53 protein-coding genes and 1 pseudogene (2 of these 54 running past the window's edge) are annotated in these 57232 nt (G+C 66.2%); 13 read left to right on the top strand and 41 right to left on the bottom strand.

Translation table 11 applies throughout. From position 1 onward, the window contains the following. Positions 1-1066, bottom strand: partial view of a diguanylate cyclase gene (locus tag DCN14_RS11565; protein WP_096501724.1) — the 5' portion only. 203 nt of this gene lie to the left of the window's left edge; the window shows 1066 of its 1269 coding nt (coding positions 1-1066); it begins with the start codon at positions 1064-1066; the stop codon falls past the left edge of the window. Then, positions 1063-1770 carry a YfiR family protein gene (locus DCN14_RS11570; protein WP_096501726.1) on the bottom strand — a complete coding sequence of 236 codons (708 nt, stop codon included), beginning with the start codon at positions 1768-1770 and terminating at the stop codon, positions 1063-1065. Before DCN14_RS11570 ends, DCN14_RS11565 begins: the two co-directional genes overlap by 4 nt. Before the next feature lie 510 nt (positions 1771-2280). On the opposite strand from DCN14_RS11570, the gene DCN14_RS11575 reads away from it, so the two are divergent. After that, on the top strand, positions 2281-3522 hold the full coding sequence (locus DCN14_RS11575; protein ID WP_096501728.1) for an FAD-binding oxidoreductase: 1242 nt from the start codon (positions 2281-2283) through the stop codon (positions 3520-3522). Positions 3523-3545: 23 nt separating this feature from the next. Here DCN14_RS11575 and DCN14_RS11580 read toward each other — a convergent pair whose 3' ends face one another. From DCN14_RS11580 to DCN14_RS11620, 9 genes are all read right to left on the bottom strand, one after another. After that, positions 3546-4307 carry a FadR/GntR family transcriptional regulator gene (locus DCN14_RS11580; protein ID WP_096501730.1) on the bottom strand — a complete coding sequence of 254 codons (762 nt, stop codon included), beginning with the start codon at positions 4305-4307 and terminating at the stop codon, positions 3546-3548. Positions 4308-4378: 71 nt separating this feature from the next. Continuing rightward, complete coding sequence (locus DCN14_RS11585) at positions 4379-5269, bottom strand: amidohydrolase family protein (protein WP_096501732.1); 891 nt, start codon at positions 5267-5269, stop codon at positions 4379-4381. A gap of 47 nt (positions 5270-5316) precedes the next feature. Next, positions 5317-6258, bottom strand: coding sequence for an ABC transporter substrate-binding protein (locus DCN14_RS11590; protein ID WP_096501734.1), 942 nt, complete (start codon positions 6256-6258; stop codon positions 5317-5319). 83 nt (positions 6259-6341) lie between these two features. Then, entirely contained in the window at positions 6342-7379 is a 1038-nt protein-coding gene (locus tag DCN14_RS11595) for an ABC transporter permease (protein WP_096501736.1), read from the bottom strand. Between the two features lie 19 nt (positions 7380-7398). Then, the gene (locus DCN14_RS11600) at positions 7399-8952 is read right to left on the bottom strand and encodes a sugar ABC transporter ATP-binding protein (protein ID WP_096501738.1); all 1554 of its coding nucleotides are present in this window, start codon (positions 8950-8952) and stop codon (positions 7399-7401) included. A 12-nt stretch (positions 8953-8964) separates the two neighbouring features. Continuing rightward, positions 8965-9741 carry an SDR family oxidoreductase gene (locus tag DCN14_RS11605; protein WP_096501740.1) on the bottom strand — a complete coding sequence of 259 codons (777 nt, stop codon included), beginning with the start codon at positions 9739-9741 and terminating at the stop codon, positions 8965-8967. Positions 9742-9822: 81 nt separating this feature from the next. Beyond that, positions 9823-11100: an L-fuconate dehydratase gene (locus DCN14_RS11610; protein ID WP_096501742.1), complete on the bottom strand. Its 1278-nt coding sequence runs from the start codon at positions 11098-11100 to the stop codon at positions 9823-9825. 23 nt (positions 11101-11123) lie between these two features. Further along, complete coding sequence (locus DCN14_RS11615; protein ID WP_096501744.1) at positions 11124-11966, bottom strand: ureidoglycolate lyase; 843 nt, start codon at positions 11964-11966, stop codon at positions 11124-11126. Between the two features lie 43 nt (positions 11967-12009). Then, on the bottom strand, positions 12010-12774 hold the full coding sequence (locus DCN14_RS11620) for an SDR family oxidoreductase (protein WP_096501746.1): 765 nt from the start codon (positions 12772-12774) through the stop codon (positions 12010-12012). 678 nt (positions 12775-13452) lie between these two features. Between DCN14_RS11620 and DCN14_RS11625 the strand changes: the two genes are divergently transcribed. The 3 genes from DCN14_RS11625 to DCN14_RS11635 all read left to right on the top strand — a co-directional run bounded on the left by DCN14_RS11625 (position 13453) and on the right by DCN14_RS11635 (position 15411). Beyond that, positions 13453-13743, top strand: coding sequence for a DUF3331 domain-containing protein (locus DCN14_RS11625; RefSeq protein ID WP_096501748.1), 291 nt, complete (start codon positions 13453-13455; stop codon positions 13741-13743). Positions 13744-13907: 164 nt separating this feature from the next. Then, complete coding sequence (locus tag DCN14_RS11630) at positions 13908-14894, top strand: oxidoreductase (protein ID WP_096501750.1); 987 nt, start codon at positions 13908-13910, stop codon at positions 14892-14894. Between the two features lie 214 nt (positions 14895-15108). Beyond that, entirely contained in the window at positions 15109-15411 is a 303-nt protein-coding gene (locus DCN14_RS11635; RefSeq protein WP_096501752.1) for a DUF4148 domain-containing protein, read from the top strand. Between the two features lie 186 nt (positions 15412-15597). On the opposite strand, the gene DCN14_RS11640 is transcribed toward DCN14_RS11635, so the two are convergent. From DCN14_RS11640 to DCN14_RS11675, 7 genes are all read right to left on the bottom strand, one after another. After that, positions 15598-16794 (bottom strand): TauD/TfdA family dioxygenase, encoded by a 1197-nt coding sequence (locus tag DCN14_RS11640; RefSeq protein ID WP_096501754.1) that lies wholly within the window; start codon positions 16792-16794, stop codon positions 15598-15600. Positions 16795-16817: 23 nt separating this feature from the next. After that, positions 16818-17774 carry an alpha/beta hydrolase gene (locus DCN14_RS11645; protein WP_096501756.1) on the bottom strand — a complete coding sequence of 319 codons (957 nt, stop codon included), beginning with the start codon at positions 17772-17774 and terminating at the stop codon, positions 16818-16820. A 24-nt stretch (positions 17775-17798) separates the two neighbouring features. After that, positions 17799-18287, bottom strand: coding sequence for a thioesterase family protein (locus DCN14_RS11650; protein ID WP_096501758.1), 489 nt, complete (start codon positions 18285-18287; stop codon positions 17799-17801). 4 nt (positions 18288-18291) lie between these two features. Then, positions 18292-19257 carry an L-carnitine dehydrogenase gene (locus DCN14_RS11655; protein WP_096501760.1) on the bottom strand — a complete coding sequence of 322 codons (966 nt, stop codon included), beginning with the start codon at positions 19255-19257 and terminating at the stop codon, positions 18292-18294. 89 nt (positions 19258-19346) lie between these two features. Next, positions 19347-20276 (bottom strand): 3-keto-5-aminohexanoate cleavage protein, encoded by a 930-nt coding sequence (locus DCN14_RS11660; RefSeq protein WP_096501762.1) that lies wholly within the window; start codon positions 20274-20276, stop codon positions 19347-19349. A gap of 100 nt (positions 20277-20376) precedes the next feature. Continuing rightward, a complete protein-coding gene (locus DCN14_RS11665; RefSeq protein ID WP_096501764.1) occupies positions 20377-21330 on the bottom strand; it encodes a choline ABC transporter substrate-binding protein in 954 nt (317 codons plus the stop codon). 314 nt (positions 21331-21644) lie between these two features. Beyond that, a complete protein-coding gene (locus DCN14_RS11675; protein ID WP_096501766.1) occupies positions 21645-22616 on the bottom strand; it encodes a LysR substrate-binding domain-containing protein in 972 nt (323 codons plus the stop codon). Between the two features lie 136 nt (positions 22617-22752). On the opposite strand from DCN14_RS11675, the gene DCN14_RS11680 reads away from it, so the two are divergent. Beyond that, positions 22753-25053, top strand: coding sequence for an NADP-dependent malic enzyme (locus DCN14_RS11680; protein ID WP_096501768.1), 2301 nt, complete (start codon positions 22753-22755; stop codon positions 25051-25053). 26 nt (positions 25054-25079) lie between these two features. Here DCN14_RS11680 and DCN14_RS38690 read toward each other — a convergent pair whose 3' ends face one another. Beyond that, positions 25080-25472, bottom strand: coding sequence for a hypothetical protein (locus tag DCN14_RS38690; protein ID WP_240327303.1), 393 nt, complete (start codon positions 25470-25472; stop codon positions 25080-25082). Between DCN14_RS38690 and DCN14_RS11685 the strand changes: the two genes are divergently transcribed. Beyond that, positions 25380-25676, top strand: coding sequence for an STAS/SEC14 domain-containing protein (locus DCN14_RS11685; protein WP_338138578.1), 297 nt, complete (start codon positions 25380-25382; stop codon positions 25674-25676). The two genes, DCN14_RS38690 and DCN14_RS11685, sit on opposite strands and share 93 nt — an antisense overlap. 342 nt (positions 25677-26018) lie before the next feature. Here the strand turns inward: DCN14_RS11685 and DCN14_RS11690 are convergent, their stop codons facing one another. Further along, a complete protein-coding gene (locus tag DCN14_RS11690) occupies positions 26019-27146 on the bottom strand; it encodes an aminotransferase class V-fold PLP-dependent enzyme (protein ID WP_096501774.1) in 1128 nt (375 codons plus the stop codon). 499 nt (positions 27147-27645) lie between these two features. On the opposite strand from DCN14_RS11690, the gene DCN14_RS11695 reads away from it, so the two are divergent. After that, a complete protein-coding gene (locus DCN14_RS11695; protein ID WP_096501776.1) occupies positions 27646-28029 on the top strand; it encodes an ATP-dependent protease in 384 nt (127 codons plus the stop codon). 117 nt (positions 28030-28146) lie between these two features. Here the strand turns inward: DCN14_RS11695 and DCN14_RS11700 are convergent, their stop codons facing one another. The 6 genes from DCN14_RS11700 to DCN14_RS11725 are packed head-to-tail and all read right to left on the bottom strand — an operon-like array spanning position 28147 to position 32059. Then, positions 28147-28614, bottom strand: coding sequence for a cytochrome c (locus DCN14_RS11700; RefSeq protein ID WP_096501778.1), 468 nt, complete (start codon positions 28612-28614; stop codon positions 28147-28149). Between the two features lie 11 nt (positions 28615-28625). Further along, positions 28626-29126, bottom strand: coding sequence for a cytochrome c (locus DCN14_RS11705; protein ID WP_096501780.1), 501 nt, complete (start codon positions 29124-29126; stop codon positions 28626-28628). Further along, the gene (locus DCN14_RS11710) at positions 29123-29668 is read right to left on the bottom strand and encodes a methylamine dehydrogenase light chain (RefSeq protein WP_096501782.1); all 546 of its coding nucleotides are present in this window, start codon (positions 29666-29668) and stop codon (positions 29123-29125) included. Before DCN14_RS11710 ends, DCN14_RS11705 begins: the two co-directional genes overlap by 4 nt. A gap of 39 nt (positions 29669-29707) precedes the next feature. Next, a complete protein-coding gene (gene mauD / locus DCN14_RS11715; RefSeq protein WP_096501784.1) occupies positions 29708-30343 on the bottom strand; it encodes a methylamine dehydrogenase accessory protein MauD in 636 nt (211 codons plus the stop codon). Continuing rightward, positions 30340-30894, bottom strand: a complete 555-nt coding sequence (locus DCN14_RS11720; protein ID WP_096501786.1) for a MauE/DoxX family redox-associated membrane protein — start codon at positions 30892-30894, stop codon at positions 30340-30342. Before DCN14_RS11720 ends, mauD begins: the two co-directional genes overlap by 4 nt. A 7-nt stretch (positions 30895-30901) precedes the next feature. Further along, the gene (locus DCN14_RS11725) at positions 30902-32059 is read right to left on the bottom strand and encodes an amine dehydrogenase large subunit (protein ID WP_096501788.1); all 1158 of its coding nucleotides are present in this window, start codon (positions 32057-32059) and stop codon (positions 30902-30904) included. 241 nt (positions 32060-32300) lie between these two features. Between DCN14_RS11725 and DCN14_RS11730 the strand changes: the two genes are divergently transcribed. Together DCN14_RS11730 and DCN14_RS11735 are read left to right on the top strand one after the other, a co-directional pair. Then, positions 32301-33263: a helix-turn-helix domain-containing protein gene (locus DCN14_RS11730; RefSeq protein ID WP_096501790.1), complete on the top strand. Its 963-nt coding sequence runs from the start codon at positions 32301-32303 to the stop codon at positions 33261-33263. A gap of 136 nt (positions 33264-33399) precedes the next feature. Further along, the gene (locus DCN14_RS11735; protein WP_096501792.1) at positions 33400-34344 is read left to right on the top strand and encodes a GlxA family transcriptional regulator; all 945 of its coding nucleotides are present in this window, start codon (positions 33400-33402) and stop codon (positions 34342-34344) included. Between the two features lie 81 nt (positions 34345-34425). Here DCN14_RS11735 and DCN14_RS11740 read toward each other — a convergent pair whose 3' ends face one another. From DCN14_RS11740 to DCN14_RS11765, 6 genes are all read right to left on the bottom strand, one after another. Next, positions 34426-35199, bottom strand: a complete 774-nt coding sequence (locus DCN14_RS11740; protein WP_143331647.1) for an ABC transporter substrate-binding protein — start codon at positions 35197-35199, stop codon at positions 34426-34428. Positions 35200-35489: 290 nt separating this feature from the next. After that, positions 35490-35834, bottom strand: a complete 345-nt coding sequence (locus tag DCN14_RS11745; protein ID WP_096501794.1) for a RidA family protein — start codon at positions 35832-35834, stop codon at positions 35490-35492. Between the two features lie 93 nt (positions 35835-35927). Continuing rightward, positions 35928-37181: an FAD-dependent oxidoreductase gene (locus DCN14_RS11750; RefSeq protein ID WP_096501796.1), complete on the bottom strand. Its 1254-nt coding sequence runs from the start codon at positions 37179-37181 to the stop codon at positions 35928-35930. Between the two features lie 263 nt (positions 37182-37444). After that, entirely contained in the window at positions 37445-39259 is a 1815-nt protein-coding gene (locus tag DCN14_RS11755) for an ABC transporter permease subunit (RefSeq protein WP_096501798.1), read from the bottom strand. Further along, positions 39256-40356, bottom strand: coding sequence for an ABC transporter ATP-binding protein (locus tag DCN14_RS11760; RefSeq protein ID WP_240327209.1), 1101 nt, complete (start codon positions 40354-40356; stop codon positions 39256-39258). Before DCN14_RS11760 ends, DCN14_RS11755 begins: the two co-directional genes overlap by 4 nt. Before the next feature lie 79 nt (positions 40357-40435). Beyond that, the gene (locus DCN14_RS11765) at positions 40436-41521 is read right to left on the bottom strand and encodes an ABC transporter substrate-binding protein (RefSeq protein ID WP_096501800.1); all 1086 of its coding nucleotides are present in this window, start codon (positions 41519-41521) and stop codon (positions 40436-40438) included. A 284-nt stretch (positions 41522-41805) separates the two neighbouring features. On the opposite strand from DCN14_RS11765, the gene DCN14_RS11770 reads away from it, so the two are divergent. Together DCN14_RS11770 and DCN14_RS11775 are read left to right on the top strand one after the other, a co-directional pair. Beyond that, positions 41806-42693, top strand: a complete 888-nt coding sequence (locus DCN14_RS11770) for a LysR family transcriptional regulator (protein WP_096501802.1) — start codon at positions 41806-41808, stop codon at positions 42691-42693. Positions 42694-42893: 200 nt separating this feature from the next. Further along, positions 42894-43262 carry a YbjQ family protein gene (locus DCN14_RS11775; protein WP_096501804.1) on the top strand — a complete coding sequence of 123 codons (369 nt, stop codon included), beginning with the start codon at positions 42894-42896 and terminating at the stop codon, positions 43260-43262. 10 nt (positions 43263-43272) lie between these two features. On the opposite strand, the gene DCN14_RS11780 is transcribed toward DCN14_RS11775, so the two are convergent. From DCN14_RS11780 to betC, 7 genes are all read right to left on the bottom strand, one after another. Then, the gene (locus DCN14_RS11780) at positions 43273-43983 is read right to left on the bottom strand and encodes a PepSY-associated TM helix domain-containing protein (protein ID WP_096501806.1); all 711 of its coding nucleotides are present in this window, start codon (positions 43981-43983) and stop codon (positions 43273-43275) included. Further along, the gene (locus tag DCN14_RS11785) at positions 43980-44663 is read right to left on the bottom strand and encodes a Fe2+-dependent dioxygenase (RefSeq protein WP_096501808.1); all 684 of its coding nucleotides are present in this window, start codon (positions 44661-44663) and stop codon (positions 43980-43982) included. Before DCN14_RS11785 ends, DCN14_RS11780 begins: the two co-directional genes overlap by 4 nt. Before the next feature lie 46 nt (positions 44664-44709). Continuing rightward, complete coding sequence (locus DCN14_RS11790; protein WP_096501810.1) at positions 44710-46884, bottom strand: TonB-dependent siderophore receptor; 2175 nt, start codon at positions 46882-46884, stop codon at positions 44710-44712. Positions 46885-47459: 575 nt separating this feature from the next. Then, on the bottom strand, positions 47460-48710 hold the full coding sequence (locus DCN14_RS11795) for an MFS transporter (RefSeq protein ID WP_096501812.1): 1251 nt from the start codon (positions 48708-48710) through the stop codon (positions 47460-47462). Between the two features lie 237 nt (positions 48711-48947). Beyond that, a complete protein-coding gene (locus tag DCN14_RS11800; protein WP_096501814.1) occupies positions 48948-50087 on the bottom strand; it encodes a porin in 1140 nt (379 codons plus the stop codon). Between the two features lie 257 nt (positions 50088-50344). Next, complete coding sequence (choX, locus tag DCN14_RS11805) at positions 50345-51313, bottom strand: choline ABC transporter substrate-binding protein (RefSeq protein WP_096501816.1); 969 nt, start codon at positions 51311-51313, stop codon at positions 50345-50347. 45 nt (positions 51314-51358) lie between these two features. Then, the gene (betC, locus tag DCN14_RS11810) at positions 51359-52909 is read right to left on the bottom strand and encodes a choline-sulfatase (protein WP_096501818.1); all 1551 of its coding nucleotides are present in this window, start codon (positions 52907-52909) and stop codon (positions 51359-51361) included. A gap of 202 nt (positions 52910-53111) precedes the next feature. Here betC and DCN14_RS11820 point away from each other — a divergent pair, with 202 nt between their 5' ends. Beyond that, entirely contained in the window at positions 53112-54038 is a 927-nt protein-coding gene (locus tag DCN14_RS11820; RefSeq protein WP_096501820.1) for a LysR family transcriptional regulator, read from the top strand. A gap of 205 nt (positions 54039-54243) precedes the next feature. Next, the gene (gene purU / locus DCN14_RS11825; RefSeq protein ID WP_096501822.1) at positions 54244-55131 is read left to right on the top strand and encodes a formyltetrahydrofolate deformylase; all 888 of its coding nucleotides are present in this window, start codon (positions 54244-54246) and stop codon (positions 55129-55131) included. 124 nt (positions 55132-55255) lie between these two features. Here purU and DCN14_RS11830 read toward each other — a convergent pair whose 3' ends face one another. Then, complete coding sequence (locus tag DCN14_RS11830) at positions 55256-55462, bottom strand: hypothetical protein (RefSeq protein WP_096501824.1); 207 nt, start codon at positions 55460-55462, stop codon at positions 55256-55258. Between the two features lie 330 nt (positions 55463-55792). Then, positions 55793-57232 (bottom strand): annotated as a pseudogene (locus tag DCN14_RS11835) (APC family permease); it runs 216 nt beyond the window's last position.

The raw sequence follows: 57232 nt of genomic DNA on the forward strand, positions 1-57232 counted from the left end.
TCGCGCCGGCGATCCGGCCTACGCTGTCCGCTTCGCGCACGGCCGTCAGCATCACCGCGAACTCATCGCCGCCCAGGCGCGCGACCAGATCGGTCTCACGCACCTGCGTGCGCAACCGCGCGGCGATACCGACCAGCACCGCATCGCCCGCGTCGTGCCCAAGACAATCGTTGATTTCCTTGAAGCGGTCGCAATCGAGATACAGGATGGCGACCCGCTGCCGCGTCACCACGGCGTCGCAAAGCGCAAGCGACAGACGCGTCTCGAACTGCCCGCGATTGGGCAGCCCCGTGAGCGCATCGTGCGTCGCCCGGTGTTCGAGCGACGCGTTCTCGTCGCGCAGCGTGTTCTGCCATTCCTCGAATTCGTCGAGCAGCGCATTGAAGTCGTCGCCGAGCTGGTTCAATTCGGCGATCGCCACGGGCTCGACGCGCCGCGCGAACGCCCGCTCGCGCCGCACGGCGTGCGCGACGCCGGCAAGCGCGCGCAGCGGCGCGACGATGTTGCGCAGCAGACGCTTCGAGCTGACATACGCGCCGAGCACGCTGACGGCCAGGCAGCCGAGAATGCCGCCGATGCCGCCGAGCAGGAATCCGAAGAACTGATGTCCTCGGCCACGCACGATGACCTGACCGACGACGAGGCCGTCGTGCATCACCGGAATGGTCACGGGCCCGGGCAGCGCGAAATCGGCGACGCCGCGCTCGATCCGGGCGATCCGGCTTTCGACGGGCAGCGTCCAGATCGCGAACAACTGGCCTTTGCCATCGATGACCACCACCTGCGCGACGTCCTCGTCGTTGGCGATCAGCGCGATCGCCTCATTCGCCGCGACGCGGTCGCCGAACACGAGCGCTGCCTCGACGGTGTAACCGAGCGAGCGGGCCAGCAGGTTCAGGTTGTTGCCGGCATACGCGCGCAACGCGATCACGGCGACGACGATCAACGACACGGCGGCCATCGTCACCGCGACGAACGCGAGGCGCAAATGCGCGCGACGCAACACGCTTTGCAGCGTCGGGCGCGGCACACGTGAAGACGAAATGGACGGCGCGGAACGTGTCATGGCGTCAGCGGCCGCCGCGCGAGGTTGAGGACGTTCGGATGCACGCGCACCCCGCTGCGCGCGACGGCGTCGAGATTGATGTCGAACGTGACGTGTTCGCCCTCGACCGTGAGGCAGAACATCGCGCCCGCGGTGCAGGACTCGTCGTGTTCGGCGATCGTCAGCACCGGGTGGCCGGCCAGCGCGTTTCTCACCCGCGCGCGCTCGTCGTTGTCGAGGTTGCCCAGATAGACGACGTCGCACGCGATGCCGAGCGCGGAATCGTCGAAGCGAACGCGCTGCACGTCGAGCACGGTCGAGCCGGCCTGCAACGTGTCGGTCAGTCCGCCCGCGTAGTCGGGCTTGCCCGTCACGCACAGATGCAGACGAATGGGCGTCGTGGGCCAGCGCGTGAAACTGACGATGCCGAGCACGACCTGGCGCACGGCGGAGTCGTGTGAAGAAATCGCGGAATGGGCAGGACTGACGGGGGGCGCGGCGGCGGCAACGTGTACCGTGTCGACCGGATCGTCGGCATTGGCCGGCACCCCGGCAAGGACGGCAGGCGCAACGGTCAGAACGCAAACGATTGCGACGAACGCGCGGCGCAACGACGCGACTCGGCCCGGCCGGCCGGACGCCATTCGCGCGACGAATGCCGCCGCACCCGCCGGCGTCGATGCGGCTGCCTGACTCGCAGCCGCCGCGCACACGCTCGCATCCATGATGGAAAATCTGCTGCAGTCGTGCCCGGCGCGACCTGCTCCCTTCATGCGCGTGCAGGCACCGTATCCCGCGCACGATTCCCTCCATCTTAGGTAAAAATCTGCATCCCGAACCAGTGGGATACACCCGCGAGTCATGCAGGAAAGCAGGTTGAATCGGTGCCGGGCGTGACGATGCGGGCGACGTTCAGCCGAACGGCCATGCAGCCGCGACGCCAGCGGATTGATCAGTGGATTGGACACCCGGACGCGTCAACTCCGCAGCGTATGCGTGTGCGGACAAATCGGTCATCGCGCGTCACCCCGAATGCCGGAACCTGCGCATTCCGCTGCCCCACGACCGGGACGACCGCGAACCATCGCGCACGGGCCAGCCGCGCCGAGGCCAGCGGCGCACACCCTCTTGGTGCACCACGCCGCCGCGAGTATGCTTTCACTTCATACGATCTCCAACCCGGGCGCGCACACCGCACCGCGGCCACGCGCCCCGCTAACACGGCCACTCACACGATGGACTTCGACGTAATCGTTCTGGGCGCGGGCATCGTCGGCGTCTCCGCCGCGCTGCATCTGCAGGATCGTGGACGCAAGGTCGCGCTCGTCGACCGCGGTGCGCCCGGCGAAGGCACGAGCTTCGGCAACGCGGGACTGATCGAGCGCTCGTCGATCGAGCCGTACCCGTTCCCGCGCAGCCCGTTCACGCTGATGCGCTACGCGCTGAACCGCTCGACCGATCTCTACTGGCACAGCGCGTCGCTGCCGGCATTCGCGCCGTGGCTCGCGCGCTTCTGGTGGGAATCGGCGCCGATGCGTCACGCGGCGGCCTCGCGCGACATGCTGCCGCTGATCGAGCGCTGCATCGTCGAGCACGACGCGCTGATCGCACGCGCCGGCGCCGCGGAGCTGGTCCGCGCGAGCGGCTGGATGGAAGCGTTCCGCACGCCGGCCGCCTTCGAACGCGCGGTCGGCGATGCCGGGCTCACCGCGCGCCGCCACGGGCTCGGCATCACGCCGCTCGACGCCGCGGCACTGCGTGCGCGGGAACCGAGCCTCGCGCCGGGTTTCTGCGGCGCGCTGCACTGGCTCGACCCGAAGAGCGTGGTCGATCCGTCCGCGCTCGTCAAAACCTACGCACAACTCTTCGTGCAGGGCGGCGGCACGCTGCTCAACGGCGACGCCGCGAGCCTCGACGCGCTATCGCCGGGCTGGCAGGTCACGACGGACGACGGCGGGATCGCCGCGCCGGCCGTCGTCGTCGCGCTCGGCCCGTGGTCCGACACGGTGTTCGGCAAGTTCGGCTACAAGATCCCGCTGCGCGAGAAACGCGGCTATCACATGCACTACGCGCCTTCCGAACGCGGCACGCCGTCGGCGCCGATCGTCGATCGCGAATACGGCTACGTGATCGCGCCGATGCGGCGCGGCCTGCGGCTGACGACCGGCGTGGAAATCGCGCGCCGCGGCCTGCCGCCGACGGGCGTGCAGCTCGAACGCGCGGAACGCGTCGCGCGCCCGGTGTTCGGCTTCGGCGAACGGCTCGACCCGCAGCCGTGGCTCGGCTTCCGCCCCTGCACGCCCGACATGCGGCCGGTGATCGGCCCCGCGCCCGCGCATCGCGGGCTGTGGTTCGCATTCGGGCACAACCATCACGGGCTGACGCTCGGCCCCGTGTCGGGCCGCCTGCTGGCCGAGATGATGACGGGCGAAACCCCGTTCACCGATCCGGCGCCTTATCGCGCGGATCGTTTCTGAACCGGTAGCGTGTCAAAGCGCGCTCAGTCGAGCGCGCGGCCGAAGATCTCGATCACTTCGTCAAGATGCTCGGCCATCGCGCGGCGTGCGGCTTCCGGGTCGCGCGCGCGGATCGCGTCGAGGATCGCGCGGTGCTCGAGCTCCGAGCGGTGCGGCATGTCGTTCGGCATGTACAGCGACTGCAGCCGCTGGAACATCAGGTCGTATTTGTGCGCGAGCAGCTGCTTGATCATCAGCGCATACGCGGGGTTGTCGCTCGCTTCCGCGATACGGATATGGAACAGCCGGTCGCCCGGATGCGTGAGCGAGCCGCTGCGGTTGTCTTCCTGGTTGCGCAGGAACGCCTCGTGGATCCCTTCGATCTGCGCGTCCGAGCCGTGTTTCGCGGCGAGCGACGCGGCTTCCGGTTCGATCAGCCGGCGCGCCTGCAACAGCGCGAACGGCGGGATTTCGGTGTCGAGGTCGAGCGCGATGCCGAGTTCCGGATCGATCTCGACGATCGAAAACGGCGCGACCTTCGTGGCGGGTTGCGGCGCCGGCGCGGCAGCCGCCTCGGGCTGGCGCACCTTCACGCCGTCGCCGACGCGCACGCTGACGAGCCCGTTGACTTCGAGCGCGATCAGCGCCTCGCGCACCGAGGTGCGCGACACGCCGAACCGTTCGGCCAGTTCGCGCTCGGGCGGCAGATAACTGCCCGGCGGAAAATCGCCGGACTCGATCATGCCGCTGAGCTTGTCGGCAATCTGCTGGTACAGGCGGCGGTTCTGAATCGGCTGGATGGACATACGTTGATACAGGTGAGCGGTTTCGTTGCGAACGGTCTGCCGAATGAAGCGCCGGGCCGTTCGCGCCTATTTTATATGCCGGGCTTCGACGCGCCCGGCACCGCATAGCAACGCGCGGCCGTGCCCCCCCACAATGCGCCGCGCTCGGCCGCCGACAGCCGCGCCTCGGCCCAGCGCTCGACCAGCGACGCCACTTCGTCATACGACGCCGCGAGCAAACACACGGGCCAGTCCGAGCCGAACATCAACCGCTGCGGCCCGAATGCGTCGAGCGCTGCATCGAGGCACTGCTCGATGTGCCGGATGTCCTTCGCGCGCAGGCCGCGCCGCCAGTCCGTCTCGGTCACGAGCCCCGACAGCTTGCACACCACATGCGGCAGCGCGCCGAGCTCGCGCAACCCGGCCCGCCAGCGCGCAAACGCGGTGTCGTCGCGTTCGAACTCGGCAAGCGCCGGCTTGCCGGCATGATCGAGCACGAGCCAGTGCGCATCGTGCCGTGCGCAGAACGCGCGCACGTCGCGCAACTGACGCTCGAACACGAGCACGTCGTACACATAGCCATTCGCCTGCAACCAGGCGACGCCGCGATTGAATGCAGGATCCTCGACGAACGCGGCGACGTCGGCTTCGTCCTGCACCTGATGACGAAAGCCGCGCAGCTTCGGGCTGCGCCATTCGGCGATGCGCTCGGCGAGCCCGGGCGCCGCGAGATCCTCCCAGCCGACCACGGCCGCGATGTGCGCGTCGTCGCGGGCGAGGTCGAGCAGGAATGCCGTCTCGTCGCGCCCGGCGCGCGCCTGCACCGCGATCGACGCGCCGAGCGCCTGCGCATGCATCTGCGGCCACAGCATGTCGGGCAGGTAGTCTCGCGCGAGCACGCCCATCCCTTGGCCGATCCACGGATAGTCGGCCGCGCGGTAACGCCAGAAGTGCTGGTGGGAATCGATACGCACTGCGCCCATGGTGTCCTCGTGTTCCGCCGTTACCCGCGCATGACATCACGCCTCGCTCAGTCGTACAACACCGCCGCGATCTTCGGGTCGTCGATGTTGGACTTGTCGTACCAATAGAAACCGGTATCGATGACCTTCGGCAGCTTCTCGCCCTTGATCGCCTTCACGGCCGCCTCGACCGTCTTGTAGCCGATCCCGATCGGATTCTGCGTGATCGCGCCGGCCATCAGCCCGCTGCGGATCGCGTCCTTCTGCTGCTTGCCTGAATCGTAGCCGACGATCACGACCTTGCGCTTCATCTCGCGCACGCCGTTGACCACGCCGATCGCCGAGCCTTCGTTGGTGCCGAACAGGCCCTTGAGCTTCGGATACGCCTGCAGGATCGACTTCGTCACCTCGGTCGATTTCAGCTGGTCGCCCTCGCCGTACTGGACGGTCACGACCTGCACCTTCGGATGCGCCGACTTCATCCGTTCGAGAAAACCGTCGCGGCGGTCGATGCCGGTGCGGCTCGTCTGGTCGTGCGCGACCACGGCCACCTCGCCTTCGTCGCCGATCAGCGCGGCGAGCTTGTCGGCGGCGAGCCCCGCGGCGGCCTTGTTGTTGGTCGCGGCGGTCGTCACCGGGATATCGCTGTCGACGCCCGAGTCGAACGCGATCACGGGGATCTTCTCGGCCTGCGCCTTCTTCAGCAGCGGCAGCGCGGCCTTGCTGTCGAGCGCCGCGAAGCCGAGCGCGGCCGGCTTCTTCGCGATCGCGGCGGACAGCATGTCGATCTGCTTGTCGACCATCGCCTCGGTTTCGGGGCCTTCGAACGTCACCTTCACCTTGTAGTCCTTCGCGGCCTGCATCGCGCCGGCTTTCACGGCCTGCCAGAACTGATGCTGGAAGCCCTTCGAGATCAGCGGGATGTAGGTTTCCTGCGCGTGCGCGCCGGCCGTGACGCCGACGGCGAACGTCAGCCCGACGATCGCATTCAACACCTTGCTCCTGATCACTTCGCGTCTCCTTGGTGGGTATCGACTGAAATTGCCGGCCGGGCCGGCGGTGAAGCGGATGCCTGCGCGTCCGTGCGGCGACGTCAGCGGCGACGCCGGCGCAGGATGTCCACGTACACGGCGAGGATGATGATCACGCCGGTGACGACCGTCTGCCATTCCTGCGCGACCGACATGATGCGCAGGCCGTTGGTCAGCACGCTCATGATGAATGCGCCGATGATGGTGCCGACGATGCTGCCCGCGCCGCCCGACAGCGACGTGCCGCCGATCACGACGGCCGCGATCGCATCGAGCTCGTAGCCCTGGCCGAGCGCGGGCTGCGCGGAGTTCAGCCGCGACGCGATCAGCAGCCCCGCGATCCCGCACACCGCGCCGCTGAACGTGTAGACGGCGATCTTCCACGCATCGACGTTCACGCCGGACAGCCGCAGCGCTTCCTCGTTGCTGCCGAGCGCGAACGTGTAGCGGCCGAAGATGGTGCGGTTCAGCACGATCGACGCGCCGATCGCGACGAGGAACAGGATCAGCACCGCGTTCGGGATCGGCAGCGACGGAATCAGGTTGCCGATCAGCGAATCCTGCGCGATCGACGTGAAGCCGGGCGTGTCGTTGAAATAGATCGGCCGCGTGCCCGAGATCACGAGCGACAGCCCCTTGAGCAGCATCATCATCCCGAGCGTCGCGATGAACGGCGGCACCTTCATCTTCGCGATCACGAAGCCCGACACGCTGCCCGACAGCGCGCCGAAGAACAGCGCGGCCAGGATCCCGAGCGGCAGCGGCATGCCCCAGTTGGTCAGCACGACGCCGGCCATCACCGCGCAGAACGTCATCAGCGTGCCGACCGACAGGTCGATGCCCGACGTGATGATCACGTAGGTGCAGGCGACGGCCAGCACGCCGTTCACGGCCGTGGCCTGCAGGATCGACACGAGGTTGTCGACTTCGAGGAAGTTCGACGAGGCGATGCTGAAGAACACGATCAGCAGCACGAGGCTCGCGAACGCCAGCAGCTTCTGCCGCGCGGCCGGGTTGAAGAAGCGGGCGCGCAGGCCCGGTGCGGCCGCCGGCGTGTCGCCGGTGGCAAGAGGCGGAACGGGATGCGTATCGTTGGACATGATCGGGTAGGCGTCTGAATCAGGACAATACGGTCGACTCGCGCTGGGTCGCGAGCTGCATGATCTTTTCCTGCGTGGCGTCGGCCGCGCGCAACTCGCCGGTCACGCGCCCTTCGCACATCACGAGAATCCGGTGGCTCATGCGCAGCACCTCGGGCAGCTCCGACGAGATCATCACGATCGCCTTGCCGTCGGCGGCGAGCGCGTCGAGCAGCTTGTAGATCTCGCTTTTCGCGCCGACGTCGATGCCGCGCGTCGGCTCGTCGAAGAACAGGATGTCGCAGTCGCGCAGCAGCCACTTCGCGATCACGATCTTCTGCTGGTTGCCGCCCGACAGCAGCCGCGCGGGCTGCGCAACCGACGGCGTGCGAATCGAAAGCTGCCGCACATACGACTGCGCGGTGTCGCGCATCTCGCGTGCATCGAGAAACACGCCGCGGCGCACGAAGCGGCGCATGCTCGACAGCGCGATGTTGTTCTGCACGTCCATCCCGACCGCGAGCCCGAAATGCTTGCGGTCCTCCGACAGATAACCGATGCCGTGCCTGACCGCGTCGGCCGGCGTGCGGATCGTCACGGGCTTGCCGTGCACGCGGATCTCGCCCGCGTCGATCGGGTCCGCGCCGAACACCGCGCGCGCAACCTCGGTGCGGCCCGCGCCCATCAATCCCGCGAAGCCGAGGATCTCGCCGCGCCGCAGCGTGAAGCCGACGTCGCGGATCGCGCGGCCGCGCGACAGGCCGCGCACGTCGAGCGCGACGTCGTTGGACGACGTCTCGGGCGGCGTACGGAACGTCGTGTCGAGCTGGCGGCCGACCATCATCGCGATAATCGCGTCCATCGACGTGCCGGCCATCGGCACGGTCGCGACGTATTTGCCGTCGCGCATCACCGTCACGCGATCGGCGATCTGGCGCAGCTCGTCCATCTTGTGCGAGATGTAGACGATGCCGACGCCGTTCGCGCGCAGGTCGCCGATGATGCGGAACAGCTCGGCGATCTCCGCGTTGTTCAGCGCGGCGGTCGGCTCGTCCATGATCAGCACGCGCGAATCGAACGACAGCGCCTTCGCGATCTCGACCATCTGCTGCTTTGCGACCGTCAGCCGGCCGACCGGCGTGCGCGGATCGAGATCGAGCCGCATCCGCGCGAAGATCGCGGCCGCGTCGCGGTTGAGCTTCTCTTCGTCGACGAACACGCCGAAGCGGCCGCGCGGCTCGCGGCCGATGAAGATGTTCTGCGCGACGCTCAGGTGGTTCATCAGGTTCAGTTCCTGATGGATGATGCCGATGCCGAGCGCCTGCGCGGCACGCGGATCGGCAATCTCCACCGCGCGGCCGTCCATGCGGATCTCGCCGCCGTCCCGCTGGTACACGCCGGCGAGGATCTTCATCAGCGTCGATTTGCCGGCGCCGTTCTCGCCCATCAGCGCATGCACTTCGCCGGCGCGCAGGTCGAACCGGCAATCGTCGAGCGCCTGCACGCCCGGAAAGCGCTTGCTGACGCCGGTCAATGCGATCAGCGCGGCGGGGGCCGCGGGTGCGGCGGTCATCGGGTTCGGATCGGGTTGCATGGCGCGCCGTCCTCAGTCGATCGCACGATCGAGATGCGTATAGCCGCCATCGACGAACAGCCACTGGCCCGTCGTGTGCGATGCGCGTTCCGACAGCAGGAACACGGCCGTGTCGGCGATCTCGTCGGCCGTCGTGAAGCGCTTGCCGAGCGGCACCTTGCCGGCGATTTCCGCCAGCTTCGCGTCGGGATCGTCGAAGCCGGCGATCCAGTTCTGATACAGCGGCGTCATGACTTCGGCGGGGATCACCGCGTTCACGCGCACGCCGTCGCCGCGCAATGCGACGGCCCATTCGCGCGTCAACGCGAGTTGCGCGCCCTTCGATGCGCAATAGCCGCTCGTGTTGCCCTGGCCGGTCACGGCCGTCTTCGACGAAATGTTGACGATCGCGCCGCGCGTCGCCTTCAGGTGCGGCACGCAGTAATGCGCCATCGCGTAGTAGTGGATCAGGTTGCGCTCGAGCGATGCGACGAACGCGTCGCGCCCGGCATCGAGGCCGACGCTGTCGTTGATGCCGGCGTTGTTGACGAGACCGTCGATGCGGCCGAAACGCGCGACCGTCTGTGCGACGGCCTCGCGGCATTGCGCATCGTCCTGCAGCTCGACGGACACCCACGCCGCGCGCGGCTGCTTCCGCGTGAGCGCATGCCAGAACGTGTCGTCCGGCGCGTGCCGCGCGAACACCACGGGAATTGCGCGTTCGTCGGCCAGCCGCATCGAGATCGCGGCGCCGATGCCCGATGCACCGCCGGTCACGATCGCGACCTTGTCTTGCAGATTCAAATCCACTTCGCGTCTCCGTCGTTCGTGTCGTCGCCGCGCAGGCCGCGCGCGGCGCATCGTACGTCGTGCTTCGTCGTGCTGTTTCTGTCAGCCGCGGAACCGATACCGCTCGAGCGATTCGGGCTTCATCTCGATCGAAAAACCGGGCGCCGTCGGCGGCATGTACGCCGCGCCGCGCACGACGCACGGTTCGACGAAATGCTCGTGCAGGTGATCGACGTATTCGGTCACGCGCCCTTCCTTCGTGCCGGAAATGCACACGTAGTCGATCATCGACAGATGCTGCACGTATTCGCACAGCCCGACGCCGCCCGCATGCGGACACACCGGCAGCCCGTACTTCGCGGCCAGCAGCATCACCGCGAGAATCTCGTTCACGCCGCCGAGCCGGCACGCGTCGATCTGCACGACGTCGATCGCGCCGCGCGCGATGAACTGCTTGAACAGCACGCGGTTCTGGCACATCTCGCCGGTCGCGACCTGCACGGGCGCGATCGCCTCGCGGATCTTGCGATGCCCCTCGACGTCGTCGGGGCTCGTCGGCTCCTCGATGAACCACGGTTTCGCGAACGCGAGCTCGCGCACCCAGTCGATCGCCTCGTCGACTTCCCACACCTGGTTCGCGTCGATCATCAGCTTGCGGTCCGGGCCGATCACCTCGCGCGCGATCGTCACGCGGCGGATGTCGTCCTCCAGGTTCGCGCCGACCTTCAGCTTCACGTACTCGAACCCGGCTTCGACGGCTTCACGGCACAGCCGCCGCAGCTTGTCGTCGCTGTAGCCAAGCCAGCCGGCCGACGTCGTGTAGCACGGGTAGCCGTCGCGCTCGAGCAGCGCGATCCGGTCGGCCTTGCCGGGCGCCTGCCGGCGCAGCAGGTCGAGCGCTTCGTCCGGCGTCAGGCAGTCGGTCAGGTAGCGGAAGTCGATCGCGCGCACCAATTCCTCGGGGCTCATGTCGGCCACGAGCCGCCACAGCGGCTTGCGTTCGGCTTTCGCCCACAGATCCCACACCGCGTTGACGACGGCCCCCGTCGCCAGGTGGATCGCTCCCTTGTCGGGGCCGATCCAGCGCAACTGGCTGTCCGACGTCACGTGCCGCCAGAAGCGGCCCATGTCCTCGCAAATCCAGTCGAGGTCGAGGCCGACGACGAGATGACGCATCGCGTCGATCGCCGCGCAGCAGATTTCGTTGCCGCGCCCGATGGTGAACGTGAGCCCGTGGCCTTCGAGCCCGGCGTGGTCGGTGTCGAGCACGACGTACGCGGCCGAATAGTCCGGATCCGGGTTCATCGCATCGGAGCCGTCGAGCTGGCGCGAGGTCGGGAAGCGCACGTCGAGGACGCGCATCGATCGAATGATAGGCATGACGAACGGTCCGTTGAAGGGAATCAGGCCTGCACGGTGCGCTGACGCTGCTCGCCGAGCCCGTCGATGCCGAGCGTGATCAGCTGCCCGGCGCGCAGATAGACGGGCGGCTTCTGCCCGAGCCCGACGCCCGGCGGCGTGCCGGTCGAGATCACGTCGCCCGGTTGCAGGCTCATGAAGCGGCTCAGGTAGCTGATCAGGTGCGGCACGCGGAACACCATCGTCGCGGTCGTGCCGTTCTGGTAGCGGTGGCCGTCCACCTCGAGCCACAGCCGCAGCGCGTGCGGATCGGGCACTTCGTCGGCCGTCACGAGCCAGGGCCCGAGCGGGCCGAACGTGTCGTTGCCCTTGCCCTTGTCCCACGTGCCGCCGCGTTCGAGCTGGTATTCGCGCTCCGACACGTCGTTCACCACGCAGTAGCCGGCAACGTGCGACAGCGCATCGGCTTCGTCGATATAACGGCCGCCCTGGCCGATCACCACGCCGAGCTCGACTTCCCAGTCGGTCTTCTCCGAGCCGCGCGGAATCTCGACGTCGTCGTTCGGCCCCGAGATCGCGCTCGTCCATTTGCCGAACACGACCGGCTCCTTCGGAACGTCCATGCCCGATTCGGCCGCGTGGTCGGAGTAATTGAGCCCGATGCAGATGAACTTGCCGACGCGGCCGACGCACGCGCCGAGCCGCGGCGTGCCCTCGACGAGCGGCAGCGACGACGGCGGGAGGTCGCGCAGCCGCGCGAGCGACGCCGGGGTGAGCGCATCGCCGGCGACGTCGTCGATCACGCCCGACAGGTCGCGGATCTTGCCCTGCGCATCGAGCAGGCCCGGTTTCTCGTGGTGTTTGTCGCCAAATCTCAGCAGTTTCATGGGGTTGTCCGAACGGAAACGGAAAGTGAATGGGGCGGGCCGGTCAGTTTGACCAGCCGCCGTCGATCAGATGAATCGCGCCGGTCGTGAACGACGCTTCGTCGGACGCGAGGTACAACGCGAGCGCGGCCACTTCGTCCGCGGTGCCGATGCGGCCCATCGGCTGGCGCGCGACGAAGGCCTGCCGCACGGTGTCGGTCGACACCTGGCGCGTGCGCGCCTGCTCGGCGATCCGCTGCTCGAGCGACGGCGACTCGACCGTGCCGGGGCAGATCGCGTTGCAGCGGATGCGCTGCTCGACGAAATCGGCCGCGACCGCCTTGGTCAGCCCGATCACGGCGGCCTTGGTCGTGCCGTAGACGAAGCGGTTCGGCACGCCCTTCACGCTCGACGCCGCCGACGCCATGTTGACGATCGACGCGCCGCCCGCTTCGAGCATCGCCGGCAGCAACGCGCGGATCAGCCGGTACATCGACGTGACGTTCAGGTTCAGCGAGAACGCCCACGCGTCGTCGTCGCAATCGAGGATCGAGCCGTGATGGACGAAACCGGCGCAGTTGAACAGCACGTCGAACGCCCGTTCCTGCGCGGCGAGTGCCGCGACGTCGTGCGCGTCGGTCACGTCGAGCCGCCGTGTCGCCAGCCGGCCGCCCGCGCGCTCGGCGTCGGCCGCGAGTTGCGCGAGCGCGGCCTCGTTGATGTCGGTCGCCAGCACGTCGGCGCCCTCGCTCGCGAACCGCAGCGCGGTTGCCCGGCCGATGCCCTGCCCGGCCGCCGTGACCAGCGCGTGCTTGCCCTGCAATCTCATGCGCACCTCTCCGAATAGAAGCCGGCGAACCGGCCGATTGGCACAAAGGACCAAAGGTCCAACCAATCATAGGAACAGATTCCGGATTTGTCACGGCCGCGCGATTCAGTATTTTCCCGAGCGGGAGAATCTGCCGGGCAGCGGTGCCGCAGTGGCCGATTGGCGGGCAACCCACGCCCCGGACGATCGGCTCCGCATCGCGCGAAGCCAATGCCGGCGGGCGTTTCCGCCGGTTTCCGCAGCTCGCGTCACGCCGCGGCCGGCGAACCTGACAGAAAAGTCATGTTGCTGTCAGGGTCTCAACGGGATGCGCGCGCGATCATCGTGTGGCCGGACCGCGCCTCCCGGCACACCGCACCCCCGCCCGTCGACGATCCCTGACGGGCACCTCCGTCCCCCGCGGTGGGCCCCGTGACTGAGCGAGCAGACACGGTGGGCGCGGGCCGATTTTCCGCCCCGGGCGTCCGCGTCCGGGGCGTTTTTGTCCGCCCTTTTTAAAGAAAATGCGGGTCGATTGTTTCTAAATCGGCAAAAGGTAATTTGAGCCAGACAGGATGTTTTTTCCGGTCACAGACGCTTACATTTAGCGCACCACTCATGGAAACCGCTACGGATTCGCCATCGGGTAGTGACATCCACTGCCAAGGCCGAAACCGCACGAGCTTTAGGAAACGGCAAATGAAGGCCTCTCAATCCCTGCCTGCGCTCGATCCCGCCGACGTCCACGTCGAAATTCTCGAACGTTCCGATACGCTGCTCGTCGTCCGCTGGGTCGAACCCGGCCGCTGTCATTACGGCGAGCAGCGCTGGCGCCGCCGCTTCGCGCAGCGCACCGGCACCTGCGCGCTGTCGCGCCAGGTCATCCAGCGCGGCGACGAAGTATTCCGCCCGGCCGAGCGCCCGGCACCCGCGAATGCGGCCGCGATGATCTCCGCCGCCGAAGTGCTCGGCATGGCCGGCGGCCGATAACGCGCACCGGCCGCGTGCGCGGGCCGGCTGCGTAACACGCATGCCTGCCTAGAACCGCCGGTCTAATTCCCCCGCTTGTCTGCTCCGCCTGCGCGGACTATCGTTACACCACTCAATGTAACGATTACGCGTCGTGGCGCATCGCCACGCCGAGGGAGGCAGACATGCATGCATGGAGCGCGCGCCACGTCCCGGCGCAAGGCGGCAAGGTCGCGGTCGTGACCGGCGCCAACAGCGGTCTCGGCTGGCAGATCGCGGAAACGCTCGCCGCCAAGGGCGCGACCGTCGTGATGGGTTGCCGCGATGCCGCCCGCGCCGCGCAGGCGGCCGATGCGATCCGCCGTCTTCATCCCGCTGCCCGCGTCGAAGTCGATCCGCTCGACCTCGCCGATCTCGCATCGATCCAGCGCTTCGCCGACGACGTGTCCGAACGTCACGGCCGCGTCGACATCCTCTGCAACAACGCCGGCGTGATGTTCCTGCCGCTGCGGCATACGCGCGACGGCTTCGAAATGCAGTTCGGCACCAACCACCTCGGCCATTTCGCGCTGACCGGCCATCTGCTGCCCGCGCTGCGCGCCGCCCGCCGGGCGCGCGTCGTCACGATGTCGAGCGGCTTCAACCGCGGCGGCCGGATCCGCGTCGACGACCTGCGCGCCGAGCATCGCTACAACCGTTATCTCGCGTATTGCGACAGCAAGCTCGCGAACCTCGTGTTCGCGATCGAGTTGCAGCGCCGCTTCCAGCGCGCCGCGTTCGCGGGGATCAGCGTCGCCGCGCACCCCGGCTACGCGGCGACCAACCTGCAGTTCGCGGGCCCCGCGATGGACAGCTCGCCCGCCCGCGCCACGCTGATGCGTGCGGCGAACCGTTATCTCGCGCAACCTGCCGACCAGGGCGCGCTGCCCGCGATTCATGCGGCGACGGCGCCCGATCTCATCGGCGGCTCGTACATCGGCCCATCCGGCTGGTTCGAATCGCGCGGCCTGCCGGCACCCGCAAGCGTGCCGCGTTCGGCCCGCGACGCGGCCGTGGCGGCGCTGCTGTGGGAAGCGTCGGAAGCCGCGACGGGCGTGCGTTTCCTGAGCGCGGGCGCACCCGCCGGAAGGCCGCTCGCCAAGCCGTTCGACGCCGCGGCCGAGGCACGCTGAGCGGCACGCCGCCGGCTCGCATATTCTTCATACTTATTACGCAGACGGAAAAGAAAGGCCGTTGAAAGACTGATTCGACGCACGACTGTTACCACCCAGGAAACAATCTATCGTCAAAATCAGCGTTTACCCTGAAGACCCCGGTGACTAAGATTTAGTCAATCGCTTAAGACATGGTGTCGAGAGCGAACCCAATAAAACACCGGAGGTCATCATGAAATCGCTCGTTTCCGCAGTTGTTGCCGCTGTCGCCCTGTCCGCTTCGTTCGGCGCTTTCGCACAAAGCACCGTGACCCGCGCACAAGTCCGCAACGAACTGGTTCAGCTCGAACAAGCCGGCTACAAGCCGGGCCTGTCGAGCCCGTACTACCCGAACGACATCCAGTCGGCGGAAGCGCGTGTTCATGGTGCCGACGCCAGCGGCTACGGCGCACAGCCGGCTCCGGTCGTCCACTCGGGCGCCCCGGCTGCCGCAGCGTCGTCGAACGCTCGCGACTCGATCTTCTTCGGCCAGTAAGCCGACGCGCCCCCGGCGGGCGCACCGCGCATCGCGCGATGAAGCTGTAACCGGACGAGCCCGCTATGCGGGCTCGTCTTTTTTATGAAACGCATACCTCCGCCGCCCGGCAGCGGGTGGCTTCGCCCGGGCGCGTTGCGTCCGGGCGCTTTTTCGTATGCGGGGTAGACGGGTGTATGCGGCCGGTCAGCGCGGCGCGGCCGCAGCGGGCGCCGAACGCGACAGCACGCGCCATCGCGACAGCAGCTCGTCGCGATCGACGTAGCAGCCCTGCAGATGGCGGCGCCCCGTCGATGGATCGAACTCGGTGCGCGCATGCAGCACGCGCCGGTTGTCGAACGCCCACATGTCGCCCGAACGCAGCCGCCGGTGCAAGCGAAAACGCGGCTCACGCGCGAGCGCGAGAAACCGACGGTACGCGCGATAGACGGCCGCGACCGACTCGGCCGGCGCATCGAGCGGCCCGCGCAGGAAATTCGCGACCCGCACTTCCGTCACGTTCCCGCGCGCATCCAGCCCGATCACGGGCGCCGAACAGCGGTAGTCGCTGGTCGCACTCTTGTTCCAGAACTCGAACGGCGTCGACGCCAGTTGCTCGAAATCGGCCGGATGTTCGCGCCGCAGCGCATCCGCGAGCGCGAAGCCGTCGAGGAAGATGCTGTCGCCGCCCGTCGCGTCGTTCGCGAGGCAATGCAGGAACTGCACGCCGGGCTGCAGCTCGCGCGTCGGCAAGTCCGTGTGCGGCGGCAGGTTGAGCGACGTATAGGCATTGCTGTCCGGGCGCGGCTTCGATTCGACGTCGAACAGCACGCCGAAATTGCTCTCGCGGATCAGACCGATGCGACGCGCGATCTCGTCGACGCGACCACGCTCGGCCGGCACGCCTTCGACGAGCGTCAGCCCGGTGCGCTGCAACGCGCGCAGCCACGCAAGCAACGCGCCGTCATCCTCCATCACGTCGCGCCACGCGAACACGCCGATGGCCGTTGCATCGTCGCCGGCCCACACATGCCGTCCATGCGCGGCCTGGCGCTCCGCGCGCGAGTCATCGTCATAAGCATGCGCACGCAACCAGCCCGGCGACCACGCGCTGCGATGGCCATCGTTCCACTCGACATGCAGCGTGCCGTCGGCTTCGATCCGCGCGGTGTGCGCGGCCAGATCCTCGCGCGCATCGGCGATCTCGAACACCTGCTCGCGCGTGATCGCATGCACGCACGCGGAACACGCGCAGTTGTCGCGCAGCCAGTCGAAATGAAACGGCGATCGTCGCGCGTCGTGCCACGCGACGTCCACCGTACCGTCGCCGATCGCCACCGCGGCAATCGCCGCATCCCCCGAAAACGTCCGCCAGTCCTCGATACGGTGTTGCGCTGACTGCATCGCTGCCTCCCGGAAAACGCCCGCTACGCGTGTGGTGCGAGCAAGAACCCACCGACCATCCGGTGCATGCGCGCCGCCTGCGGACTCGTTCCGAGCGCGCGCCAGCAACCGTGCACCAGCCCCTCTCCCATCCAGTAACGTGCGGCGCCGCCGGCCGCGCGTATCCGTTCGACGTACACGCGCGCGTCGTCACGCAGCGGATCGTGTTCCGCGCCGATCGCAAGCACCGGCGGCAACCCGTCGAAACGCGACGCGGCAAGCGGCACCGATGCGCGCAGCAGCGGAGCGTCGTTCAACGCGGCTTCATCCGCATCGCCCCAGTACAGCGCGCGATAGTGATGAACGTCGTCGAGTGTCAGCATCGGCGCGTGCGCTTCCGTTTCGCGCGCTGGCGATTGCGGTTCGAAACCGAGCATCGGATAAACGAGTGCGATCCCGTCGATGCCGCCCTCGCCCGCATCGCGCAGCACGGTCGCGACGGCCGCCGCGAGATTGCCGCCGGCACTGTCGCCCGCGAGCGTCAGCGGGCGGGCGCATGAACCGAACGGCCAGTGTGCTGCGTCACGCGCGGCACGCGTGACGGCGAGGCAATCCTCGAGCGCGGCCGGTGCGCGATGCTCGGGCGCGAGCCGGTAGTCGACCGCGACCACGGCCAGCCCCGTGTCGGCCGCCAGTTGCGCGGTGATCAGCGCGTGACTGTCGAGCGAGCCGACGACGAAGCCGCCGCCATGAAAGAACAGCACGGTGCCGCGCGGCGCACCGTGCTCAGGCGCGTAGCGCCGCAGCTTGATCGCTCGTCCGTCCGGCGCGCGCCACACTGCATCGTGCTGCACGATGCCGGCCGGCAGCGCGGCAGGCGTCCATGCGGCCGCGAAGCGATCGTAGACGCGCCGCTGCTCGCCGACCGAGCGCGCCGCCGCATCGGCCGGATACGCGGCGGCGACGGCGGCAACGAACGCCGCGATTTCGGGTTCGAGCATCGTGCGGGTTTTCCGTATCCGGAGCTAACGGCGCGGCGGCAGGCCGATCACGCGGCCCGCATACGCGGGCGCCGCGCAATCGCGCTGCAACGCGTGAAGCCCGGCCACGCGCACGGCGACGTCGTCGTCGAACGGCGCCGATTTCGCGCCGTCGCGCGTGTCGACGTGCAGCATCATCTGCTCGCTCGCCGACACCGCGCCATCGTGCCCGTCCGCGAACAGTTCGAGATACATGTGCAGCCGCTTCGCGTCATGCGCGAACACCCGCGCATCGACGCGCACGCGCGCGCCTTCCTTGATCTCCTGCAGATAGTTCACATGCGCTTCGAGCGTATAGACCGAGCGGCCCCGCTCGCGACGCGTGGCGTCGTCGAGACCGATGCGGTCCAGCAGCGCATCGGTCGCGAAGCTGAAGATCAGCAGATAGAACGCGTCGCGCAGATGGCCGTTGTAGTCGACCCACTCGGGCCGTACGACGTCGCGGTAGATCGTCAGCGGGGTATCGCCGGTCATGTTGTCAGTCCTCGAATCGCATCCCGTGCCGCGCCTTCACCGCGGCGATCGCCTTCAGCACCTCGGTAATGCACTCGTCGCGATAGCGCTCGAGTTCCTTGATGCTGCGCTTGCCTTGCTGCTCGCTCGTGCCTTCGACGACGCTGTCGATCAGTGCGTCGGTCAGCGTCGGCGCGACCAGCTTGGTCCATGGCAGTTCGAGCGCGGGGCCGAACTGCTGCATGAAGTGTCGCATGCCCGCGTCGCCGCCGGCCAGCGTATAGGTCAGGAACGTGCCCATGAACGACCAGCGGATGCCCGCGCCGAAGCGGATCGCGTCGTCGATCTCGCCGGTCGTCGCGACGCCTTCGTTGACCAGATGCAGCGCCTCGCGCCACAGCGCTTCGAGCAGCCGGTCCGCGATGAAGCCGGGCACTTCCTTGCGCACGTGCAGCGGCCGCATGCCGAGCTTGCGATAGATCTCCATCGCCGCTTCCACGGCTTCCGGCGACGTGCGCGCGCCGCCGAGCACTTCGACGAGCGGCAGCAGGTAGACCGGATTGAACGGATGGCCGACCACGCAGCGCTCCGGATGCACCGCCCGCGCATAGAAGTCGGTCGGCAGCAGCCCCGACGTCGACGACGCGATGATCGCGTCGGGCTTCGCCGCGCGGCTGATCTGTTCGTGCAGTTCAAGCTTCAGCGCCTCGCGCTCGGGCGCGCTTTCCTGGATGAAGTCGGCGTCGGCGACGCAGGCCTCGATCGTCGATTCGAAACGCAGCCGCGCGCGATCGGCGCCCGGCGCGAGGCAGACACGTTCGAGCGCGGGCCACGCATTCGCGACGCTCGCGCGCAACCGCTCTTCCGCGCCCGGCGCCGGGTCCCAGACGACCACGTCCAGACCGTGCGCGAGCGCGCGGCAAATCCACCCGCTGCCGATCACGCCGGTGCCGATCGCGGCGAACGTCTTGATATCGGTCTTCACAGCCATGTCAACGCATCCTTCAAATCGAGGGGAATCGGACGGCGGCCGCGCTCGTGCGCGCGCCGCCGCAATAAAGCTGGATCAGTTGCAAACACTCATGCAAATTCGGTCACCGCACGGCGTTCGAGCGGACGTTCGCCGCGCGCCGGCAGGCCGAGCTTGCGACGCCCTTCGGCCGGCGTCAGCGCGCGGCCGCCGAGCCGTTCGATGACTTCCCGCGCGCGCTCGACGAGCGTGCCGTTGGTCGCATGCACGCCGCGATCGAGCCAGATGTTGTCTTCGAGACCGACGCGCACGTGGCCGCCGAGCAGCATCGCCTGCGCCACCATCGGCATCTGCATGCGGCCGATCCCGAAGCCGGCCCAGTGCGCGCCCGGCGGCAGGTTGTCGACCATCGCCTTCATCGTGCCGGTGTCGGCCGGCGCGCCCCACGGAATGCCGAGGCACAGCTGGAACAGCGGCGGATCGTCGAGCAGACCTTCCTTCAGCAATTGCTTCGCGAACCACAGATGGCCCGTGTCGAAGATTTCCAGCTCCGGCTTCACGCCGAGTTCCTGAATGCGCTTGGCACCGGCGCGCAACTGCGCGGGCGTCGACACGTAGATGTAGTCGCCGTCACCGAAATTCAGCGTGCCGCAGTCCAGCGTGCAGATTTCCGGCAGCAGTTCCTCGACGTGCGCGAGGCGCGTGAGGCCGCCGACGAGATCGGTGCCCTTGCCGAAGCGCATCGGGTCTTCGCCCGGGCCGATTTCCAGATCGCCGCCCATGCCGGCCGTCAGGTTGATGATCACATCGACGTCGGCCGAGCGGATCCGGTCGACCACTTCGCGGTACAGGTTCGGATCGCGGCTGCCGCGGCCCGTCTGCGGATCGCGCACGTGGCAGTGCGCCACCGTCGCGCCGGCCTTCGCCGCTTCGATCGCGGCGGCCGCGATTTCCTTCGGCGTGACCGGAATCGCCGGATGCTTGCCGACCGTGTCGCCCGCACCGGTGACCGCGCAGGTGATGATGACTTCGTTGTTCATGCTGTGAGCCCTCGTTTGATTCGGATGGTGTCGCCCGATTTCCGTCGTACTGCAGATGATTCGTCGCTGCGCGCCGGGCACACCCGGCGCGCACGGGCCGTTACAGGCCGAGATAGGCCTTCACGGCGGGCAGCCCGTCCTTGCCGTCGAACGTCTTGACGCCGGCCAGCCACGCGTCGAGCACCTGCGGATTCTTCTTCAGATACGCCTTCGCGGCGTCGGCCGGCTTCGTCTTGTTCATCACCGACTGCATCAGCCGGTTCTCGAGCTGCGTCGAGAAACGCAGGTTCTCGATCAGCTTGCCGGCATTCGGGCAGCGGGCAATGAAGTCGGGCGCCGTCAGCGTGTATACGCGCGCTTCGCCATAGTTCGGACCGAAGGACGCGTCGCCGCCGGACAGGTAGTTCATGCTGATCTGGATGTTCATCGGGTGCGGTTCCCAGCCGAGGAACACGACCCACTTCTTCTCGCGGATCGCGCGCTCGACCGTGACGAGCATCCCCGCCTCGCTCGATTCGACCAGCTTGAAGCCGCCGAGGCCGTACTGGTTCGTGTCGATCATCTTCTGGATCGTCGCGTTCGCGCTGCTGCCCGGCTCGATCCCGTAGATCTTGCCGTCGAGCTCCGCGCGGTGTTTCGCGATGTCCTCGAAGGTCTTCAGGCCGGCCTGGTATTCGTAGCTCGGCACCGCGAGCGTCGCCTTCGCGCCCGACAGGTTCGGCGGTTCGACGACGTTGATCGACTTGCTGTCGAGGAACGGCTGAAGCTGCTTTTGCTGCACCGGCCACCAATAGCCGAGCGACACGTCGAGCTGCTTGCTCTTCAGGCCGGCAAACGAGATCGGCACCGACGCGATCGTCGTCGTCGGCTTGTAGCCGAGCCCTTCGAACACCGTCGAGGCGAGCGCCGTGGTGGACGTGATGTCGGTCCAGCCGATATCCGCAAAGCGTACGTTGCGGCAGGTCGCGGCATCCGTTTCGGCCTGCGCCGCGGTCGCGAATGCGCCGGTCGCCAGCACGGCCGCGACGAACGCGGCGATCTTTGTCGACTTCATGGTTTCTCCCCTGTGGGCCGATGTGCGACGGTGCGCGGAGTGCGTCCCGGCCTGCATCGTGGGAGTAAAAGTAACGAGCCATATTGGTCGCAAGACGACCGGCGGCGACCTGTTCTTGACTATTTGCGACTATGGGTGGAAACCACTATGCACGGGCTGCGGCTTGTGCGGCGCGGGTTTGGAGCGAATCCTGATGGGCGGGGGATTGTCCGGATGCGGCGTAGGGAATGCAGGCCGGACATGCTTCGGCGGCGGCGCGCGAGCAGGTGTGACGCGGTTCCCGGCCCCGCGCGTACGGGCCGGGAACCGAAGCGTTATCGCGAGACTTCGACGTAGGTTTCCCTGCAGATCTCGCGCAGTGCCTGAACCAGCAGATCCCGCGTCGGCGCATGCGATTCGTCGGCGCGGGTAAACAGCGCGATGGGCGGCAGCGTCCAGACCAGCGAGTAAGGCACGATCGCCACCCCGGCGATGCGCACCATTTCTTCCGCGATATCGGCCGGCACGATCGACACGGCTTCGTCGCTCGACGCGATCATTTCGCCGATCAGCTTCGACGAGTAGCTTTCGACGATCGGCACCGGCGGCGCAATGCCCGCCGACAGAAACAGGTCGGTCACCTGCTCGCGCATCGGCGTATGCGGCGCGCCGAGAATCCAGTCCAGCGCGCGCAACTTCTCCCAGTCGAGCTTCGTGCGGGCCAGTTTCGCGGCCAGCCGCCGGCTCGCGATCATCCGCGGCTGCTGCCGGTACAGCACCTCGAACGACACCTGCCCCAGATCGACCGTCGACGACGCCCGCCCGATCACGAGATCGACGCTGTGGTCCCGGAGCTGCAGCAGCAGCTGGTCGCTGGTGCCTTCGTGAATCGTCACCGTCACGCGCCGCTCCATCCGCGATTGCAGCCGCTTGAGCGCCGCCGACAGCATCTGGCCCGAAATGAACGGGATCACGCCGATATGCAGGTGGGCCGCATGCCCGGCGGCGACCGCCTCCATCTCGCGGGCGAGGTGGTCGAGATCCTTCAGCATCGCCCTGGCCCGCTCGAGCACCACCGCGCCCAGCGCGGTCGGCCGCATCCCGCGCGACGAGCGCTCGAACAGCGGCGTGCCGAACATGCTTTCCAGCTCCGACAGCGCGTTCGTCACCGCCGGCTGGCTGCTGGCCATGTGCTCCGCGACGCGCGTCAGCGACCCGTGCTGCTGGATCTGCAGCAGCAGCATCAGGTGCCGCATCTTCAGGCGGGCACCGAGCCGCCTGACCACATCGTTCGTGTCGAATGTCATTGACTGGTCAACCATTCATCAGGAAAAAGTGATGGACCAATATTAAAACAGAATCATCTTGTTATATCGGGTGCCTAGAATCACTCCCATGGATCGCGTCGGGACTGGCCTGGCGCACACGCCCGGACCCAAAAACATGAAACAGACAGAGACACAGCAGCAGGCAGCGTTCGACTATCACGAGTTTCCGACCCCGGGGAAGATCTCCGTCGTCGCCAGCAAGCCGCTCGTGACGCAGCGCGATCTCGCGCTCGCGTACACGCCCGGCGTCGCGAGCGTCTGCGAATCGATCGCGGCCGAGCCGCTGAACGCGCACCGCTTCACGAGCCGCGGGAATCTGGTGGGGGTCATCACCAACGGCACCGCGGTGCTGGGTCTGGGCAACATCGGCGCGCTCGCGTCCAAGCCGGTGATGGAAGGCAAGGCCGTGCTCTTCAAGAAGTTCGCGGGCATCGACGTGTTCGACATCGAAATCAACGAAACCGACCCGGACAAGCTCGTCGACATCATCGCCGGCCTCGAACCCACCTTCGGCGGGATCAACCTCGAGGACATCAAGGCGCCGGAATGCTTCACCGTCGAGCGCAAGCTGCGCGAGCGCATGAAGATCCCCGTCTTCCACGACGACCAGCACGGCACCGCCATCACCGTCGCCGCCGCGTTCATCAACGGGCTGAAGGTCGTCGGGAAGTCGATCAAGGAAGTGAAGGTCGTGACGTCGGGCGCCGGTGCGGCCGCGCTGGCCTGCCTGGACCTGCTGGTCGACCTGGGGCTGCCGATCGAAAACGTGTGGGCGACCGATATCGAAGGCGTCGTCTATCGCGGCCGGACCACGCTGATGGACCCGGCCAAGGAACGCTTCGCGCAGGAAACCGATGCGCGCAAGCTCTCCGACGTGATCGGTGGCGCCGACGTGTTCCTCGGCCTGTCGGTCGGCGGCATCCTGAGCGCCGAGATGTTGAAGTCGATGGGCCCGCGTCCGCTGATTCTCGCGCTGGCCAACCCCACGCCGGAAATCTTCCCGGAGCTCGCCCATGCGACGCGCGACGACGTCGTGATCGCGACCGGCCGCTCGGACTTCCCGAACCAGGTCAACAACGTCCTGTGCTTCCCGTACATTTTCCGCGGCGCGCTGGATGTGGGCGCCACGACGATCACCCGCGAAATGGAAATCGCCGCGGTTCACGCGATCGCCGGCCTCGCGCAGGAAGAGCAGAACGACATCGTCGCGGCGGCCTATGGCGGCGACGAAGTGTCCTTCGGCCCGCAATACCTGATTCCGAAACCGTTCGATCCGCGCCTGATCGTGCGTATCGCGCCGGCGGTGGCGAAGGCAGCGATCGAAGGCGGCGTGGCGACGCGCCCGCTCACGGATCTCGACGCGTACGTCGAGCAGCTGCAGCAGTTCGTCTACCACTCGGGCGCGTTCATGAAGCCGCTGTTCGCGGCCGCGCGCCAGCTCGTGCGTGACGGCGGCAAGGCGCGCATCGTGTTCACCGAAGGCGAAGACGAGCGCGTGCTGCGCGCGGTGCAGGTCATCGTCGACGAGAAGCTCGCGCGTCCGATCCTGGTCGGCCGTCCGGAAGTGCTGCTGGCCCGTATCGAGCGCTTCGGCCTGCGCCTGCGGCTCGGCGAGGACGTCGAAGTCACCAACCCGGAATACGACGAACGTTTCCCGCAATACTGGACGACGTACTGGGAACTGCGCTGCCGCGACGGTATTTCGAAGGAGATGGCGCGCGTCGAAATGCGCCGCCGCCTGACGCTGATCGGCGCGATGATGGTGCGGCTCGGCGACGCGGACGGGATGATCTGCGGGGCCGTCGGCGAATATCACAATCACCTGCGCTTCGTCGACGAAGTGATCGGCAAGAAGCCCGATGCGTCGACCTACGCGGCGATGAACATCCTGTTGCTCAATCAGCGCACGGTGGCGCTGGTCGATACGCACATCAACGACAACCCCGATGCGGAACAGATCGCGGAATACACGATCGCCGCGGCGCGCCAGATGGAGTGGCTGAATCTGACGCCGAAGGTGGCGTTGCTGTCGCGGTCGAACTTCGGGTCGGGCAGCGCGGCGTCGGGCGTGAAGATGCGCAAGGCGCTGGACATCATTCGCGTGCAGGCGCCGGATATCGAGGCGGACGGCGAAATGCACGGCGACTGCGCGCTCGACGAAGCCCTGCGGTCGCGACTGCTGCCGATGTCGCCGCTGAAGGGTGCGGCGAACCTGCTCGTGTGCCCGAACGTCGATGCGGGGAACATCGCCTACAACCTGCTGAAGACCGAAGCCGGCAGCAACGTTGCGGTCGGACCGTTCCTGCTCGGCGTGAATGCGCCGGTGAATATCCTGACGTCGAGCTCCACCGTGCGACGGATCGTGAACATGACCGCGTTGACGGTGATCCAGGCGAATCGCAACGTGGCCGGCTGATCGATTCTTCGCGGCACAGTCGTTCGTCAGGCGGCGGATAGCCGGATCCGGAAGGGTTCGGCGATCCGCCGCTTTTTCGTACCGGTGCCGTTCCGGCAGGCGTGCATGGCGGCCGCATCTGTCGCGTCGGGCATTGAAGCAAAGCAAAGCCCGGTGCCCGCAGGCAAACCGCTCGCGCGGGAAGCGCGTACCATGAAGAAGCCATCGAGCGCCGGGCTTGCGTTCGTGCCCGGGCGCACCATGTCTTCCTGACTCGGAGTCCCGCCATGATCCTGTACCACTCCACTCCCGATTCGCCGGTCGTCGAAATATCCGTCGAAGGAAAAATCACCGACCACGAACTGCGCGAAACCATCGAGCGCATGCGCAGCGATCTCGAACTGAACGGCAAAACCCGCGTGCTCGAACGCATCGAACATTTCAGCGGTATCGAACCGAAGGCGTTGTGGACCGACATGACGCTCGGCGTGCCGCTCGCCCGCAAGATCACGCGGGCTGCCGTGGTGGCCGACGCGAGCTGGATTCACGCGTCGATGCATCTGGCCCGGTTCTTTACGAAGGCCGAAATCAAGGCGTTCCACGTGAACGAGCTGGAACAGGCGCGCGCCTGGGTCAACGCGTGAGAAGCCCGAACGGGCCGAGGCTGGCGGAGTCGATCCGGCGCGGATAGCCCAGGTGGGCGATCGGCTCGGCAATGATGTCGTGCCGGTACGGCAGAAAGGGGCCGTGTTCTCGCGGCGCGGCCCGTGGGCGCTCATCCGGTCTCGCTCCGGACGGTTTGCGCAACCCGCTTACATCATCGAAGATCGTTCGGCACTTCCGGGGTTGCAGCCCGACCTTCGAGGCGTGGGCCGCTTTTCGGGAAGCCGCCGAGTCACACGATGCAGGCGGCGCATGAAGCGGCTTCGACCAACCCGATCTCGCCGCTTCATGCGCCGCCATGCGCTCGTTCGCAGAGAAATGCGCTACAGAACGCGCTCCAGCGCGCTCGCGAACCGCGCAACCGCGGCATCGACATCATGCAGTTTGTCGAGACCGAACAAGCCGATCCGGAAGGTCTTGAAATCCGCCGGCTCGTCGCATTGCAGCGGCACGCCGGCCGCGATCTGCATGCCGACGTCGGCGAATTTCTTGCCGGAGCGAATGTCGTCGTCGTCCGTGTAGCTGACCACGACGCCCGGCGCCTCGAAGCCCTTTGCCGCCACGCTCCTGAACCCCTTTTCGGCCAGCAGCGCGCGGATGCGCGTGCCGAGTTCGAGCTGCTCCGCCCTCACCTTGTCGAAGCCATACGCTTCCGTTTCCTTGATGACGTCGCGCAGCGTCGCGAGGCTATCCGTGGGCATCGTCGCGTGATACGCGAAGCCGCCGTTCTCGTACGCTTCCATGATCTGCAGCCACTTGCGCAGATCGCAGGCGAAGCTGGTGCTGGTCGTCGCATCGATTCGCTCGCGGGCGAGCAGGCTGAGCATCACCAGCGCGCAGCCAGGCGATGCGCTCCAGCCCTTTTGCGGCGCACTGATCAGCACATCGACACCGCTTGCCTCCATATCGACCCAGATCGTGCCCGACGCGATGCAATCCAGCACGAACATGCCGCCGACCGCATGCACGGCATCGGCCACCGCGCGCATATAGCCGTCGGGCAGCATCATCCCGGATGCGGTTTCGACGTGCGGCGCAAAAACGAGATCCGGCTTGTGCTCGCGGATCGCAGCAACGACTTCGTCGATCGGGGCAGGCGCAAACGCGGCCTGCCTTCCCGATTCGACCGGACGCGCCTTCAGCACGATCGATTCGGACGGAATGCTGCCCATGTCGAAAATCTGCGACCAGCGGAAGCTGAACCAGCCGTTGCGGATGACCACACACTTCTTGTTCGTCGCGAACTGGCGCGCGACGGCTTCCATGCCGAACGTCCCGCTGCCCGGGACGATGGCGACCGCCTTCGCGTTGTAAACCTTTTTCAGCGCGGCGGAAATGTCGCGCATGACGCCTTGAAAGCGCTGCGACATATGATTGATCGACCGGTCGGTGTACACCACCGAATATTCGAGGAGCCCGTCGCGGTCGACATCGGGAAGTAATCCTGGCACGTTCGCCTCCGGTAAAGGATGAACCATGTGATGAGAGCGCGCGGTATGCATGGGTGGATACCGCTGCGCCCATGCAAAGCTGCGTTTTTGCTTGGACGACGACCGATTCTAACGAAAGCGACGGAAGGCGGGGGGCTGGGGGTTTTGTGCGGTGCGTGAAGGGGCGCTTTGGGGTGCTTTGGGGCGATCGCGTGTGTGGAGCGACGGCGGCGCACCGACCGTGAAGCAACCGCGCGGCGACCTGGCGGCGCGCTTCTCCGTCGATATGACGGATCGGCTCGCAGGCAAACGGTTTCGGTGAGCCGCGCCATTCACGACCGGCGCCCGCATGGACGCTCAAGTGCCGACGTGACGCGGGCGGCGATACGCCCGAAACGTGTTCCGCGATCTGCCGTGCCCGGTTGCTTTCATCGCCGTGCTTGCAGTGCAGCAAAATGCGTGTCCTGTTGCCCGGGTGCGGCCCATGCGATGATGCGCCATGACCGACATGAGAGATGGAATGACGACTACATTCGACGAGGCGACGACGGCGGCGATCGCCGCGTTTGCCCAATTGGATTTCTACACGGCGGTGCAAGCGATGCGCGCCGAGGCCGATTACGACCACGAACGAGACCAGTGGATCTCGCGCTATATCGACGAGCACGGCGGCGGCGAGGACGATGCAGCCTACGACGCCTTGCACGCACAGGCCCAGGCTACCCCGGAATACGCGCAGTTCGTCGATGCGGTTCGCCGGGAAATCCTGGAATACTTCGGCGTGACCGACGATCAACTGGACTGGATGGTCGTGCTGCGCAATGACGACAGCGATGCGCTTTGGGCGGAAGTCAACCGGCAGCGGAGCGCGCTGGGAACCGGCGAAGTGCGCGGAGATCTCTGATCATGGCTTGCCATCGGGGCCTCGAGCCGGGCTGGCCGCGATGCCGGCGGTCGTGTTCCTGCCGCCGCAGCCGCGCGTGACGGCGCGGGGAGACCGTGCCGCCGTTCAAGGCCCGCCTCAATACCGGTCGGACACCCCGTCTATCCCGCGCTCGTGCAGCGCGCGGACCAGCCCGGCACGCACGGTCGCAACGTCCGAAAACGCCGGCCGTCGATGCGCGGCAACTTCGGCCGCCGTATAAGGCTTGAAATCGCGCGGCAGCGCATCGCGGTTCATCGTCGTGAGCACCCAGTTGAGCACGTCGGCGAGATCCTGGTCGGACAGCGCCGAGTTCGACGCGCCGGGCACGCGCATCACGTACTCGCGCCCCGCCGGCAGATGCGTGAAATAGCCGAGCGAATTCGCGAGCGGCGGCACCTTGCCCGGGATGCCGCCGCCCGTCGCCGTGTGGCACCCCATGCAGTTGAGCACCCAGTGCTGTCGCGCGAGCGTGGCGTCGGTCACGCCGTCGGCATGCGCGGGTACCGCCATCGCACCTGCGACACCCGCGACCGCCACCAGCCACGACGACAGAAGGCGCCGCATGCGCGACGCAGTCACAGCCCCAGCCCCTTCGTCACGATCGCACGTTGCGCGTGCACGGCCGTTCCGTCCATCTCCTTCGCCCGCGCCGCGCGAATGTCTGCGGCGGTGAACGGCTTCGCGCCGCCGTGCTGTTCGTTGAGATCGAACACGACGTAGTTGAGCACGTTCGCGATATCGTCGTCGCTCGCGCTCGCAAACGACGGCATCTTGAAGTTGTAGCTCTTGTCGTGCACCTTGATCTCGCCGAACATCCCGTGCAACAGCGTCGCCGTCAGTTGCGCACGCCCTGCGTCGGCCGTCGCGTACTTGCCCGGATACTCGGTCAGCGGCGGCGCAAGGCCGTCCTGCCCCTTGCCGCCCGCCTGGTGACACACCGCGCACTGCGCGTCGAACATGCTCTTGCCCGCCGGGTAATGGACAGTCTGCTGCGCGCCGGCGAAACCCGGCAACGCAAAACCGGCCGCGGCCGTCACGCATGCCACGACGATCTTTCCAGCTTGCTTCACTTTCATTGTTTTGCCGCCCCCAGCAGGACCGAAACCGAACAGTGGTAATTCGAATTGCCGTTCGCCATGCACCAGTTGATGTCGTTGTTCAGCGACAGCTTGTACAGCGGCTTCTCGCGCTCGTTGCGATTGCAGAAGCACTTGCCGCACGACGTCTTGCCGCAGCAGTCGTTGTACGACACGATGTAGTCCGAACCGTCATGCGGATTGCGGCAGGTGCCGATCCACGTGATCGGCGACGGTGTGGTGCCCGGCGGGCAACTGCTCGACGTGCCGCCGCAGCAACTGCACAGCCAACCGTCGATCGCGCAGTATTTCCAGTAATCGCAACTCATCGGATCGTCGCTCGCACCCGATGTGGCGGCGCCGGAAGCCGCCGATGCGGCAGACGCCGCATCGGCCGCATACGCGGTGCGATCGACGGGCAGGAGCGGCAGCATCGCCGACCCCACCAGCACCTTGCCGAGCTTCGCCATCGCGCTGCGCCGCGAACTGTGCTGCGCGACGCCGCGCGCCGACCGTTCGAACCATGAATCAAACAGGCCCATGTCGTTGTTCTCCGTTGACGTTGAAAGAGAGTCGGCCGATCACGCGTGCTGCGCGTGCTTTTCGTGGCCGCCGTGGTCGTGATCGCCGTGCACGAACTGCTGCAGCGACGCGACGCCACGCTCCTTCGCTTCGAACAGGCTCTCGAGATGCTCGCGGGTGTTGACGAGGCCCTTCGCGCGCACGGTGCCGGCATCGTCGAGCAGCACCGCATACGGCAGCTTGCCGATCTGGTACGCAAGACCAAGCTCCTGCGACAGCACGTACGGGAAGCGCGCGAGGTTGTGTTTCTGTGCGAAGCGCGTGTGTTCGTCGAGATCGCCGTCGCTCGCGAGCACGATGTTCACCGGCGTCGATTCGCTCGCCTGCAGCGACGGCAACAGCGGCAGCAGCTTCTTGCAGACCGGGCACGTCGGCGACAGGAAGAACAGCAGCGTGGCCTTGCCCGCCGCATCGATGCCGCCGACCTTCACCTGCGCGCCGCGAATGTCGGTCAGCTCGAACATCGGCGCGATCGCGCCGACTGCCGGCCCCTTGTCGATCATCAGCGCGCCGGCCGGCATGATGCGTTCGTACAGGATGCCGATCTGCCGGACGAGCGCGAGACAGATCGCGCCGAGCGCGAGAACGGCAACCCACAGCAAGGCGGTGGAAACGGTGAGAGCGGTTTGCATCATGAATTCCTCAGGTGGGAAAGGCGCGGTACGTTGGCGAGCAGCACGTCGACGGTGAGCAGCGCGCAGACGATCAGCAATACGGAAGAGAACAGCGTCAGGTAGTCGAACCACACGACCGCGCGGCCGCCCGGTTCGACGAGCGCGGTCGCGGCCAGCGCGACGAGCAGCAGCACGCGCGCGACATGCGGCCAGCCGATGCCGCGCGGCGCATCCGCGCGCGTCGCGGCGAAACCGGAACAGCCGCAGTCGATGTCGGTATGGCCGCGCAGGATGTTGATCGTCATGCCGGCCGCGAACACGAGCAGCAACGCGATCAGGCCGAGCGCACCGGCCGTGCGCGTATCGGGAAACAGCAGCGCAGCCGCGCAGAGGGCTTCCGCGAGCGGAATGGCGAACGCAGCCGGCGCGGTGAGCGCATCGGGCAGCAGGCGATAGCCGGCGAGCGCCTGCCGGAACGCGGCGGGCCGGCGCATCTTCGCGAAGGCGCCGAGCAGCACGACGACGGCCGCGCCGGCCTGCGCGCTGGTGGCGAGTACGGGATCGAGCGTCATCGCGGCCTCACGGGTTCACGAGCAGCGACGGCGTACTGCCGATCTGCTTCTCGACGTGCTGCAGCTTGCCGGTGCGCGCGTCCATCACGACGAGATCGGACGTGCCGGTCAGCCCGTAAAACAGCGGCTTGTCGTCGTCGCTGACCTGGATCGACACGAGCGGATCGACCTTCTGCTGCGCGAGATCCCAGCGCGCGACGCGCTGTTTCGTCTTCAGGTCGTACACCCACACCTGCGTGCCGGGGTCCTTGTGCGAACCGTCGCCGCCCTTGTGCATCAGCACGTAGTAGCGGTGCTGCTTCGCCTGCACGGCGGTCTGCTGCATGCCGCCCGGCCGCCAGCCTTCCGCGCGCTCGGCATCGGTCACGAGCGACCACGACTTGCCGAATACCGGCTGGTCGCCGCTGAAATCGGCGCTGCGCACGTTGCCGTGGTACGTCGCGAACAGATAGCCGCCGTCGTAGCGCGACGCGTTCACGAAGGCCGGATCCCGGTCGACGTCGATGAACGCATCCGACATCGTGCGCTTCACTTCCTTGCCGTTCGCGTCGAGCGTGACGGTCAGCGCCTTGCCGCTTTCACACAGCGCGGTGAAGCGGTCGTTGCCCGACGGATACGCGAGCACGCACGCCGCGGTATCGATTTCCGACAACACCTTCTTCGACACTGCATCGATCACCGTCACCGACGCGGCCGGCGTGATGTTCGCGACGTACAGCCGCTTGCCGTCCGCGCTGAACGCGGTGTTGTACGGCGACGGCACGTGCTGCCCGTGCTTCGCCGGAATCACGATCTCGCCCGTGTGATCGAGCGTCGTGTTGTCCGTCATCTCGACGACGTCGGTGCGCGTGCCGTGCGAGCCGCGCGAGAAATAGGTCGTCGCGATGAAACTGGTCTTGTGGTCCGGCGAGATCGCGAGGCCGGGCGCGAAGCCGCCGTCGATCTGGCCGAGCAGCTTCCTCGCGTCGGCGTCGTACACGTAGATGCGCCCGTCGGTCATCGTCGGCATCGCGATATCGACGACGTAGACCTCGTGCGGATGCCACGGCGGCATCTTCTGTACGACCAGTTCCTCGGGCTTTTCCGTCGCGTATGCGCTGCCGGCCCACGCCGCCGCGAACGCCAGCGTCGCCGCGCATGCCGCGGTTCGTCGCCTTGTTCTCATGTCGCCTCCAGTTGGGAATCACGTTATGTGGGGCGACTGTAGTTCGACAATAAATCCGCTCGACACCAGGACCGGCAACGCGTGCGTGCCGATTCGGGATATTGGAAAACCGCTTGAAAGCAACGTGGGACGCTCCCCTTCCGACCCCTGAAAAACCCCATGCCGAATAGCGCTCGCCCGTATTGCGCCGACCGCTCGGTCGGTTTATTCTTGCGCCGTCCGAACGATCGCCGGAGGCGCCGTGCTCGTGTTTCACCAGATGTTCGACGACGCAGACCGGCATGCCGAGGCGTTGCGCGGCTGGGATCAGCGTTACGACCAGATCGGCTCCGGCTCGTATCGCAGCGCGGTCAAGCACGTGGAACTCGACGGCGTGCAGCTGTTCCAGGAAGCGGCGAACGTGCGCATCATCCAGCGCGGACAATTGCCGCCCGGCCATACGGTGTTCGGGATGCCGCTCACCGGCTCGGGCACCTTCGCGTTCGGCGATGCGCGCATCGAGCGCGGCACGCTCGTGATGGCGCGCGGCGGCTCGCCGTTCGAACTCCATTCTCCCGACGACATGTCGCTGATCGGCGTGGTCGTCGATCCCGGGCTGATGCAGCAGATCGAGGATGCGGCCGATGTCCGGGTGGACGAACGCACGCTGCGGCGCGGCGTCGTCGACGTGCCGGTCGCCGCGCGCGAACGCGCGAGCGTGCAGCTCGCGACGCTGCTCGAACGCGTGCTGGCGAACCCCGCTACGTTCGATGCGGCGCGGGCGCAGTGCGAGCTGCGCGGCGAAGTCGCCAACGTGCTCGTCGATCTCCTCACATACCGAATGCCCGAGCCGTCGAACCGCCTCACGCATGCATGCCACGCCGACATCGTGCGCCGCGTGCACGACTACGTGATCGAGCACCCGGAAGCCCCCGTCGACATCCTCAGCCTATGCACGCAACTGCGCGTGAGCCGGCGCACGATGCAGAACAGCTTTCAGTCGGTCGCACAGACGAGCCCGTTGAACTACACGCGCTCGCTGCGTCTCGCGCAGGTGCGCCGCGTGCTGCTCGACACGCGGCAAGCCGATCTGCCGATCAGCGAAGCAGCCGCGCGCTGGGGCTTCATCCACCTCGGGCATTTCGCGAACGCGTACAAGGCGCAGTTCGGCGAACTGCCTTCGACGACCGCGCGCCGGTCGGTGCGCGGCTCGAAAACGCGCTGAGCGTCGGCAAAACCCGCGATAATGCCGTGTTGAACGTTCGGCTCGCGCGAGCCGGGCGCGGCGTGCGCGTGCCTGCCCGGTCGCGGCGCCGCGGCGCGCAAGGCGCGACGACCACCCGATTTCACCCCACGCCCCGATGCCAGAGGATTTCCACTTCCTGTTGCTGCCCGGCTTCTCCGCGCTCGGCTTCATGTCCGCGGTCGAGCCGTTGCGCGTCGCGAACCGCTTTCGCGCCGAGCTGTACCGCTGGCATGTGATCAGCGCGGACGGCGCGCCCGTGGCCGCGAGCAACGGGATCCCGGTCGCGGCCGAAGCCGCGTGCGCGGACGTCGCGCAAGTCGAGACGGTGTTCGTCGTCGCCGGCTTCGATCCGCTGGTGTGCTACGACCGCGCGCTCGCCGACTGGCTGCGCCGCCAGAACCGGCACGGCGCGACGCTCGGCGGAATCGACACCGGCAGCTTCGTGCTCGCGGAAGCCGGGCTGTTCGACGCGTCGCAAACGCTCACGCTGCACTGGGAAGCGCTCGCCGCGTTCCGCGAACGTTACCCGGGGCTGAACGCGACGCAGGAGCTGTTCGAAATCGACGACCGGCGCATCACGTGCGCGGGCGGCACCGCGTCGATCGACATGATGCTCGACCTGATCGGCCGGCGGCACGGCGCCGATCTCGCGGCCGCGATCTCCGAGCAGTTCGTCGTGAGCCGCATCCGGCAGCGTTCGGACAGCCAGCGGCTCGAGATCGCCGCGCGCTACGGCGTGCACAACCGCAAGCTGATCCAGGTGATCGGCACGATGCAGCGGCACATGGAGAATCCGCTCGGCTCCGATGCGCTCGCGCAGGACGTATCGATCACGCGGCGCCAGCTCGAACGGCTGTTCAGCGCGACGCTGAACGACACGCCGACGCGCTTCTACCTGAACCTGCGTCTGGACCGCGCGCGCGAGCTGCTGCAGCAGACCGACATGAGCATCACGTCGGTGTGCGTCGCGTGCGGTTTCGAGTCGCCGTCGCATTTCTCGCGCACCTATCGTGCGCGGTTCGGCGTGAGCCCGCGCAGCGACCGGCGCGCGACGCATTGAGCGTGGCAGGCGAGCCGCGAGCGTCGCGCATTTCGCGGCACTGCGGCGCGCACGACATGCATCGCGTGCGCCGCCCCTGCTTCAACCGCCGTACACGTCGAACCCGAAGTACTTCTTCTCGAGCGTCTTGTACGTGCCGTCCTTCAGCATGTCCGCAATCGCCTGGTCGATCTTCGCCTTCAAGTCCGCATCTTCCTTGCGCATCCCGATGCCCGTGCCCCGGCCGAAGATCTTCGGATCGTCGATCTCGCCGCCAACGAACTGGAAGTTCGCGCCACGCGGCAACGCCAGAAAGCCCAGGTCGGCGTGTACCGCGTCCTGCAGCGCGGCGTCGAGCCGGCCGGAGATCAGGTCCTGGTACACGGCGTCCTGGTTCTGGTACGACACGATCCGCACGCCCTTCGACGCCCAGTGGGTCTTCGCATAGGCTTCCTGGATCGTGCCCTGCTCGACGCCAACCGACTTGCCCCGCAGCGATTCCCCCGTCGGCAACAGCCCGGAACCCTTCTTCGCGACCAGGCGCGTCGGTGTCCTGAACAGTTTCGCGGAGAACGCGATCTGTTCGGCGCGCTGCTGTGTCATCGACATCGACGACAGCACGCCGTCGAATTTGCGCGCCTTCAACGCCGGAATCATCGAGTCGAAATCGCTTTCGATCCACACGCACTTCGCGCTCAGGCGGCGGCAAATCTCGTTGCCGAGATCGACGTCGAAACCGACGACCTTGCCGCTGACGTCCTTCGATTCGAACGGCGGGTAACTCGCGTCGACGCCGAACCGGATCGTCGACCAATCCTTGGCCTGTGCGCCCAACGCGACGCCCGCCAGCACGGCGCCGAGCACGAGATGCTTCACGACATGGCCGCAAAAGGCGAACGGGCCGACGCGCGCCCGCCGGCCGGTCCACGCCGGTGCTGCCGCGACACGCCGCTCGGCGCTGTACGTCCGCGCCCCTGCGACGCTCGATGTGATCTTCGACAATCCGCTTTCCCCAATCATCTTCGGTACCTCCACACGTGTTTATCGTTTCCTGAAAACTTCTTCTTCCGCACGCCAACCCGCTCTCGCCGCCATTTCACCATTTCGGACGGGTGAATCGATTGGCCTCCCCGATAAAGCGATCGGATCGGATCGGCTTGCTCCGCTCAAACGACGGCCTGAACCTGAATCTCGACGAGAATGTCGGCGGCGGCCAACCGGGATTCGACCGTGGCGCGCGCCGGCGGATTTTCCCTGTCGACCCACGCCTCCCACGCATCGTTCATGGCTGCAAAGCCGTCGATTTCCGTCAGCCAGATGTTGGCGACCACGATGCTCGCCTTGTCGGTGCCGGCCATCTCCAGATAACCGTCGATCTGTTCGAGAATGTCCCTGGTCTGTGCGCCGACCCCGCCGCTACGGTCTCTTGCCGTCACGCCGGAGAGAAAGGCGAAGCCATTGGCCACGACAACCTTGCTGAGACGTTTGGTGACTTCGTGACGAACAATCATGCGTGTCCTCCTGTATGGATATTGCCGAGGTGGTTCGATCCCGAACGGCCGCCCGCGGAAACGCTCCGTCCGGACAGGATCGATGAAGCCGGATCAGATCGGCCGGTCGGCCGAAAACGGAACGAGTCGCGGATCGATCCGTCCGGATAGCAGCGATTCGGCGATCAACGCGCCGGTGTTTGCGGACCCCGTCAGCCCGAGATGACCATGCCCGGCCGCATACCAGAGCCCGGGATGGCGATCGGACGTGCCGATGAAGGGCATCGAATCGGGGCTGCAAGGCCGATTCCCCATCCACCGCGTTGCATGGCGGACATTCACGCCCGTCACGGCCGACGCCGCATCTTCGGCCAGGAACGTCGCGCGCCGATCGGTCGGCGACACGTCGGGATCGTCGATTTCCACGGTTCCGCCGATGCGAAGCCCGTCTCCCATCGGCGTCACGAACGCCTTCCGGTCGGCCAGCGCAATAATCCGGTTGACCTTGACATTCGGACTGAGCAGATGCACGTGGTAGCCGCGCTGGCTGATCAACGGCAAACGGGTCCCCCATGGTTCGAGCAGGCTCCGCGCGTTCACGCCGGTCGCCACGATCACGTTCGCGCAACCGACGTCGGTGTGGCCGTCGACGCGTACCGTCCATCCCTCTCCGCTTCGGTCGAGGCCCGTGACGGTGCCATGAACGAACTGGCCGCCTCGTTCGCTCAGCGTGGCGAACAGGCACCGGCAGTACTGGTACGGATCCTTCACCCATTTCTGGGTCGGCAGGAACATCCCCGCCCGGTATCTATCGCTCAGGGCCGGCTCGAGTTCCCGCATTTCCTGGCGGTCGATCCGCTTGCCGGTCAATCCGCGCTCCTCGCGCAACCGCCACGACAACGCATCCTTGGCCAGGCTCTCTTCGTCCGGATACGCGTGCAGTTGCCCGCCGTCGCTGAGCAGATCGATTGCACCGATATCCGCCAGTATCGCGTGGTGCGCGTGCGACGATCCATGCAGCAGGCCCGCCAGCGAATCCGCGATCTCGATCACGCGCCGCTCGTTCGCGGATCGCACGAAAGACCGCAGCCACGGCGCGGCCTGCAGCGCATAGCCGGGCCTGATCTTCAGCGGACTGCGCGGATCCATGAGCATCCTCGGCGCCTTCCACGCAATGCCCGGCATGCCGATCGGCGTGACCGAATTCTCGGACAACGCGCCCGAGTTCCCAAAGGAACATCCGGTGCCGGGGAGCGAGCGATCGATCAAAATCACCCTCAAGCCGGCCTTTTGAAGGGAATAGGCAACACAGAGCCCGACGATTCCGGCACCGACGACGGCAACCGAATTTGAACTGGAGTTCTTCATTGATCCTTTAGTCTTCCACAAGCACGATTCCCGGGCTGGCGCCCACGCGCGGCCTGTCCGCGTCGCCCAGATTCCCGATCAGGTTCAAGAACGCGCGCCGCCGGCCGCCGTACGGCCCAACAGTCTCGTTTTTCGACGCCTGCATGCGAAAGCCCGGGGTTGATTCGAAGCAGACGGTTCACGCATATAACATAGGAATCCTTTCTTATTGAATGCCCTGCTGAAACTGCGCTCGAAGGCGGCCATCCGGCAATGCCGTGCAATCAGCGCCGCCCGCGCCGCTCCAATTGATTGGAAACCAGGATGACGATCGTCATGAACCCCAGCAGCAGCGAAGCAGCCGCCGTCAGCGACGGATTCACGTTCAGCAACGCGTCGTCCCACATCAGCTTCGGCAATGTCTCGAATTGCCCGCCGGTGACGAAGAGTGCAACCGTCAGTTCGTCGAACGACATCACGAAAGCGAACATCGCCGCGGCAATCAGGCCGGACCGCAGGATCGGCAGCGTCACATGTCGAAACGTCTTGAGCTTTGTCGCGCCCAGCAACGAAGCCGCCTGGTCCAGCCGGACGTCGTAGTATTTCAGCAGCGACATCACGGTGATCACGACATAAGGGATATTGATGATCGAATGCCCGATCACCATCCCCGTGATCGTTCCGACCAGATTCATTCTCGAGAAAATATAAAACAACGCTATTGCGATAATGACGTGCGGCACGATCATCGGCGACAGCACGAACGCCAGCGCGACGGCTTTCCCCTTGAAGCGCTGGCGCATGATGAAGAACGCGACGGGCACGCCCAGCGTCATGCTGCATCCGGCCGCCAGCAGTGCAATCAGCCCCGATCTTCCCGCCGCCGCGAGCCATTGGCGCGACCCCAGGACCGCCTCGTACCACTGCAGCGAAAATCCGGACGGCGGCCAGTTGATGAAGTTGTCGCGGGTAAAGGACACCGGAATCACGAACAGCGCCGGCCCGCACAGAAAGACGATCATGATCAGCACGACGGCCCACAGGACACGGCGGCTGCCATTGCGCATCGGCGCATCCGGTTTCACCGGCCTCACCTTTTCGCCGAGCAGATCGATCTTTTCGGCCAGAAACGCCATCCCCGCGACGAAGCAACCGCCGAGCCGGTTGCCCGCGCGCGCCAACACGCCGTCCGCATGCCGCGCCCCGCCCGACAGCGTGGACAGTCCGAACATCTTTTCGTAGATGAAGAAAATGACCAGCGCGGACAGAATGAACAGCAGACTGATCGCGCCGGCAAATCCCCAATTCAGCATCTGGTTGATCTGGAAGATGATCAGTTGCGCGATCATCGTGTCGTTGGGCCCACCCAGCAGCGCAGGCATGACAAAGAATCCGATCGCGGTGATGAACGTGATCAGCCCGCCGGACGCCACGCCCGGCATCGAGAGCGGGAAATAGATCCGCCAGAACGACTGGCCGGGTCTTGCGCCCAACGTCCCGGCTGCTCTCGTCAGGTTGGGGTCGATGCTTTCCATGGTCGGCAGCATCGTCATGATGCACAACGGCAGGACGGCATGCATCATGCCGATCAACACGCCGGTGAAGTTGTAGATCATCTTGACCGGCATGTCGACGACACCGATCGCAAGCAGGAATTGATTGATGACGCCATGACGCCCGAGCAATACCATCCAGGCAAAGGTACGAACCAGAAAGCTCGTCCACAACGGCATCAATATCCAGACGATCAGCGAGTTCCTCGTGGAATTCCTGACCGTTGCCAGCAGAAACGCGACCGGATAGGCAAACAGCACCGTGAACAGCGTGACCCAGCCTGCCGTTTTCAGCGTGATCCAGAGCACGCGGAAATAGACGTCCCCCTGCCAGAGCCGCGCATAATTTTCGAGAGACAGGCGCCCCTGCGCGTCCATGAAACTCACGCCCAGCAACGCGCCTATCGGCATCGCGAAGAATACGCCCAGCAATACGAGCGCGGGAACGATCGGCCATGCGTTCAGGAATGGAAAGCGGATGCGAAGCGGCACCGGGACCCCGCCGTTCTTCCGCACCGACTTGCCCGAATCGAGCAACGAACTCATACGCCCTCCGCGTCATCGGCCGGAATGGCAACCGTCTGATCGCGCCGCCAGCCCACGCGCACCGGCTGCCCTCTATCGAAAGCCTGCTTCCGTTCGGTCGTCAGCTGCGTCGCTTTCACCGCCGTGCCGTTATCCAGCTCGATATAGAGCTTCGTCACGCTGCCCGTCAACACGCTGTCGGCCACGATGCCGCTCAGGACGTTGTCCTCGTGCTCGCCGTCGGCCATCACTCTCATGCATTCCGGCCGCACGATCGCCGTCATGCGCGTTCCCCGTCGTGCATCGATACGCGTCGCCACCCTGATTTCGTCTCCTCCTGCCAGGAACAGGCCCGAACCGTTCCCGCCGGATTCCGCGACGACCGCATCGAGCAGATTGGACTCGCCGAGAAAGTTTGCGGCGAAAACGGTTCGCGGCCGGAAATAGATCTCGTCGGGCGTGCCGATCTGTTCGATCCGCGCGTTGTTCATCAGGCAGATTCGATCGGACATGACCATCGCTTCTTCCTGGTCGTGCGTCACATAAAGCACGGTGGTTCCCATGTTCTCGTGCAGGTGCTTGATCTCCAGCTGCAGCGCATCCCGCATCTTCTTGTCCAGCGCACCCAACGGCTCGTCCATCAGAATGATCGACGGGCCGTAGACGAAACATCGCGCCAATGCGATGCGCTGCTGCTGCCCTCCCGACAGCTCGCGCGGAAGACGTCCGGCCACGTGCGGCAACTGCACGGTTTCCAATACCTGCTCCACTCGCTGCCGAATCGCGTTTTCCGCAACCTTTCTCATCCGGAGCGGGAAGGCGACGTTGTCGAAGATCGTCATATGCGGAAACAGCGCATAGCTCTGAAACACCATGCCCAGATCCCGCTGAAAGGGCGGCAAGTACGTGGCCAGCTTGCCGTCGATCCAGATCTCTCCGCTATCGGGAGGGTTGAGGCCCGCGATGGCCATGAGCAGGGTCGTCTTCCCCGATCCGGACGGCCCGAGCAGCGTCAGGAATTCGCCCTCCTTCATTTCGAGGCTCGTTTCCTCGAGGGCCGTTACCTGGCCGTACGACTTCCGGACCTTGCTTGCCTTGAGCTTGTAAACCTGATTCACGTGTTTCCCCAGTGTGCGGCGTATTTCGATGCGTCCGCATCATTCATCGAAAGATCTTCCGACGTGCGTTTGACGGGCATCAGGCCAGCAGCCACGCGTTGAAGCGGTCGGTCGCCGCATCCTTGTTTTTCCCCCAATACTCCGAATTGGCCTGCAACATGTGCGCGAGCCTGCCGCCATGATTCGGCAGCATCGGCGCTCGATTCGGCTTCACGTACTGGAACGCTTCCGGCGAGGTCGGGCCATAGCAGACGTAATCGGTAAAGATCGCCTGTTGCCGAGGCTGCGCGCAAAACTCGATGAACTCCCGGCACATGTCCACGTTCGGCCCGCCCTTCAGGATCGAGAACCCTTCGTAGGTCCAGATTGCCTGGTTCCAGACCAGCTTGACCGGTGCGCCGCCGTCGATGACCACCTGCGCCCTGCCGTTCCAGATCGGCAGCATGTCGACCTCGCCGGTCTTCAGCATCTGTGCGGACTGGGCGCCGTTATCCCACCAGACACCGACATCGCGCTTGATCCGATTCAGCTTCCGGAACGCGCGGTCTACATCCAGCGGATACAGCTGGCCCGGCGCCACACCGTCCGCCATCAACGCTTCCTCGAGCGTGTCGAACGGATTCTTACGCAGTCCTCTCAGACCAGGATAGCCCTTGATGTCGAAGAAATCCTTCCATCCGCTCGGCGGACGTTTGACGGTATCGGTGCGATAGGCAATCACCGTCGCAAAGATGTCGACGCCAAGGATGAAATCGGTCCGCATCTCCTGCGGAATCTTCCTTGCATTCGCACCGAGTCCGTTTTTTCCGGCGATCGGCGCCAGGTAGCCCTGCTCGGCAAGCGCGAGGTGAGTCGACTTGCTGATGTGCGCCATGTCCCACTGATAATTCTTCGCGTCCACCATCGCCTTGATCATGCCGCTCGGCTCGGCCTCGGCAGGCAGTCCGACAACGGTAATGCCGGTAGCCTGCTTGAACGGCTTGTAGAACGCCTCGCTGAATGCCTGGGTAAAAGGTCCGCCAGGATCGCGCGTCACGATTTTCCGGTTCTGGCCCAGCACGATCGCCGGCGCCCCGAGTACGGCCGCGCCGGAAAGCGCGAGCGCACCCTTCATGACATGACGGCGCTGCCTGTCGATCCTGTTTGACGCCTTTTGTTCGCACATCGAAATTGTCTCCATTCCCATACCCCGCTCTCCCGAATGCCGGTAGCGTCAATGCCGAACCATCTTGGGTGGCTGGCCTGGCAAACGAAGTATTCGATGTCAAAACTAGAAGCACAAATCAATTATTTTTGTTGGCGTATAAGTCGGCCTTATACGCTATGATCGCCCCGCATGGAGAACGCACCGGGCGCGTCCGATATTTCCCCGGCGTGCGTGTGTCGCGAGCCACCGCCCGGCAACACGCGTGCATGCCGTAACCAACCAGGCTCGATGAAGGAGACAGCGTGCAGATACGCCAACTGAAAGTGCTGCGGACGGTCATCACGACGGGGACCACCACGCAGGCGGCCGAAATCCTGAATATCACGCAGCCCGCCGTCAGCAGCGTGATTTCCAATTTCGAACGTGAGCTCGGCTTCGCGCTTTTCGAGCGGACCAAGGGGCGCTTGACCCCCACCCCGGAAGCCCTTCGCCTTGCCGATGAAGCGGAAAAAACGATCTCCAGCTTCAATCGAATCTCGGAAATGGCTCGCGATCTTCGTGAAAACAAGGCGGGCAATCTGCGCGTCGCATGCCTCCCGAGTCTCGCGCTCGATTTTCTGCCGCGCGTGCTTTCGTCGTTTCTTGCCGACCGGCCGAAGATATCGTCGTCGCTGCAGATTCAGTCGTCGACGAAAGTCCGCGAGTGGGTGGCCTCGCAATACGTGGACGTCGGCATTGCCGAGTTGCCCGCCGACGATCCGATGATCGAATGGGAACCGCTGGAGATGCAGTGTGTGTGCGTGCTTCCGAAGGCACATCCGCTGGCGAAGAAGAAGGTCGTCACCCCTGTGGATCTGGACGGCGTTCCGTTCATCTCGCTCAACCAGGACCATATGACGTTCGCCCGTATCAGCAACGCATTCGATGCGGCCGGCGCGAAACTGACCATCCGGGTCGAAGCCGGCCTGTTTTCGCCGGCTTGCGTATTGGTGGCCGAGGGCGTCGGCGTTTCGCTCGTCGACCCCATCACAGCGAGGGCACATGCCGGTCGCGGCATCGTTGCGCGCCCGTTCGAGCCGCCGATTCCGTTCAACATTGCACTCATGTACCCCGCGTATCGCCCCAGATCGCGCCTGGTCACCGAATTTGTCTCGATGCTCAAGGAAAGGCTGACCCACGACGCCTCATGAACGCGGCGCCATCGCTCCGGCCGGTGCTGTCGAAGTCGTCACCGCCGCGCGTTCCGCAACCGGGAATTCGCGTCGCAAGGCCGGTACGCGCAGCGGGAACGGTACGCGCCGCGCTCGCCGCGCGGGCCCGCCCGGCGAGGTTCCCGCTCGCATGCCGCTAGAATCCCGGCTCGCCACCACTGAAACCGCCAAACTCCGCCATGACCGACTTCTCCCGCTCCGTCGACGACCTCTCGCCCGAACGCGTCACGACCGCGTTCGATCTTCCCGGCCACACGACCGTCCGCTCGCTCGGCGTCGCGCAGGGCATCATCGTGCGTTCGCGCTCGATCGTCGGCTCGTTCGGCGCGGCGCTGCAAACGCTGTTCGGCGGGAACATCACGCTGTATACGTCGCTGTGCGAGAAGGCGCGCCAGCAGGCCTTCGACAAGATGCTCGCCGATGCGCGCAAGCTCGGCGCGAACGCGATCGTCGCGATGCGCTACGACTCGACCGAGATCGGGACGGGCGTGACCGAAGTCATCTGCTACGGCACGGCCGTGCAGGTCGCGCGCGACACCGGCGCCTGACCATCAGCCGCTACGCGCTGGCCGCACACACGATCGCGACGATCGAGCCGACCACAAGCACCGCGCCGACCGTCTTGCGCTTGTTCAGCTCCGTCCACAGCAGCACACCGGTCAGCGACAGCAGGATCAGCGCGCCCGCGAGCGTATCGACGAGCAGCACCCAGCCGATGCTCATCCCGACGCCCTTGTGCAGGTTCGTCAGCCAGGCGAGCGTGCCGTTTTCGCTGCGCTTGAGCGTCATCGTATCGCTGCCGACCCAGTAGTCGACCGCGACGTTCTCGTGCGGCGATGCGAACACGAGCTGCCAGTGCTCCGGCTGCACGGTCTCGCGATCGCCCCATGCGACCGGATGCTCGGGCTCCTTCTGCACGCGGCCCATGCGTTCCGGCAGGTGCAGATCCGGCTGCGTACGCAACCATTGCGCGAGCTCGCGCGGCGATGCGGGTTCCGGATCGGGTACCTCGAGCCGCAACGTCCCGACATGCGGCGCGCCGGTCTGGATCCGCAGCGGCGGCGCACGATGGTTCAGCAGGAAGCCCGTCGTGCCGAACAGCAGACCGAGCGCGGCCCCCCACAGGCCAATCCAGCCATGCACCTTGCGCAGCCACTTGATGAAGGTGCCGCGGCGCGAGCGCGTGCCGCCGGAGCCGGCCGGACGCACGGCCGGCGCGATGCGCGACGCGGGCGCCGCATCGAGTTCGACAGGATCGACAACGCTCACGTCTCGCTCCAGATTCTCAGAAGGTTGTGGTAACAGCCGACCAGGCTGCGACATGCCTGCGCATCGGCGCCGCCGGCGTTGAGCCGCTGGATCGCCGTGTCCATGTCGAACAGCAGCGCGCGCTGCGCATCGCTGCGCACGAGGCTCTGCACCCAGAAGAAGCTCGCGACGCGCGCGCCGCGCGTGACCGGCGTGACCTGATGCAGGCTCGTCGCCGGATAGACGATCATGTCGCCGGCCGGCAGCTTGACCTGCTGCACGCCATACGCATCCTCGATCACGAGTTCGCCGCCGTCGTATTCGTCCGGCGCGGACAGGAACAGCGTGACGGACACGTCCGTGCGCAGCTTCACGCCATTCGGCAGGACGCGCACCGCGCCGTCGACGTGGCTGCCGAACGTCATCCCGCCTTCGTAGCGGTTGAACAGCGGCGGATAGACCTGGTTCGGCAGCGCGACGCTGATGAACAGCGGATTGCGCTCGACCGCGGCGAGGACCACGTCGCCCAGCTCGCGCGCGACCGGCGAATGCTCGGCAATCTGCTGGTTGCGCTTGACCGGCGCGCCCGTATAACCGGCCGTCGCGCGCCCGTCGACCCACGCGTCGCCCGCGCGATCGAGCCGGTCGCGCACCGTGCGCACCTGCTCGGGCGTCAACACGTTCGGGATGTGTACAAGCATCGTTCCACCTTTTTCGTCGAATGGCGCCGCCGCAGTATGCGCGCGTTCAGAACCGGTAGTCGAGCGTCGCGAGGAACGTGCGCCCGACGCCCGGCACCGCGCGGCCGCCGTCCGACTGGATCAGCGAATCGTAATAGAACTTGTTGGTGAGGTTCAGCAGGTTCAGGCGCAGGTCCCACTGCTTCGCGTGATACGCGGCCGTCGCATCCCAGCGCGTGTAGCCGCCCACCTGCACGTAGTCGGTGTTCGCCGCGTAACGTCCCGACATGTAGGTCGGGCCGCCGCCGATTTCCCAGTGCGGCGTGAACGCATACGTGGTCCACAGCGTGAACGTGTTGCGCGGCGTATTCGCGAGCGTCTTGCCCTGCGTGCCGTCGAGCGCGCTCAGGATCACGCCGTTCATGTACGTGTAGCTGCCGAACACCTGCCACTTCGGCGTGATGTGGCCCGTCACGCTCGCCTGGAAGCCGCGCACGCGAATGTCGCCTTCGAGCAGGTATTCGCCCGTCGACGTCTGCGTTCGCGCGTTGCTCTTCTCCTCCTGGAACAGCGCCGACGTGACCGACAGGTTGTCGTTCAGCAGATCCCACTTGCCGCCCAGCTCATACGACTTGGTGTGTTCCGGCGCCAGGTTCTGCGTATTGTTCGTGACCGTCAGCGACTCGAGCGACGGGTTGAACGACGTGCCGTACGAGAAGTAGTACGACTGCGATTCGGTCGGCTGGTAGATCACGCCGGCCCGCACGCTCGTGAAATAGTTCGTCTGCGACGCGTAGCCCGGCGCGCTCACCGTGTTCGCGAGATGCGCCTGGAAGCGATCCCAGCGCAGGCCGCCGACGATTTTCCAGTCGCGGCCGATCGACACCGTGTCGTTCATGTACGCGGCGAGCGTCGTCGCGCCCGACTCGGCATGGTTGGCCGGCGTCTGCGTCGCGCTGGCTGCCGTCGACGACTGGTACGCCGGATCGATCAGCGACAGGATCGGCAGGCCGCTGCGCGAATACGCCTGGTTCGTGTAGCTGTCGTGCCCGACCTCGACGCCCGCGATCAGGTCGTGCTTCACGAAGCCCGTGTCGAACTTGAAGCGCGCCATCGTGTCGTTGTCGACCGAATGGTTTTCGATCACGCGATCGTGGCTCGCGAGCCTCACGTACAGCGCGGACATCGGCAGAGACGTGTAGTTGCCGTTCGTCAGTGCCGTGCTCGACGACAGCGGCCCCGTGAGCACCGCGTTCGGCGCCGTCTCGCGCGCATCGGTCATCGAGTGCGAGAACGACGTGCGGTTGCTGATCGTCAGCGCATCGTTGACGCGATGATCGATCCGCGCGGACACCGTCTGCACGTCCTGGATCGTGCGGTCGTCGGTGAAGCCGTAGAACGTGTTCTTCGACACCGGCGCAGGATGACCGTTGACCGCGAGCACGCCGTAGTCCGGCATGTCGTAGTTATGCTGGATCAGCGCGGACAACGTGACCTCGGTCGGCGTGCCGATGCCGAAGCGCAGTTCCGGCGCGATCCCGTAGTCCTTGTTCTTCATCACATCGCGCGTCGAGCCGAGCGACTGGCCGAACGCGTTGATCCGGAACGCGGACGTCGCGCCGAGCGGCCGGTTCAGGTCCACGCTCGTACGGTAGTGATCGTCGGTGCCGATCGTCGTCGACACCTCGGCCGACGGTTTCAGGTTCGCCTTCTTCGACACCTGGTTGATCACGCCGCCCGTCGACCCGCGCCCGAACAGCATCGACGACGGGCCGTACAGCACCTCGACCGCGTCGAGGTCGAACGTGTCGCGATAGTACTGGTTGCGATCGCGGAAGCCGTCGAGATAGATGTCGTTCTGCGCCGTGAAGCCGCGCAGGTTGATGTTGTTGCCGATCTGTCCGCCTTCCGCGCCGCCGATCGTGATGCCCGGCGCATTGCGCAGCGCATCCTGGAACGACGTGAGTCCCTGCGACTCCATCAGCGCCTTGTTGATCACCGTGACCGACTGCGGAATGTCGCGCAGCGCGGTCGGGGTTTTCGCGCCGACGGTCGAACGTTCGGGCTGGAAGTCCTGCTGCACGGCCTGCCCCGACACGCTGATCGTCGGCAGCGTATCGGCGGCGGGCGCCGCGGCGGCCGGCGACGATTCGGCGCCCGTGCTCTGGGCGAATGCGGGCGAAGCGATAGGCAAAGCAAAGGCCAGCGCGAGCGCGCTCGCGAACGGGGTCCTGTTCGGCATGGAAGTCCAGTCGGAGTAAATCCGCCCCGCGTGAACACGCGGCGATGCGCGCGCACGAGACGGATGCGTTGGCTTGCTGGCCGCCGACGATCAGGCCGACAACGACACTAGCTGGCTACGGTTGACGAGTGGCCGGCGGCAGTTGCCGCGGCAGCCATTGAAATGAGAATCGATATCATTCCATGTATTTCTTTTTGTTTCAATTGATAACCGCTTCCTCATACAAAAGCGCCGTGTTTCTAAAAATTACAGAAATATAAATGTAATTATCAGAATGGTTTTTGTAATTTATGGCGGCGCTTTCATTCGACGAATGACCCGCCAGCCCTTTGTACGCCAAGGGTTTGATGGATCAGCATCTTTTCGATTTCGCGCGTCGGAAACCCGGCGCCGCGCCCGCGGTTTTCAGCATCCATCCGCCGATCCGGCCGAAACGAGCGCGGCCGAATTCAAATAATCAGATGATTATCAGGCCGAATACCGTTTGGTATTTGATTGAAACAAGAAAGCAATTTGAAATTTATTGTAATGCACGAGGCCGGCTTCATATGAATGCATCGGCCTGTCGGGCCGGCTCAGCGATCGCGTTCCAGCGACGTCATGTTCCTCAACGTCGGAAACAGCCGCATCCACGTGAGCGCGACGGCGATCGTCGCCGCACCGCCGACGACGATCGCGGCCGGCGCGCCCCACCACGCGGCCGTCACGCCCGATTCGAATTCGCCGAGCTGGTTCGACGTGCCGATGAACAGCGAGTTGACCGCGCTCACCCGCCCGAGCATGTCGTCCGGCGTTCTCAGCTGCACGAGCGACAGGCGCACGACGACGCTGACCACGTCCGATGCGCCGAGCGCCGCCAGCGCGACGAGCGACAGCGCGAAGTGCCGCGACAGCCCGAACACAATCGTCGCGATGCCGAAGGCGATCACGCCGCCGAACATCGCGCGGCCGGGCCGACCCGTCAACGGAAAGCGCGTGAGCCACAGCGTGCCCGCGAGCGCGCCGACCGCGGGCGCCGCGCGCAACGCGCCGAGCCCCCACGGCCCCACCTGCAGGATGTCGCGCGCGTAGATCGGCAGCAGCGCGGTCGCGCCGCCGAACAGCACCGCGAACAGGTCGAGCGACAGCGCGCCGAGAATCGCCGGTTCGCGCCGGATGAATGCAATGCCCGAGAACACCGAGCGCAGCGTGACGGGCTCGCGCACGGGCGGTGCGCTACGCAGTGGAATCGTGCCGCTCAGCATCGCCGCGATCGCGAACGCGACGACGCTCGTGCCGAAGGCAACCGGCGCACCGAGGCCGTACAGCAGCCCGCCGAACGCGGGCCCGAGAATCTGCGCGGCCTGGTTCGCGGACGTCGACAACGCGGTCGCGCGCGGCAGGTCGCTCCGCGGCACGACGGCCGGCAGCAGCGACGACACCGACGGCGATTCGAACGCACGCGCGGTGCCGACGATCGCCGCGAGCGCATAGACACCCGGTGCCGCCAGCCACCCTTGTGCCGCGCCGAGCAGGAACACGCCGGCGGCCAGCGCCTCGACGCCCTGGCAGATCGTCGCGATACGCCGCCGGTCGTAACGGTCGGCCACCTGTCCGACGACGAGCGTCAGCGCGAACATCGGCACGAACTGCGCGAGGCCGACGAGGCCGAGCGCGAACGCACTGTGCGTGAGTGCATACACGTACCAGCCGATCGCAACCGACAGGATCTGGAACGCCAGCGACGACATCACGCGCGTGCCCCAGAAACGCTGGAACGGTGCGTGGCGGAACAGGTTGGCGGGTAACGGAGACGGCGAACTGGATTCGGGTAACGGGGCGGTCATCGGGGAGGCGTCATCGAAGGAAGGCCGGCGATCGGCGATACGCGACGCGGCCAAACCGCGATGATATCGCCAACCGCCGGAACCCCGTCGGGCACGCGCCCGATGCGGACGACGACAGCCCGCGTCACGCGGCGCCGCACGTCATCGCGCCGGGTTGCACGAAAAAAAAGGCGCGAACCGCGGTTCGCGCCAAAGAGAGACCTCGCTGAAGACGTCGAAAAATCTACCGCACCCCGCTCAGAACGAATGCCGCATGCCGATCCGCACGTCGGCCTGCGTCTGCGTCGTCGACGGCGTGAAGCTGTAGCCGATGACCGCATCGACGCCCTGCGACGCGCGCAGGTAATCGCCGGAGATGTACACGTCGGTGCGCTTCGACAGCAGGTAGTGCAGGCCGGCCGTGCCCTGGTTCCAGTGGTGGCCTTCGAAGCGCGTGTGCTGGTAGCCCGCGATGAAGCTCAGCGCCGGCGTGAACTGGTACAGGCCGCCGCCTTCATACACCTGCATGTGCGACGACTGGCCGAAGCCCTTGATCGTCGTGTACGAGAAGTTCGCGTCGAGCGACAGCTTGCCGATCGTGTAGCTCGTGCCGATGCCGAAGGTGCCCTGGCTGTCGACGTTCATCGCCGTATCCGCGAACAGGTCGGTGCGCGCGCCGGTCGCCGGGTCGACGGTGACGGTCTGCTGGCCGAGGAACGTATGCGTGCCGATCATCGCGTACGGGTCGAAGCCGTAGATGCCGTTCGGGTTGTTCAGGCGCGTGTACGCGGCGCCGACCGAGAAGTCGCCGTGCGTGAAGCTCGCGCCCGCGCTCCATGCGCTGTTGCGGTGGAAGTTGCCGGCGACGTTGCCGAACGAGTACATCGCGCCGAACTTGAAGCCGCTCAGGTCGTTCGACAGGAATTTCACCGAGTTCGGCAGGCGGTCGCCGTTGAAGCGGTCGAAGTCGCCCTGGTGGATCGCATAGCCGCTGCCCCATGCCGAGATGTTGTAGATCGACACGAGCTCGTTGGTGATGTCGAGCTGGTTGCCGAACGACAGCGTGCCCCAGTTGTTCTGCAGACCGACATAAGCCTGGCGGCCGAACTCCGAACCGCCGAAGCCGAGCTGCCCGTTGCCGAGGCGGAAACCGCTCTCGAGCGCGAAGACCGCCTTCAGTCCGCCGCCGAGATCTTCCGTGCCCTTCAGGCCGAAGCGGTTCCCGTACGCGATGCCGTCGTCGAACTTGACCACGTGCGAACCGCCCGTGTTGTTCGCGTACGTGATGCCCGCATCGAGAATCCCGTACAGCGTCACGCTGCTCTGCGCGTGGCCGATGGCGGGAATACAGGCCGCGCATGCCAGCGCGGCGGCTACGGCAACTTTCTTTTGCTTCATTCTCGCCCACCCTCCCTGAACCGTTCAATGGAAAGAACCGTGGCCTGGCGCGCGCTGCAATGCGCCGGCTGATTCGAATTCAGTACGTCCGATGGCTTCGGCATTTCTTTTTTCGCAATAACGCAGCCATTGGCGAAAAATACAAACCCATATTTCGGGTCACCCGTCTGAAGGCGACACCAAATGGTCTCGATGCGACCGGTCGGGAAAACACGGAGACGGGCGGCCGGGCAAAAAGCCGGCCGCCCGGAGGCAGGTCAGTGGCCGTCGAGCGCCGCGCGCACGGCCGGCAGCGCCGGTGTGCCGGACGCCGTGGTCACGCCGTCCAGCCAGCCCTCGACGAGCGCGGGGGCGGCCTTCAGCGCATGCTGCGCCGCGACCGCGGGCGACGACTTGTTGTCGAGCATGTCGGCGATCATCCTGTTCTCGACGTCGACGGAGAACGTCATCTGCCGGAACAGCCGCGCGAGGTTCGCGCACTGGCCGGCAAAGCCGGAGCGGGTCACGGTGTTGACCGTCGCGCCGCCGTAGTTCGGCCCGAAGTACGCGTCGCCGCCCGACAGGTAGGTCAGGTGGAACTTGGTGTTCATCAGGTGCGGCTCCCACGCGAGGAACACGATCCAGCGCTTGTCGCGTACCGCGCGCTCGACCTGCGTGAGCATCCCCGTCTCGCTCGATTCGACCAGCGACCAGTTCGCCGAACCGAGCGCATGGTCGGACAGCATCCGCTTGATGTTCTGGTTCGCGGGCGCGCCGGGCTCGATCCCGTAGATCTTGTCGTCGAAGCGGTCCGCGTAGCGCGCGAGATCGGCGAACGTGCGCACGCCGGCGGCCGCGACGTAGTCGGGCACCGCAAGCGTGAACTTCGCGCCGCTCAGGTTCGCGTGCAGCACGTCGATCGATTTCTCGTCGACGAACGGCTTCACGAGCGGCGCCTGCGCGGGCATCCAGTTGCCGAGGAAGACGTCGACCTGCCCTTTCTTCAACCCCTGGTACGTGATCGGCACCGACAGGTTCGCGACGTCCTGCCGGTAGCCGAGCGCCTTCAGCACGACGCCGGCCATCGCGTTCGTCGCGTCGATATCGGTCCAGCCGGGCGCCGCCATCCGCACGTCGCGGCATGTCTGCGGGTCGGCGGCGTGCGCGGGCTGCGTCGCCATCACGCACGCGGCCGCGGCGAATACCGCGCCGATTCTCCGGATTGCTGCATTGCATTGTCGTTTCATGATTCGCTTCCTCCGTCGTTCGTCAATGTCCGCGATGCGGACCGTTCAGCGCCCGACGCGCGGAAAGCGCGCCATCGCTTCGAGCGTGTCGAGTTCGATGTGATTGCGCATGTAGCGCTGGGTCGCATCGGTGAACGGCTGCCAGTCCCACGCCTGGATGCGGCCCTGCGTCGTCGCCGCGTAATGGAAACGGCGCCGCCGCTGGCTGGCGCGCACCTGGGCATCGAGCTCCGGCAGGTTCCAGCGCCGCGCGGCCTCGGCGCGGAATGCGGCGAGCAGGTCGGCCGCTTCGGGCGTCCCGGCCAGGTTGGTGCGCTCGCGCGGATCGTCGGCGAGGTTGTAGAGCTGGTCGGGATCGGCCGGGCAATGCACGTACTTCCAGTCGCCGCGGCGGATCATCACGACCGGCGCGACCGCCCCTTCCGCGAGGTATTCGCCAAGGGCGACGTCGTGCGCGGGCTTGCCGTGCAGATGCGGCACGAGGCTCGCGCCGTCGACCGGGTCCGGCCATCCGGCATCGGGCCGCCCGCCGGCCGGTGCGACGCCGGCCAGGTCGACGAGCGTCGGCAGCAGGTCGACGTGCGACACGGGCCCGCGCACGCGCGCCGCGTCGAAGCGGTTCGGCGCATGGACGATCAGCGGCACGCGGCAGCCGCCTTCGAAGAAGGTCATCTTGTACCAGAGTCCGCGCTCGCCAAGCATGTCGCCATGGTCGGACGTGACGATCACGATCGTGTCGTCGGCAAACCCGCATTGCTCGAGCGCGGCCAGCACGCTGCCGAACTGCGCGTCGACGTAGGACGTCGCGCCGTAGTACGCGTGGCGCGCGGCACGGATCTGCGCGTCGGTCGGCGGCGTGCGGTCGTTTTCGCAGACGAAGCGCAACCGCTGCGAATGCGGGTCGCTTTCCGCCGCATCGAGCCGCACGGCCGGCATGTCGATTTCCTCGTCGCGGTACAGATCCCAGTATTCGCGCGTGATCGCATACGGATCGTGCGGATGCGTCAGCGACACGACCATGCAGAACGGCCGCGCGTCGTGCCCGGCCGCACGCTCGCGCGCGACGTCGTACAGCTTCTGCTTCGCCGCGAACGTGACTTCGTCGTCGAAGTCGAGCTGGTTCGTGCGCACGCACGGGCCGGCTTCGAGCACCGAGCTCATGTTGTGATACCAGCTCGGCCGCTCGGTCGGCTGATCCCAGTCGGGCACCCAGCCGAAGTCGGCCGGATAGATGTCGGTCGTGAGCCGCTCCTCGAAGCCGTGCAGCTGGTCGGGGCCGCAGAAGTGCATCTTGCCGGACAGCATCGTCCGGTAGCCGCCCGCGCGCAGGTAGTGTGCGAACGTCAGCGTTTGCGCCGGCAATTCAGCGGCGTTATCGTAGGCGCCGATACCCGACGGCAGCTTGCCGGTCAGCAGCGAGAAGCGCGACGGCGCGCACAGCGGGCTCGCGCAGTAGGCGGCGTCGAACACCACGCCTTGCGCGGCCAGACGGTCGAGCGTCGGCGTGCGCGCGACGCGGTTGCCGTAGGCCGGCAACGCGAACGGCGTGAGCTGGTCGGCCATCAGGATCAGGATGTTGGGAGTCGGGTTCGTCATCGGCGCTCACAGTGAAATCGGTGTTCGAACGGAACGGCGCGACGCTCGAACGGCGACGCAGCCGGCATGACGGAAGCAGCGTGAAGAAAGTGCCGCGCGCACCGGCCGCGACTGGCTAGAATCGCGGAGGGCCTGGCGCGGCGCCGTGCCGTCCGACGCACTATCTCCCGCCCGAATTCGTGCGGGAAGGCATCCTCCCCTTATGGGGCCATTAGAGAGACTTATGTCGAAACCCGAAGCGTTACCGTCGATGCAGGCGCTGCGCGCGTTCGAATCGGCCGCCCGTCTCGCGAGCTTCACGGCCGCCGCGCGCGAGCTGGGCTCGACGCAGCCGGCCGTGAGCCAGCAGGTGTTCCAGCTGGAGGCGGAGCTCGGCGTGCCGCTGTTCGAGCGCAGCCCGCGCGGCGTCACGCTGACGACCGACGGCCAGTGCCTGTACGAAGCGGTGCGGCAGAGCCTCGATACGCTGCGCGGCGCCACGGCGACGCTGCGCGCGCGCCGCGAGCACGGTGCGCTCACGATCGTCACGGATTTCGGGTTCGCCACCTACTGGCTGATGCCGCGCCTGGCCGGCCTGAAGCACGTGATGCCGGACGTCGACGTGCGGGTCGTCACGTCGCAGGATTACGACGCGCAGCGCGACCATGCCGACATCGCGATCCTGTTCGGCGACGGCCACTGGCCGTCGTGCACGGCCGCGCGGCTCTTTCCGGAATCGGTCACGCCCGTCTGCTCGCCGGCGTTTCGCGCCGCGCACGCGGACGTCGCGCGGCCCGACCACCTGCATGCGCTGCCGCTGCTGCACGTGCAGCCCACGCGCCCCGAGCGCTGGCTGTCGTGGGCCGGCTGGTTCGACGCGCATGGCCTCGATGCGCCGGCCGCCGCGCGCGGCGTGACGTTCAACAGCTATGCGCTCGTGATCCATGCGGCGCTGCTCGGCGAGGGCGTCGCGCTCGGCTGGTCGCCGCTCGTCGACGAGCTCGTCGCGTCCGGGCAACTGGTGAAGCTCGTCGACGCGCCGGTCGTCACGTCGCGCGGCTACTTCCTCGTGCGGCCGCCGCAGCGGCCCGAGCCGGACGCGACCCACGTGTTCCGGCGCTGGCTGCTCGACGCGTGCGCGCCGGCGTGACGGGCCGCCCGGCGGCCTGAAAACCGCCGCATGACCGGCTGCGCGCCGTCCGTCCGTGCTGGCGTACCGATACCAGCCACACGGCGCGTTGGTTCTATCCGCGCAAAAATCGTCCTGATTTACTTGAGTCTCCCGCTACCCGCGTCGCGCGGCGCCCCGGTGCGCCGCCGCGCGGGTTCGCGCCCCATGACACCCGAGGATTCTCATGACCGCCGACTCACGCCCCGATCAATTCGTCCTGACGCTGTCGTGCCCGAGCGCGGCCGGCCAGGTCGCCGCCGTCGTCGGCTTTCTCGAGCGCCATCGCTGCTATGTCGATGCGCTGAACGTGTTCGACGACGATCTCAGCAATCACTTCTTCGTGCGATGCGTGTTTCATCCGACGGATGAGACGCTGCAGATCGATGCGCTGCGCCAGGAGTTCGGGCCGATCGCGGCCGCGCTCGGCGGCGACGCCGAAGGCGATGCACAGTGGGCGATCCACGACGTGAACGCACGCCCCAAGGTGCTGATCATGGTGTCGAAGCTCGAGCACTGCCTCGCGGACCTGCTGTTCCGCTGGCGGATGGGCGAGCTGAAGATGGACATCGTCGGCATCGTGTCGAACCATCCGGACTTCGAACCGCTCGCCGCGCAGCACGGGCTGCCGTTCCGGCACTTCCCGATCACGGCCGACACCAAGGCGCAGCAGGAAGCGCAGTGGCTCGACTTCTTCGCGTCGAGCGGCGCCGAACTCGTGATCCTCGCGCGCTACATGCAGGTGCTGTCGCAGGAAACGAGCGCGAAGCTCGCGAACCGCGCGATCAACATCCATCACTCGTTCCTGCCCGGCTTCAAGGGCGCGAAGCCGTATCATCAGGCGCATGCGCGCGGCGTGAAGCTGATCGGCGCGACCGCGCACTTCGTGACCGACGATCTCGACGAAGGCCCGATCATCGAGCAGGTGGTCGAGCGTGTCGATCACGCGCTGCGGCCGGAGCAACTGCTCGCGGTGGGGCGTGACGTCGAATCCATCACGCTCGCGCGGGCAGTGAAGGCGTTCATCGAGCGGCGGGTGTTTTTGAACGGCGATCGGACGGTGGTGTTTCCGTAAACGGGCGGCGCCGGCGGAGGGATCTCGGCCGGGACGCTCCGCCACGCGTGGCAAAGAGATCCGGCCGCTTGCCGGGCACGGGTTCGCGCGTGTCGCGCCCCGGCCCGTCAAGCCCGGACACGCGTCAGTATTTCGACGGATCGAATCCGGAAAACTGTTCGCGCGCGTCCTCGGGCGACAGGTAGTACACCCCATGATCGAGCGCAATCGTCTTGATCAATTGGCCACAGGTACGGCATCGATGAAGTTCGGACTGCATGGTTTCGTTCACCGCGACCTCCGCATAGTTCGACGTAGGCACGGGAAACTTCAGGCATTCGGGGCACGACATTAACATCTCCTGACGGGAGTCCGGCTCCCGCCCGCGTTCCTCTCGAAGCATACCGATCCGGGTGGCGCCGGCTTGCCGCCCTCCGTCACGACCTCACGGACACCGCTGCTGATCCACTCGCCCGTCTTCGAATTCTCGACGCCGGTGAACCCGCCCGGGCGCCAATGCCGGGAAAACCGGCGAGACAAAAAGAAAATGGCGCCGAGGACAACGGCGCCGGAACAGCGGCGGCATGCCAGGGCGGCATCGCCTTTACCCGAAGTGCCGCGCCGCGCAACGACCCCGTGTGCGGTTTCCTGGGTCCTCACGTGACGAGCAACGGCTATGCGCTCACTTCACCCACGCCAGGTAATGCGACAACCAGATCGTGAGCCCCGCGCCGATCAGCGCCACGTACGGCATCAGGTTCAGCCACATCGCGCGCTTCGGCACTTCGAGTTCCATGTCGCGCTGCATCTGCGCGGGGAAACGGCCGCGATCCTGCCAGTAGTGGCGGAACAGGAACACCGGCACGATCAGCAGCATCGCGATCAGCCCGTTGCGCAGCGTGCCTTCGCCCTGCAGGTTCGCACCCGCGCCGACGTAGACGAGGTTCGCATAGCCGCAGATCGAGCCCGCGACGAGCAGCCACGTCGGGCAGCGGAACGGCCGATCCCAGTTGCCGCGATCCATCCGGTGGATCCAGCCGGACTGAAGGTTCAGGAATACGAACAACATGTAGCAGACGTTCGAGATCGACAGCACCGTCATGTAGTCCGACATCATCAGCAACACGAGATTGAAGCCGAGATCGGTCCACATCGCGCGCGTGGGCGAGCCGTGCTCGTTCACGTGCGACAGGTACTTCGGCAGCCAGCCGTCGACCGATGCCTGGTACAGCGTGCGCGACGAGCCCATCATCGACGTCATGACGATCAGCAGGATCGACAGCATCAGCATCACGACGACCGCATTCGCGACCCACGCGCCGCCGCCGACGATCTTCGCCATCGCGGCCGCGACACCGGTGCCGTCGCCGATCGCCGGATCGAGCATCGCCTGCGTGCCGAGCGCGCCCTGGAACGCCATCGGCACGAGCGTCATCACGACGAGACACAGCGCGCCCGACCAGAAGATCGCCTTCGCGGTGTCGCGGCGCGGATCGCGGAATTCGCGCGTGTAGCAGACGGCCGTCTCGAAGCCGTACGACGCCCAGCCGGCCATGAACATCGCGCCGAGCGCCATCGTGACGCCCTGCCCGTTCCACGAGCCGAACGTCGCGGTCGTGAGATTGCCGTGCGCGTCGTGACCGAGCGGCAGCAGCGGGAGCAGGTTCGACATCGGCACGTCGCCGGTGATGAACGGAACGATGCCGACGATCAGCAACGGCGTGAGCGATGCAATGCCGAGAATGCGCTGCGTACGCGCAGCCTTCGACGCACCGCTATGCTGAAGCTTGAACGTGATGAGAAGCAGAATCGTCGCGATGATGAACGTCGCGTTGATTCGCAGCGACAGACCCGGCTTGATGAAACCGAGATCCGCGATCTTGAGTTGCCAGTGCAGCACCGCCGCATTGGCGGGAAAGAGACTCGTGAGCGCATAGCTCGCGGCAAGGCCGCAACCGAGCGCGAGCATCGGCGACCACGCGAGCCAGTTGCACCACACGGAAACCGGGGCAATCAGCTTGCTGTAACGGACTCAGCCGATCGCGCCATACACCGACGCGCCGCCCGATTTATGGGGAAATAGTCCCGATATTTCCGCATAAGTCGCGCTCTGGATCAGCCC

The organism is Burkholderia sp. IDO3 (assembly GCF_003366075.1).
Taxonomy (GTDB): Bacteria; Pseudomonadota; Gammaproteobacteria; order Burkholderiales; family Burkholderiaceae; genus Burkholderia; species Burkholderia anthina.

Bases quoted from the DNA above. Each gene is read 5' to 3' on its own strand.
- DCN14_RS38690 (WP_240327303.1), bottom strand. From the start codon at position 25,472: ATGTTCGATGCGTTCGAGCACGCGGGTTTTGCCGTTCAGTTCGAGATC.
- DCN14_RS11660 (WP_096501762.1), bottom strand. From the start codon at position 20,276: ATGAACAACGAAGTCATCATCACCTGCGCGGTCACCGGTGCGGGCGAC.
- DCN14_RS11695 (WP_096501776.1), top strand. From the start codon at position 27,646: ATGACGACTACATTCGACGAGGCGACGACGGCGGCGATCGCCGCGTTT.
- DCN14_RS11585 (WP_096501732.1), bottom strand. From the start codon at position 5,269: ATGGGCGCAGTGCGTATCGATTCCCACCAGCACTTCTGGCGTTACCGC.
- betC (WP_096501818.1), bottom strand. From the start codon at position 52,909: ATGACGAACCCGACTCCCAACATCCTGATCCTGATGGCCGACCAGCTC.
- DCN14_RS11725 (WP_096501788.1), bottom strand. From the start codon at position 32,059: ATGAGAACAAGGCGACGAACCGCGGCATGCGCGGCGACGCTGGCGTTC.
- DCN14_RS11645 (WP_096501756.1), bottom strand. From the start codon at position 17,774: ATGCTCGAACCCGAAATCGCGGCGTTCGTTGCCGCCGTCGCCGCCGCG.
- purU (WP_096501822.1), top strand. From the start codon at position 54,244: ATGACCGCCGACTCACGCCCCGATCAATTCGTCCTGACGCTGTCGTGC.
- DCN14_RS11640 (WP_096501754.1), bottom strand. From the start codon at position 16,794: ATGCAGTCAGCGCAACACCGTATCGAGGACTGGCGGACGTTTTCGGGG.
- mauD (WP_096501784.1), bottom strand. From the start codon at position 30,343: ATGATGCAAACCGCTCTCACCGTTTCCACCGCCTTGCTGTGGGTTGCC.
- DCN14_RS11570 (WP_096501726.1), bottom strand. From the start codon at position 1,770: ATGGATGCGAGCGTGTGCGCGGCGGCTGCGAGTCAGGCAGCCGCATCG.
- DCN14_RS11795 (WP_096501812.1), bottom strand. From the start codon at position 48,710: ATGACCGCCCCGTTACCCGAATCCAGTTCGCCGTCTCCGTTACCCGCC.
- DCN14_RS11705 (WP_096501780.1), bottom strand. From the start codon at position 29,126: ATGAAAGTGAAGCAAGCTGGAAAGATCGTCGTGGCATGCGTGACGGCC.
- DCN14_RS11610 (WP_096501742.1), bottom strand. From the start codon at position 11,100: ATGCCTATCATTCGATCGATGCGCGTCCTCGACGTGCGCTTCCCGACC.
- DCN14_RS11595 (WP_096501736.1), bottom strand. From the start codon at position 7,379: ATGTCCAACGATACGCATCCCGTTCCGCCTCTTGCCACCGGCGACACG.
- DCN14_RS11735 (WP_096501792.1), top strand. From the start codon at position 33,400: ATGCCAGAGGATTTCCACTTCCTGTTGCTGCCCGGCTTCTCCGCGCTC.
- DCN14_RS11830 (WP_096501824.1), bottom strand. From the start codon at position 55,462: ATGTCGTGCCCCGAATGCCTGAAGTTTCCCGTGCCTACGTCGAACTAT.
- DCN14_RS11680 (WP_096501768.1), top strand. From the start codon at position 22,753: ATGAAACAGACAGAGACACAGCAGCAGGCAGCGTTCGACTATCACGAG.
- DCN14_RS11745 (WP_096501794.1), bottom strand. From the start codon at position 35,834: ATGATTGTTCGTCACGAAGTCACCAAACGTCTCAGCAAGGTTGTCGTG.
- DCN14_RS11720 (WP_096501786.1), bottom strand. From the start codon at position 30,894: ATGACGCTCGATCCCGTACTCGCCACCAGCGCGCAGGCCGGCGCGGCC.
- DCN14_RS11750 (WP_096501796.1), bottom strand. From the start codon at position 37,181: ATGAAGAACTCCAGTTCAAATTCGGTTGCCGTCGTCGGTGCCGGAATC.
- DCN14_RS11765 (WP_096501800.1), bottom strand. From the start codon at position 41,521: ATGTGCGAACAAAAGGCGTCAAACAGGATCGACAGGCAGCGCCGTCAT.
- DCN14_RS11600 (WP_096501738.1), bottom strand. From the start codon at position 8,952: ATGCAACCCGATCCGAACCCGATGACCGCCGCACCCGCGGCCCCCGCC.
- DCN14_RS11700 (WP_096501778.1), bottom strand. From the start codon at position 28,614: ATGCGGCGCCTTCTGTCGTCGTGGCTGGTGGCGGTCGCGGGTGTCGCA.
- DCN14_RS11580 (WP_096501730.1), bottom strand. From the start codon at position 4,307: ATGTCCATCCAGCCGATTCAGAACCGCCGCCTGTACCAGCAGATTGCC.
- DCN14_RS11625 (WP_096501748.1), top strand. From the start codon at position 13,453: ATGAAGGCCTCTCAATCCCTGCCTGCGCTCGATCCCGCCGACGTCCAC.
- choX (WP_096501816.1), bottom strand. From the start codon at position 51,313: ATGAAACGACAATGCAATGCAGCAATCCGGAGAATCGGCGCGGTATTC.
- DCN14_RS11655 (WP_096501760.1), bottom strand. From the start codon at position 19,257: ATGGCTGTGAAGACCGATATCAAGACGTTCGCCGCGATCGGCACCGGC.
- DCN14_RS11710 (WP_096501782.1), bottom strand. From the start codon at position 29,668: ATGGGCCTGTTTGATTCATGGTTCGAACGGTCGGCGCGCGGCGTCGCG.
- DCN14_RS11755 (WP_096501798.1), bottom strand. From the start codon at position 39,259: ATGAGTTCGTTGCTCGATTCGGGCAAGTCGGTGCGGAAGAACGGCGGG.
- DCN14_RS11630 (WP_096501750.1), top strand. From the start codon at position 13,908: ATGCATGCATGGAGCGCGCGCCACGTCCCGGCGCAAGGCGGCAAGGTC.
- DCN14_RS11675 (WP_096501766.1), bottom strand. From the start codon at position 22,616: ATGACATTCGACACGAACGATGTGGTCAGGCGGCTCGGTGCCCGCCTG.
- DCN14_RS11775 (WP_096501804.1), top strand. From the start codon at position 42,894: ATGACCGACTTCTCCCGCTCCGTCGACGACCTCTCGCCCGAACGCGTC.
- DCN14_RS11785 (WP_096501808.1), bottom strand. From the start codon at position 44,663: ATGCTTGTACACATCCCGAACGTGTTGACGCCCGAGCAGGTGCGCACG.
- DCN14_RS11650 (WP_096501758.1), bottom strand. From the start codon at position 18,287: ATGACCGGCGATACCCCGCTGACGATCTACCGCGACGTCGTACGGCCC.
- DCN14_RS11790 (WP_096501810.1), bottom strand. From the start codon at position 46,884: ATGCCGAACAGGACCCCGTTCGCGAGCGCGCTCGCGCTGGCCTTTGCT.
- DCN14_RS11615 (WP_096501744.1), bottom strand. From the start codon at position 11,966: ATGAAACTGCTGAGATTTGGCGACAAACACCACGAGAAACCGGGCCTG.
- DCN14_RS11800 (WP_096501814.1), bottom strand. From the start codon at position 50,087: ATGAAGCAAAAGAAAGTTGCCGTAGCCGCCGCGCTGGCATGCGCGGCC.
- DCN14_RS11575 (WP_096501728.1), top strand. From the start codon at position 2,281: ATGGACTTCGACGTAATCGTTCTGGGCGCGGGCATCGTCGGCGTCTCC.
- DCN14_RS11665 (WP_096501764.1), bottom strand. From the start codon at position 21,330: ATGAAGTCGACAAAGATCGCCGCGTTCGTCGCGGCCGTGCTGGCGACC.
- DCN14_RS11620 (WP_096501746.1), bottom strand. From the start codon at position 12,774: ATGAGATTGCAGGGCAAGCACGCGCTGGTCACGGCGGCCGGGCAGGGC.
- DCN14_RS11820 (WP_096501820.1), top strand. From the start codon at position 53,112: ATGGGGCCATTAGAGAGACTTATGTCGAAACCCGAAGCGTTACCGTCG.
- DCN14_RS11635 (WP_096501752.1), top strand. From the start codon at position 15,109: ATGAAATCGCTCGTTTCCGCAGTTGTTGCCGCTGTCGCCCTGTCCGCT.